This window comes from Protofrankia coriariae, from assembly GCF_001017755.1.
Lineage (GTDB): Bacteria > Actinomycetota > Actinomycetes > Frankiales > Frankiaceae > Protofrankia > Protofrankia coriariae.
The window spans coordinates 1-57,420 of sequence record NZ_JWIO01000004.1 but is presented as its reverse complement, the minus strand read 5'-3'; the positions used below and the strand labels follow the sequence as shown (position 1 = coordinate 57,420).

Genomic DNA, 57,420 nt, shown 5'->3' with positions numbered 1-57,420 from the left:
TCGCGGGAGCTCGGAGTCAGCTCGGGCGCGCCGTACCACCACTTCACCGACCGTGCGGCGCTGTTCGCGGCGATTGTCGTCGACGGACACGACCTGCTGTTCACCCGGCTCGACGCCGCTCGGGCCGGCGGTTCCGACGCCGTCGCCGCGTTACGCGACCTGCTCGTGGCCTACGCCGGCTTCGCCGCCGACCATTCCGCGCACATGCGCGTGATGCTGCGCCCCGAACTCGCCGAGCCAGCCGCGCACCCGGAGGTGACGGCGGCAGGAGCACGTCCGATCGAGCTGCTACGGTCGACCGTCCTGGCCGCGCAGGACGAAGGCGCTGTTCCTCCCGGCGACCCGGAGCCCGTGCTGCAGATGTTCTGGTCGCTGGCGGTCGGCTATGTGACGCTGTGGCTCGACGGCCCCGTCGAGGCCCGCTGCACCACTCTCGGCACGACCCCCGACGAGATGAGCCGCCGTGTCGCGTCGACCGTCGAGGAACTGCTGCGACGACCGCGAGCGTAATCCGGGCGCGAGGACACCTGCCATCGTGGGTCCGCTCATGGGAGACGGTGACACCCCGGCCATGGCCCCGCCGCGACAGCTTCACCGGACCGGGCGATCCGCTCCCCGTCTCACGCCGCACCATCGAGACCACCCACGGCAGCGCCACGGAAGGCATACCCGCAACGGATCAGTTACCTTGCATGGGGGTGTTTGCGCCGTTCCGTAGCCGCGGGGAAAAACACCGGCTCACGCCGGGTCCGGACAGGCGATGTGGAGGGGCGGGCGATCGCGTGGAGCTCCTGTCGGCCGCATGGGCCGTCACCGGCCTCGCCGAGCCGCACGTGTCGCTGGCCGGCGGCACCGAAGGCGGGACGGAGAGCCGCTGGGGGTTGGGCATCGGGGGTGTTCTGCTCTTGGCCTGGGCCGTCGAGCAGCTCTGGCGCCTGCAACGCCGGCTCGTGAGCCGGCTGACCGGCCGTGTGGCCCAGGGCGTCGTCGTCGACGTCGACAGGAAGGAACACGGTGACGACGTGACCTTCTACCGGCCGAAGGTGGAGTACGTCACCCGCGACGGCACCCGCCACGTCGGTTGGGCCCGGTCGGCGACGGAACGCAACTACCGGGTAGGGCGGCGGGTACTCGTCCACCACGAGGCCGACCCGACGGTGTTCTCCGTCGGATCGACCGGACGCGATGTGGGACGGTTCGTCTGGGCCGGGATGTGGGCCGCCGCCGGGATCTACTGTCTCGTCACCGCGCTGTCCCCGTGACGCGGGACCGGGTCCGGACCGGAGACGTTCACGCTGCCCGGCCGCCCGGATCCCCTCGAAGGGTGACCACAAGGGGCAACCTGATGGACCTGACGTGTCACACGATGTCGTACGCGCCGCCGATCCCGGACCGGCCGACCGCCTAGCTGATCACCAGGAGTTTCCGAGGACGACGCTCTGGATCAGACTGCTCTCCAGGAAGGCGGCCTCGTCGACATCCTGACTCACGTGGTCGTCCCTGCGACGGTCGTTTCAGGGACGGGTCTCGTTCGTGATCGCCGAGAACTGCGGGGGTGCGGACGGCTGAACGATGTCCGCCCTGGCCTGCGCGATGATCTCCTGAGCGTGCCGCTCGATCTCCTCGGGGCCGAGACCAAGAGCCGTACCGATAAGGAACCCGCAAACGACGTGATCGCATCGGCCGCGCGGTCCTGCGACGTGCGCATCCGCGCGAAGAGGACCCGTTCATTGGGGACCCGTACGTGGGGGCGGCCACTGCCACCCCCACCGGCGCGGCGCGCCTGATTCTGATCATCAGCGGAGGGGCTCATGGTACTCATACTCGGGGCTCCACCCACAGTGTCAGGTAGCTACCGGAAGAGCGACGAATCCGGTTACCGGCGTCCAGCGCCGTAGCCCTGCCGCCCGAGATCGGAACCCCGGTTCCTGAGTCGAAAATGGCCTCAGGGTGAAGGTGGCCCCGCCCCGCATCAGGCCTGCACAAGGGTGATGGTGCGGCCGGCGGGGCTTGTCGTGGTGGTGATGGCCGTGCGTTCGGTGATGTCGGGGCGAGGATGCGGCTGACCGGCAGGCCGAACAGCAGGACGAGCGCGCCGGCGGCGGGGCCTGTCCGCCCCGGTCAACGACGGTCAGAGGGCGGCGGGAACGGCCTGGTGACGGTCGGGATGCTGGTCCTGTAGGGGAAGCCGCCGCCCTGAGGGAGCCCGGGCCGTCGTCGCGCGGGTCCTCGCCCGGTAGCGCCCGGGCGGCTGGCCGCGGGCACGGCTGAAAGCCCGGGAGAACGCATACTCGCTGGTGTATCCGATGTCGGCGGCGATCGCGGCGATCGGGTCGTCGGTTTCCCGCAGACGTTGCGCGGCCAGGTCCATACGCCACCGGGTCAGGTAGGTCAGCGGCGGTTCGCCGACAAGCTCACCGAAACGCCGGGTCAGCGTCGCGCGGGAGACGTGCACCGCGGCGGCCAGCGCCTCGAGGTTCCACGGCCGCTGCGGCTGGTCGTGCAGCAACGCGAGCACCCGCGCGACGACGGGGTCACGCAGTGCGCGCAACCACGACGCCTCACCGTCGGGCTGTGTACGCAGCCAGGCGCGCACGACATGCACGAGCAGGACATCGATCAGCCGGCCGACGGCGGCACGCGATCCGGGTGGATTGCCGCCCAGCTCGAAGCGCAGCAGGTGCAGCGTCGCGGCGACCGCCCCGTCATCACCGGGAAGGGCGGTGGACAGGTGCAGGACACCGGGCAACAGCGACAACAGCGGCTGGGCGACCTCGTGATCATAATCGTAGGCGGCGCACAGGATATGCGTGGCAGCCCCGTCACCGGACAGCTCGATCATCCCCTCGGGTGTGCGCGGCCCCGCCCTGGTGACCTGCTCCAGTGATATCGCCGGTGTGTCCGGGCCGCTGGAAAGCGTGTGCGGGAGGTTGGTCGGCAGCAGCACCACGTCGCCGGGCAGCAGCTGCCGAGGCGGCGTGTCGGCGGTGCGCAGCCAGCACGATCCCGCCAGGACGCTATGGAAAGTGGCACCGGGCTGCGGATCGACCGCCACCCCCCACGGCGCATGGGCGAGGAGCTGGGCAAGCACGGCACCCGAGACACGCGCAAGATCGAGGACGTCGGTCAGCGGGTCCACGACATCAACCATAGCGCGAACACCGTGAGCCTATCGGACAAGAAACCGCCACCATCGGGCATTCATCCGCTTATCCGCTCGGTCTAGCGTGACAGGCATGTCGACCACCTCCACCCCCGCCACGTCCTTGACCGATGCGGCCGTGCGGCTACGCGCCCAGCTTCGCGACCAGTTCGGTGACGCGCTCGACCCGTTCGACGCGGAAGCCGACATGCTGGCTACCCGTAGCATCGCTGCCGGCGCACCCGCCGTCGGCGCACCCGCGCCCGACTTCACCCTGCCCGACGTCCACGGCGCGGACGTCACGCTGAGCACCCTGCTGGCCAGGGGCCCGATCGTGGTCGTGTTCTACCGCGGCGCCTGGTGCCCCTACTGCAACCTGCAGCTCAACGCCTTCCAGACGGCGCTGGACGACATCGAGGCCGCCGGCGCGACGCTCGTGGCCATCTCCCCGCAGACACCCGACAGTTCACTGACGTTCACCGAACAGCAGCAGCTGCGCTTCACCGTCCTCAGCGACGTCCACAACACGGTGGCCCGGGCCTACGGCCTGGTCTTCCGGCAGGCCGACGCCCCGACCGCGATGCAGAAACAGCTCGGCATCGACCTCGAACAGGTCAACGGCGACGACAGCCACGAACTGCCGGCAGCCTCCACGTTCGTGATCGACACCGAGGGGACCGTCCGTTTCGCCGCGGTCTCCAGCGACTACCGGTGGCGCGTCGGACCCGACGAGGTCCTCACCGTCCTGCGTGAGACGAGATAGCCATCCTCCGCCATCCAGGCACAGCCGGGAATCCTATGACATCCACCGACCACCCCACGATCCCGATTCCCACGGACATCCGGGCGCTCCTGGACGCGCCCAACTACGTGCACCTTTCCACCCTGCGGGCAGACGGTTCCCCCCGTAACCAAGTCGTGTGGGTCGGGCTTGAAGGCGATCACGTGCTCGTGTGCACCGCCGACTGGTCATGGAAGGCAAAGGATATGCGCCGCGACCCTCGGGTGGGCCTGTCCGTCGTGGACATGGCGGACCCATATCGTATGGCCACGCTCAAGGGACGGGTCGTCGAGAAACGCCGTGACAAAGACTGCCGGTACATGGATCCGATCAGCGTCAAATACACCAATCTATCCTTCCCCAGCCGCGGCCCCGACCGTATCTGCTTCGTGATCGCGATCGAAAGAGCCGTTCAGCACACGCTCGGCTTCGTCCACAACCCCAGCTGACAAGCGTTTCTCCGTATCCCACGGTGGCCTGTTACGTCGCGGGAAAGCAAGACATGGCGGACCCTGTCTGAATGTTGCTCAGACCGTCAGGATGAGCTCGGTGAAGGCAGCCGATACCAGCAGTCGCAGTCTGGTGCCGACGCCGAGTTCGTGGTGGCCACGGCGGGGACTGACTGTTGCATTCGCCGATCACAGCCGATCTGCACCGTAGATCTTCCCGCCGGACGCGCCCATGCGCCCCGATCAATGGGTTACCAGCCGCCCGGAGCCGCGTCGGGGACGCCTCGGCGCCGGAAGACTTGCAGTCAAGATCTACCGGTGCACGCGAATGCACCAGTCCCCCCTTTTGCTGCTTGCTGAGTTGAACCTGGAGACCGGTTGTGCATGCGGTCACCGCCAGCTACGCTGGCGCCAGCGTCCCCACGGATATTGTGGATGACGGATGATTGCCCGGTCGCGCACAAAATGTCCGGTGCCGGAAAGTACCCGAAATCGCCAGAGTGGGAGCACGGGAAATGGACGTCTCGATCGGGTTGCCCTCCACCATTCCCGGCGTCGAAGGCAGTCAGATCCTCGAGTGGGCCAAACGGGCGGACCGCTCCGTATTCTTGTCACTCGGCGTCATCGACCGTCTCGTCTACCCCAATGACGAGCCTCTGATCACGCTTGCGGCCGCAGCGGCGGTGACTGAGCGGATCAAACTCCTGACCGCCATCGCGATTCTTCCGTACCGGGTCAATGCGGCGTTGTTCGCCAAGCAGGCCGCAAGTATCCAGCATCTTTCCGGCAACCGGTTGGTGCTGGGTCTCGGCCTGGGCGGTCGGGAGGACGACTACCAGGCCGGCGGCGTTCCTTTTACTGGCCGGGGACGACGATTCGAAAAGATGCTGGTGGACACGCTTGAAATCTGGTCCGGTGAGCCGCGCGGCGACGCGGGGGCGATCGGGCCCACCCCACCGGCTCGTCCCGGGTTGCTGATCGGAGGCCAGTCACCGAGGTCCTTCCAGCGGGCCGCCGAGCACGCGGACGGATGGATCGCGGGTGGGGCGCCGCCGGAGGCGTTCGGGCCGGCCGCCGCGCAGGCGAAGGCTGCGTGGGAAGCCCGCGGCCGCAAGGACCGGCCACGGCTGGCGGCACTCGGTTACTTCTCCCTGGGGCCGGAGGCACGCGCACATGCTGAGAGCTACCTCCGGCACTATTACGCGTTCGCCGGAGCGTACGCCGAACAGGTGGTGGCGGGTGCGCTGACCGACGGCAGGGCGGTCCGCGACGCTGTCGCCGCCTTCGCCGATGCGGGGTGCGACGAGTTGGTGCTGCTCCCGTGCAACCCGGAACCCGGCCAGGTCGACCTTCTGGCCGACGCGGTCAGGTAGGCCCAACGGAAGGAAGGTCATTCGGCCGCTCAGATCCGGTCCGACACGGGGCCGAGGGATTCACGCACCTTTGGTCACCTAACAAAGCCCTACTAGTTGTGGATCAGTCATCATGCCGAGGTCCTGGGGAAGGCACGGCGCGGAAATGAGCGCGACCGAGCAGCGCTACGCCCCGCTCACGCGGGCGTTCACCCTGGCAACTGCGTCCAGCACGGCGGCGGCGAACAGGTCGGGATGGACCACCGGAAAATCATGATCGGCTGCTACCGGGATGACATGTGCCCCGAGCTGGTCGGCCAGTTGCCGTTGCAAGGCGGGGCGGCACAGCGTGTCGTTGTCGGTCAGCAGCACGACTGACGGCACGTTTCGGAGCGGTTGAACACGTCCGCGCAGATCGTGGCGTTGCACGGCACGGCCTATGGCCAGGACGGCGGCCAGTGGGGTACGGGTTAGTTCGGCGTGCAGCCACGGCCATCGGTTGACCACATCAGTCCCGCTGCGCCGATTGGCTCCGAAGTAGCGCGCGGGCAGCGAGTTTCCCCGGTTGAGGCGAGCCAGCGGGGCTGCCGTCGCAAGAGCGGTCCACAACAGGCGGTCGCGGCGGTTCTGCCGGTAGTTCAGCGCGCAAGCTGCCAGGACCAGGCCCGCGACCCGCTGCGGATGAGCCAACGCCATATGCGTTCCCACCAAGCCGCCGAGGGAGAATCCGCACACGATCACACGGTCGATATTCAGGACGTCGAGCACCGCTATGACGTCTTCGGCGCAGTCGGCGATGGAGAACTCCCCGGCGATCGGCAGTCCGCGTCCGTGGCCACGCTGGTCCAGGCCGACAATCGGATGCCGCTGGGACAGCGGTGGCATCAACCCGAAGAAATTGACGTCCAGCGACCAGGTCCACCCGTGCAGCAGCAACACCGGCAGTACACCGTCCCGGTCGGCCCGGGTCTGCCGCACGAAAACCTCCCCGCGGCCGGGGACTTGCAACATACGACCGGGCGGCAGCTCGGGACGCCACCCCTGTATGTGTGAGCGCGATGCGCGGGCCGGTCGGAGGAAGCCTGCCGTGCGCCGCGCCACACGGACACGGGTTGTCTGCATACTCGAAATTTACATGCAATCAGCTTGCGATCAGCGGCAGGGTGTCTCGCCCTGCTGGCTGGTTCACAGCGGTGGACGGATCTCGTGTCCACGTCCCGTGGAGACCTCCCAAGCCTGTCGCCGGGAAACTTTGTCGGACGCTATGACGTCATGCGAAGCTGCAGTTGACCACACCTCCCCGTCTTCGCTGTTCTCGCAAGAAGACCGGCTGAGAAGAGTAGTTCTCGGGAATCCTGAAGAGCCGTCAGCCCGCCTCTGGGTGGGGCGGCCAGCGGAACCCATTTTGGATCTTGTTCTGATGTTGGACGAACACGGGTTTCAGCACTCGGCGTGTCGACGGTCCAGCTTGGGAGCTGCCATACCGGGCGGGGCTATTTCTGAAGTGGTTCTCAGGGATTATTTCTTACCGGACCTGCAGCGACGGCCGGCTCCAGGGTCCGACCGTCGTCCATCTCGCACGGCCTCGTACGGTGTGCCGGTAAATTTTACACGACATATTAACGAGTTTTACATGGAATATTGACGGGTGGATGGTGGACGATGCCGGCATGGACGTTCCCGGACCGCGCCGGTGGGAGTACACCGCAGAACTGCACCGGCTCCGATTCATGCTGAGCTCGCTCGCCACACAGGCCTGCGAGATCATCCTTGGCGCGACCGCCGCGGTGACCGAACAGGCCGACACCGTCTGCGTGCACCTCTCCGTGGCCCGTCTGCGCGGCACCTGCCAGGAGGCGAACAACGACCTGGTCACGCTGTTGGCCCGCCAAGCCCCGGTCGCCGGGGACCTGCAGCTGGTCATAGCCGGACAGCGGATCACCCTGGCCGTGCAACGGATGGCCGAACTCGCCGACCACATTGCCACCACCGCCGACCGTCGGGCCCCCGCCCAGGTGCTCCCCGCCGACCTGTGTCCCAGCCTTACCCGGATGGGCCGGCTATGCTCCGAACAGGCCTGCGGCCTCGCCACTGCGATTCACGCCGACGACACGGCCACGGCTGTCCGCCAGCTCACCGCAGGCGACGATCCCATCGACCGGATCCACCGGGAGCTGATGGCCACGGTGACCGACTCGGGTTGGTCCCACGGCATGCACAGGGCCGTGGATCTCACCCTGCTGTCCCGCTACTACGAGCGGTACGCCGATCAAGTCGTCAATGCCGCCCAATCCCTCGCCCGCGCCCACTGGGTGCTACCGCTGCCGGACAACCGGGTGTCCGCGCACACCGTCCAGAGATCGGCGTAGGTTCCGGTCGGTCGGCCAGTCACGAGGCCCGAGCCCACACAGCCGGTGTCGTCATCAAGCGGAGCGCCATGATGTCTGGACTGATAACAGCCGCAGCCGTTGTCCTCGTGCTGGCATTGTTCCTTCTCGCTCTCTTCGGTTCCGAGAGGCGGTACCAAAGGAACTCTCCGGAGCAGAACGGAAGCCGACATCTCGAACGATAATCGGTCAATCCCGTACTTCTACTGCCTCGGCCGGGCCAAGAAGGAGAACTGTACACAGTCGACAGTCTTGATCGCTGACGTCGAGGTGGCCGTCGCGGACTACTGGTCCCGCATCCAGCTCACCGAAACTCGCATCGCGGCCATCCGCGAACAGGCCATGGCCGAGCCGGTGAAGCGGCAGCACAGCAACCGGACCAAACTCGACTGCTGCTCTGCGCCAACGCGCATCGGCTGTACCTCAGCGCTCCGCCTGACGTACGCCGACAGCTCAACCAAGCCGTCTTCGCCCGCCTCTGGATCATGGATGACCAGGTGCAGGGCGCGGATCTCACCGAAGGCTTCGTTCACCTCCTCGCCCCTGATCTTGCCGCACGGCTGACGGAGGCGAAGAACGACGAAGACGCGAAGATCGAAATCCGTCCCCGCCTCGGTAGGGGCCGGAGACGATCATCCGGCGCGCAGAGCGCTGACCTGAAACTGGTGCGGCCCAGGGACGTCATACAGCGCCCGAACGGCCCACTTCCCGCCGATCCGACGAACCCCGGACCCAACCGGGACCGGGGTTCAAACGTGACCGTTTTGGTGTCCGAGGGAGACTCACCCCATTCGTACATGATCGGCCTTCGTGAGGTCTTCGACCTCACACTCGTGGGCACGGCACATGTAGGGCTTTGTTAGGTGACTGAAGGTGCGTGAATCTTTCGTTCTGGTAACGGGTTGTAGGGGTGGTGGCAGGTGTGGCAGGCGCCGGTCCAGACGTTGAGCTCAGTCCTAATAGAGCGCGACGGCGAAGTCGGGTTCGGTGGCGGCACGGACGTCGTCGACGGTCACGCTTGGCGCGAGCTCGCGCAGGACGAGTCCTGAGGGCTCGATATCGAATACGGCGAGGTCGGTGATGACGCGCTGGATGCACGCGCGTCCTGTGTAGGGCAGCGAACACTCGTATACGATCTTGGGTGAGCCGTCTTTGGCGGTATGCTCCATCATCACGATCGAGCGCTTGGCCCCGTGCACAAGATCCATCGCGCCGCCCATCCCCTTGACCATCTTTCCGGGGATCATCCAATTGGCCAGGTCGCCCTTCTCCGACACCTGCATGGCGCCGAGGATGGCGACGTCGATGTGACCACCGCGGATCATTCCGAACGACGTCGCGCTGTCGAAGTACGAGCCGCCTTTGTTGAGGGTGACGGTCTCCTTACCGGCGTTGATGAGGTCGGGGTCGACGGTGTCCTCGGTCGGATATGGCCCGACGCCGAGTATGCCGTTCTCGGACTGCAGCACGACGTGTATGCCGTCCGGCACGTAATTGGGTACCAGGGTAGGCAGACCGATCCCGAGGTTGACATACTGCCCATCCGTGAGCTCGAGAGCGACCCGTGCTGCCAGCTCATTCCTAGACAACACGGACGGTCCTCCGCTCGATCCGCTTCTCCACAGACACCTGTACCACGCGCTGCACGAAGATCCCCGGAGTGTGCACCAGGGCCGGGTCTAGGTCGCCGGGCTTCACGATCTCCTCGACCTCCGCGATCGTCACGCGACCCGCAGCGGCGCAGAGTGGGTTGAAGTTCTGCGCTGACTTCTCATAGACGAGGTTGCCGTGCCGATCGCCGTAGCGAGCGTGCACGAGAGCGTAGTCGCAGACAATCGCGTGCTCCAGCGCGTACTCCACGCCGTCGAAGGTGCGGACTTCCTTGGGCTCCGACGCCTTCGCCGTAGCACCCGACCCGTCGTAGCGGAGAGGAAGCCCTCCGAGTGCAACCTGTGTCCCGACGCCACTGGGAGTGAAGAAAGCGGGGATGCCCGCGCCACCGGCGCGGAGTCGCTCGGCGAGCGTGCCCTGCGGGACCAGTTCGACCTCGAGCTCGCCGGACAGGAACTGCCGCTCGAACTCCTTGTTCTCTCCGACGTAGGAGCCCGTGGTGCGGCTGATCCGTTTGGCTCGCAGAAGCGAGCCCAGTCCCCACTCATCAACGCCACAGTTGTTGGAGACCGTCTTGAGGTCGTCGACCCCGGTCTCCAACAGTGCCTCGATGAGGGCCTGTGGGATACCACAGAGCCCGAACCCGCCGACGGCCAGCGATGATCCCCTGACGATATCTGCCACTGCTTCGGCAGCGCTATTGACGATCTTGTCCACTGCTCCCCCTTCGACCCCTAACTCTAGTTAGAAAATAGCGCCTTGCAAGCGTGTCTTGTGGTGCGAAGGGGTATCGGGATCATTGGATCAAAACGAAAATAGAATAAATGGAAGATATCGTAGATCAACATCTACTGAGGGTAGTGGTTCATAGACTGATGTCGCTCGGCTTATTTTGATCATTCTGCTGTCACGGGGTAGTGGTGGATGGTGGCAGGTCCGGGGTGGTGGGGGCGGGCTGGCCGGACTTCTGTAGTCGTTGCGTCGGCCATATTTGATCTTGCAGGGGCGAGGGCGGGGCAGGGGCGGGTTGAGTCGTTCGGTGATCTCGGCGTGGATCCGGGGTAACGCGGTGTGCCAGTCCTAGAACGAAAATCAACGTGAGGCTGGGCAGACGGACCTGACCCGTGGCCTGGCGTCGTGGGTTGGGCGGGGTGTCCGGTTGGTCGGGACGGTGTGTCAGGCCGTGGTCGCCGCATCCTGGGGATGAGGGTGACTCGGAGGCCGAGGCGCTCGAGGCGCCGGATGTGGCTGGCGATCTGCTTGCGGGTGTCCTTGTGCCGCTCGTGGTGGTCGGCGCCGAGGTCGTGATATCGGGAGTCCGAGTCGTTGACCAGGTGCCAGATGGTGATCAGGATCGAGCGGGACACCGCGACGATGACTTTCTGGGACCCCCGGTTGGCGCGGATGCGCCGGTAGCGGGCGCCTAGAACGTCTGGGTCCTGGCCTGCGAGAGCACGGCCTGGCCAAGTGCGCCGGCTAAAGATCAATAGACGGTGTGTTCGAAGGGGAGCGGCAGCGCTGAAGCCCTGCCGCAAGGTTGCTCATGGTTGCCGATGGGGTCGATCTGACGACCGGGTGTGAGTTGCTTGCCTTGAGATAGTATCTAAACTAAATTAGAACAGACGAAGTCCCGCATGGACCGTCGCTGGCGGCAGGTGGCCTGCTGCCATGGAAGGAGAGATGATGTCGGTCGCTGGGGCCCGCACCCACATCGATCCTGTGGCGCTGCACGAGGCTTTGGGCGTGGCCAACATTCCGACGCTGGTACCGCTGCTGGTGCAGCTCACCGGCGACCGCAAGTGGACACGCCCACCCTACCGGCCGACTCGTGCCCGTGGTACGGACGACCACGATGACGGCGGCCTTCCCCCCGCGGTGCAACAGGAAATCCGCTCAGAGGTCGAACGGGCAGTGCTGGACTGGGCTGCGGGAGCACCGGTCGCGATACCCGCTCCCACTGGTCGGCAGTTACTGGAATTACTCGAGCTGTGTGTCGCCGAGGAGGTTCCCGAGGAGTTCGAGGCGATGACAGCCGAGCAGATGGGATTCCGACCCAGGCCTGCGCCGGTGCCATTCGTCGCCAGCAACGAATTCCGCGTGATCGTCGTCGGTGCTGGCATCTCGGGCATGACCGCCGCCAAGCATCTCCAGGACACCGGGATCGCCTACACGGTTATCGAGAAGAACGCCAACGTGGGCGGCACGTGGATCGAGAACCGCTACCCGGGTTGCGGAGTCGACACCCCGAGCTACCTCTATTCTCTCTCGTTTTTCCCGCGCGCGTGGAGTATGCACTTCGGCAAGCGCTCGGAGCTTGAGGAATATCTGGACGGACTCGCCACGCATTTCGATCTTCATAAGAAGATCCGCTTCGAGACCATGGTGGTGGCAGCGTCCTGGGACGATGACGCGGAACTGTGGACAGTCATCGTCCAGGACGCGGCTGGCACGAAAGAGGAGCTGACCGCAAACGTCCTCATCTCGGCTGTCGGTCAGCTGAACATTCCGAAAATCCCACAGCTCGAGGGGGCGAAGCGGTTCAAGGGACCGGTGTTTCACTCGGCGCGCTGGCCTGAGGGTCTGGACCTGACTGGCAAACGTGTCGCCGTCATCGGGACTGGCGCGAGCGCCATGCAGATCATCCCCGCCATTGCCGACACGGTGGGAGCTCTCGACGTCTACCAGCGCTCGCCGCAGTGGGTGTCGCCGAACAGCAACTACTTCCGATCGGTCGATGAGCGGATGCACTGGCTCATGGACAATGTGCCGTTTTACCGCTCCTGGTATCGCTCCAAGCTCGCCTGGGCCTACAACGACCGGATCCACGCGTCACTGCAGAAGGACCCTACGTGGCCGCATCCGGAACGGTCCCTGAACGCCGTCAATGACTCACACCGCAAGTTCTTCACGGCATACCTGATGAGGGAGCTCGAAGGTAGGCCCGACCTTGTGGAGAAGGCATTGCCGGACTATCCGCCATTCGGAAAGCGGATGCTGCTGGACAACGGATGGTTCGCCGCACTGAAGAAGCCTCAGGTCGAGCTCATCACGGCTGGGGTCGCGGCGCTGACGGAGACGGAAGTTGTCACGGTCCATGGGGAGAAGCGGCCCGCGGACATCGTGGTCCTCGCCACGGGTTTCGAGGCCCACAACCCCATCCGCTACCAGGCCACCGGCGTGAATGGACAAGTGCTTCAGGATCTGTGGGGAGCAGACGATGCTCGCGCGTATCTGGGCATCACAACGCCAGGTTTCCCGAACCTGTTCTTCATGTACGGGCCGAACACCAACCTCGGCCACGGCGGCAGCTTCATCTACTTGGCGGAAAGCCAGATCAACTACATCATCGATGCCCTGCAACACATGCTCTGCGAGGGCATCAGCTCCCTTGAGTGCAGGCAGGAGGTCAGTGACCGGTACAACCAGGAACTTGACGAGGCGCATGAGCGGATGGTGTGGACGCACCAGGGTATGGACACGTGGTACCGCAACTCCAAAGGCCGCGTGGTGACCGCAATGCCCTGGCGTGTTGTCGACTACTGGACGATGACGCGCTCAGTTAACCTGGACGACTATATGCTGCGTGAGAATGGTCGGATTATCAAACGACTAAAATCGGCCAGACACCCACCTGAACACGAGTAACTGGCGGTGTGCCGCGACCGCCCTCGGCTGTCGCGGCACGCGCTGTCATAGGAGATCCGGTGTTAGCGCCTGTCTGCTGCTCTGTTCGGCGTGACTTGGAGCATGGTCGTATAGACGGTGCTCATGGGCGTTCCGTCCCGACGATGGATACGAACGATACACACTCGCCGGGGCCTCCGCCGAGATTGTGGGTCAAGCCCATAGTTTTTCCCGTGCTGGGAATGCTCCGCTCCTCCGGAGCTTCACCACGAAGCTGCAGCCAGCACTCATAGAGCATGCGAAGCCCTGACGCCCCCACAGGATGACCGAATGCCTTCAGTCCGCCGTCGGGGTTGACCGGTAGTGTGCCGTCCAGGTCGAACGCCCCAGCCAGAACGTCCTTCCATGCGGTTCCGCGGGGGGCGAAGCCGAGATCCTCCATGAGGACGAGTTCGGTGACGGTGAAGCAGTCGTGCACCTCGGCCATCGCGATCTGAGCCCGAGGATCGGACACGCCCGCCTGGCGGTAGGCTTCCTTTGCGGATGCCTCGACCTCCGGGAAGGTCGTGAAGTCGTAGTTTGGGTCGATGTTACCGTCTGCCGCACCGGACACGAAGGACAACGCCTTCACGAACAGGGGGCGCTTGGTGTAGCGGTACGCGTCCTCGGCCCGTACTACGATCGCTGCCGCTGCCCCATCCGATACCCCGGAGCAGTCGAATACGCCGAGGTTTCCGGCGACCAGAGGGGAACGGGCGATGGTTGTCCTGGCCACTTCTTTTCGGAACTGGGCCCGTGGGTTCCGGGAACCGTTCTTGTGGTTTTTCCAGGCGATCCGAGTGAAGACCTCTTTCAACTGGTCTTCGTCCACGCCGTATTTCCGGCTGTAGGCCGGTGCCAGCAGGCTGAAGTTGGCTGGTGCCGTTGTGGTGCCAAGCGTGCCGCCCGTCCCGTCGCCCGGAATCGACTGACGAGTCAGACCGGAGTAGCCGGAGTCCTTCAATTTTTCGACGCCGACGGCCATGGCCATGTCGTAGGCGCCGCTGGCGACGGCGTACGCGGCGCCACGCAACGCTTCGGATCCTGTCACGCACATGTTCTCGACGCGACTGACGGGTTTGTCGCGGATCCGGAGCGGACGGCTCAGCGTCAGACCTGAGACGCCTGACATGTAGGTGCCGAGCCAGAAAGCGTCGATGTCGTCGATCGCGATAGATGTACTCTGCGTGGCTGCCCCCACCGCCTCGACGAGAAGGTCATCCGTGCCGCGGTCCCAGTGCTCGCCGAACACCGTACAGCCCATGCCAACGATTGCGACCCGATCACAGATACCTCGTGATGCCATCAGAGCCTCGTCTCATCCGTGCGAAGAGGTCGTGCCTTCCAGAAGTAGTTGTGCACGCCGTCGGCCGTCAGCAGGCGTCGGAATGTGAGGCCGACACGCAGACCGATATGTGCGTCTGCCGGGGCCGCGTCGGCGAGTTCGCATCGAAACCGACCGCCCCCGTCGAAGTCGACGACGACGGCCACCATTGGTGGACTCGGTGTGAACGCAAGGCGGTCAACAGTGAACGTCGCCACCGTCGCAGGCGTGTCACGCAGCGATAGCCGCGACATCTGGTCGACCGCGGAACATGCAAAGCACACCTTTCCCGGTGGCACATTGACCGCTCCGCACGCGTCGCACCGAGCCGCCTGAAAGGCGAGCTTGTAACCGGCGGACCGGCGAGTTGGCGGTGCCGCGGGCGGGTCCGGCTCCGGTCGCCGGGGTGGCTCGCGGTCGAGCATTCCCCGCCAGGTGAGGAAAGTAATGTAGCTGAGCTCACCGTGTGGGCCATCCGCCTGCCCCGAAACGCCTGTCGAGGAACGCCGGGACAACAGGTGCTCCGTGGTTCGCATCAGCATAGCGCTCGCACCGTCGGCGAGGTGGACCAGCGCGACGTTTTCGCCAGCGCCAGCGCGGTCCAGAGCTGCGGCGAGCAGTATCCCGGGCTGAGCCGCACCGGGGTTGCCGATGCGGTCTGCCAGGTTGTCGACCACCGCTTCGGGACGCACGCCACTGGCCTGCGCGAACTGCCGCACCGCGCGGGTGGCCAGACCGCTCACGACAAGGTGGTCGATCTGGCCAGGTGCGAGATCGGCTGCTTTCAGCGAGGTGGTGAACGCATCCTCAGCCAGCGGTCGGTAGACATGTTCGGCGAAGCGCTCTTCCCAGGTATGGGAAGCCTTTTCGCCGGGTGTCCGCCACCGCTCCAGGAACTCCTCCGTGGTCGAGGCGAACGCCAGTACGGTCGCGAGCTCGGGTGTCTCCGATGTGCCGCGTCCGAACAAGAACGCTGCGGCCGCGTCGCCACCCTCTCGCTCGTCGCTGCTCCCGGGTAGCCCGGTGCGTATGTCGGCGACTACGGCGAGAGCCGGGACTCGCGCCTCGCTCGCGGCCAGCAGTGCGCCGATGGCCGACCGCGGTGAGCCAGCCATGTCGACCGCCAGCGCCGCCCGATCAAGTCCGAGCGCGGCGTGCAGCACAGCCGCATTGGTCTTGTCCAAGTAGGGGGGAAAGGAGGTGGCGAAATAGAGCCTCTCAGGCAGACCACGCTGTCCCTGTAGGGCAGCCGAGCCAGCCTCCACCCCCATGGAGACGACATCCTCGTCGTACGAGGCCACGGCGCGTGAGCCTCTCCCCCCCGAAGCGCCGAGAGCCGCCTGCATGTCGCTCCGACGAAGCCGGTGGTATGGAATGTAGGAGCCGTAGGACAGCAGGCCGGTCATGGACGTCCTTCCGTGGGGGAGCCGTTGACAGCCTACTTTCTAATTTAGGTTTGAGTCCAGTGTACGTCACGTGCTCCGTCGACGCGTACTCCGGCGTCGTGTCGACATGCCCTCGAGGGTAAGGACGCAGAACTGCTCCGCCAGCTGCTCCGGAGCCAGATGGTGATCGGCGTGGTACCACTCGACCGTCCAGTTCAGGGCACCCGCCAGCATCATCAGGACCACTGACAGGTCGAGGTCGGAGCGGATGTCCCCAGCGTCGGCAGCGTCGTTGAGCAAGCCCCGCCACAGGTCGAGGTAGGTCCGCTGCAATGGAAGGATGGCGGCTCGGACGTCGTCCGGCACCTGTCCGAGGATTCGCAGCATGGCCGAGGTGTAGTCGCCCCAGGCCAGGACGGACAGCAGGTGCGCGGTCATGGCCATCGCCAGTTTGTTGATAGGCGCGGTGCGTGTGAGTAGATCGCTGATGCTGCGCCTCACCGCGCTGTCGGTGCGTTCCCAGGCATTGTGCAGCAGGTGCACCACCAGGTCCTCGCGCGAGGCGAAGTGATAGTAGAGGCTGCCGGTCTGCATGTCGGCCTCGGTCGCGACGTCCACAAGCCGGGCTCCGGCATAGCCGTTCTCGCGAAAGATCTTCGCGGCCGCGTCGAGGATCCGAGCGGTCGTCGCGGCGCCACGTGTCTCTGCTGCGGGCTCCTCGTGCGTATCGGATGTGAGGGTAAATATGATCTTGTGTGACCGGCGCCGCTTTCCCTTGGAGGTCCCGAGCCCGTCGAGGAACAGCGCAGCGAACTGCTCCTCGAGACCACTGAGCGTGAGTCCCTTCGGCTGGTCGGGGTGGAACCAGTCGGGGGATGCGTTCATGGCTCCCAGGACGAGCATGCGGCACGCGGAGATGTCGAGGTCCTGACGCAGCTCACCCTCACGCTGCGCGTTCTCGAACAGTTCCCGCCACCACTGGCCGTACTCCCGCTGCAGCGTGAGGGCCTGAGCGCGGATCTCTTCAGGGACCTGTCCCAAGATGCGCAGGGTGGCCGCGGTGTAGTCACCGATCTCAAGGACGGCCTCGAGATGGGCATGTACGGCGATGCGGAGCCGGTCGAGGCTGCTCGTGGTGGGAGGCGCGGCGGAGACCTTGCCTATGACGAAGTCGTTCGTGCGCTGCTGGCCGACGCGCAGGACTTCCTGGACCAGGTCTTCCCGCGAGGCGAAGTGGTAGTAGAGGCTGCCAGCCTGCATCTGTGCCGCCGCAGCGATGTCCGTGAGGCGGGTGCCGGTGTAGCCGTTCTGACGGAAGATCTTGGCTGCGGCGTCGAGGATGCGCTGTCGTGTCGCCGTGGCCTTCTTGCCCGGGTGGGTGCGCACCGTTGTCATCGCCGTTCCTCTCTGGTTGACCCTCCGATTCTAAACGTGATGTGAGAGGCAGTGGCCGCCTCCTCGGCGGCTGGCTCGCGGTGACACCGTCTGTCGTAGGTCTGCCAGGCGGTTGGTGCTTGCACTCCTATACAAAATCTGCGTTCATTTAGACAGCAACGGCACCGGGCCGAGGCGTCGACGACAGCCAGGAGGATCCATGGTCGACTTCGTGCGTCCCGAGGACGACTACTTCCACAAGGACTCGATGACGGACAGCCCCTTCTGGAACGAGAGTGCTTGGTTCCCGTTCTACGTCGCAGAGCGGGACCTCTCGGGCTTCGTCTACATGAACCATCGGCCGAACATGAACTTCTCCATGACGGGCGTGGCTCTCTGGGACCCGTCGGGCGAGCAGATGTACGACTGCCTGTACCACGACTGGCTGGAGCTTGCCCCGCTCGACGTCCGCAAGGACGAGGTGGAGATGTTCGACTACAGTACGCCGAACGGGCTCACGCTGAAGTGCGTCGAACCCCAGAAGACCTTTCTGATGCGGTACGACCGCGACGGCTGCCAGCTCGACCTACGCTTCGACGCCACCATGGGTGTGGCCAACTCGGGCTTCCCGGACGGCTCACAGGAGTGGGGGCCGCACCACTACGAGCAGGGCGGCCGGGTCAGCGGGAAGGTATGGATCAACGGCGAGGAGATCGACGTCGACTGCGGGTCCAACCGCGACCATAGCTGGGGTCCCCGCCTTTACAAGGACAATCCGCGTGGTGACTTTCCGTGGTTTAACGACGGGAAGGGCTTCGCCTTCCAGATGTACAACATAGGCACCGAGCCGCTGGCGACAGATCCGATCGAGGGCACGATCGAGCCAGCGATCACCGGATGGATCCAGAAGGACGACAAGATCAGCCATGTCGTCTCCGGCACCCGGCAGGTCCTCGAACGTCGCCCCGACGGAGTGCCGTGGAAGTTGGCCATCGAGGGCACCGACGACATAGGGCGCACCGTCCATGCGGAGGGTGAGTGCAAGAACGTCCTCAAGTGGGTGCCCTGGGCCCGCTATCTGCAGTACTGGTCGCTCTGCGAGTGGACACTCGACGACGGGAGCAAGCAGTACGGCGAGGCGATCGAGTGGTTCCCCGGAATCCAGGCGCGTCGCTTCCTGCGGGGGTTGGGCCAGTCATGATCGAGCTGCTGCAGGGCGTGCGCGTCATCGAGTGCGCGATGCTGCCGACCGGTGACCAGACCAGTCGCCTGCTCGGGGATCTCGGGGCCGATGTGATCAAGGTAGAGCGCCCGGGTTACGGTGACTACCTGCGCGAGCTTGGTGATCGGATCACGCCGCAGAACAGCGTGTTCCATCTGCTCTGTAACCGCAATAAGCGCAGCGTCACGATCGATCTGCGGCAGGACGAGGGGCGCGACCTGTTCTTCAGCCTGCTGAAGACAGCGGACGTCTTTGTGGATGGCTTCGCCGGCGATGCGTGTGAGGCTCTCGGAATCGGCTACGAGGCGCAGCGCGCGGCCAAGCCGGACATCGTGTACTGCCAGGCAAGCGGCTTCGGGGCCCGCGGAGCATACAGCCAGATCCCTGTGCACGGCTACATGATGGGAGCAGTGGCCGGCCAGGAGCAGTACAAGCTCGACGAGCGGGGCGTGGTGCACCAAGTCCTCAACCCCGAGGGGCTGTACTTCTCCGGATCGATCGACGGGCCGCTGTCCACCGCACTGTACGCCGCCCTCACGACGATCGCGGCGTTGCGGCGCCGAGACCAGACAGGCGAAGGTGCCCACATCGACGCGGCGGGCGCGGACGCGGTGCTGGCCAACCAGGCTCTGGACGCTGTGATGGCGTGGAACTCGACGCGCATCACGGATCGACGCAACCCGCCTCCGCCGGTAGGCATGGACCCGCACAAGCGACCCAAGTACACCTGGTACGCGACCAAAGATGACCGGATCGTGCTCCTCGCCGCCATCGAGCACAAGTTCTGGGACAATTTCTGCAGAGCCGTCGGCCGGGAAGATCTGCTCGACATCAAGAACACGTCGTTCGCCGTCGACTTTGCCGACGGCGGCAAGGCTGATCTGCTGGACGAGCTTGTCCCCGTGTTCAAGGAGCGCACGCTCGCCGAGTGGATGGACATCGCGCGCGCACACGACATCCCCCTGTGCCCGGCGAACTCCAAGCAGGACACGCTCGACGACCCGCACCTGCGTGCCCGCGAGATCGTGCACGAGACGACGCATCCGGTCGCGGGCCCCTACACGGGCACGGGATGGCCGGCTCCGGTCTCGGGGCAGCCGTTCGATGTGGCCCGTCATGCCCCAGCGTTGGGTGAGCAGACCGACGAGGTCCTGGCCGAGTTGGGTCTCACGGCCGAGCGGATCGCACGCCTGCGCGAACGACGCGTGGTTTGAGGAGTATCCCGACATGAAGCGGAATGTCTTCCAGACGGAGCACAATCTGTTCCGCGACAGCTTTCGGCGCTTCCTCGAAAAGGAGGTTGTGCCTCACCACCTGGAGTGGGAGCACGCCGGCATCGTGCCACGCGAACTCTTCCTGGCCGCAGGGGCGAACGGCTTCCTCGGTCTTGATGTCCCTGAGCGTTTCGGCGGGGGAGGGGTGACGGACTTCCGCTACAACGTCGTCATGCACGAGGAGGTGCAGGCCGCGGGCGTCAACGCGTCAGGGCTGGGGCTCTCCCTGCACAACGACACAGCTGTGCCTTACCTACTTCAGCTGGCCAACGACGAGCAGGCCGAGCGCTGGTTTCCGAGGCTGGTCACGGGCGAGTTGATCACTGCTATCGCCATGACGGAGCCAGGAACCGGCTCGGACCTGGGCGCGGTGCGCACGTCGGCCGTGCGAGACGGTGACGACTACGTCGTCAACGGCTCGAAGACGTTCGTCACCAACGGCATCAACGCCGACCTCGTCATTGTCGTCGTGAAGACCGATGTCACCGCTGGCGCGCGCGGCCTGAGCCTGCTGGTGGTGGAGCGCGACACCCCGGGCTTCGCGCGCGGGAAGAACCTGGACAAGATAGGCATGCACGCACAGGACACCGCAGAGCTGTTCTTCGCCGAGGCGCGCGTCCCTGTCGCGAACCTGCTTGGCCAAGAGGGAAAGGGCTTCGGCTACCTCAGCAGGAATCTCCCTCAGGAACGCCTGGCCATTGCCGTGATCAGCGTGGCCGCGGCACAGGCGGCGCTCAGATGGACACTCGAGTACGCGCGCCAGCGCTCGGCTTTCGGGCAGCCCATCGGCTCCTTCCAGCACAGCCGCTTCACCCTCGCCGAAGCGGCGACCGAGGTGAGTGTGGCGCAGGCCTACGTCGATCGGTGTCTCGAGGCACACATCGCTGGTGAGCTCACGGCCGAGGAGGCTGCCATGGCGAAGTGGTGGTGCTCCGAGATGCAGAACCGTGTCGTCGACCACTGCCTCCAGCTGCACGGTGGCTACGGCTATATGACCGAATACCCCATTGCGCGAGCGTTTGTCGACGCACGTGTCCAGAAGATCTACGGTGGTACCAACGAGATCATGAAGGAAATCATCGGCCGCTCTCTCGGGCTGTAAGGAGCACGCTGTGGTCATGATCGCGCCGCAGGTTGTCGCACGCGACAACCTTCCGCAGCGTGTCCGTATCTATGAGGTGGGCGCGCGTGACGGTCTTCAGAACGAGAAACAGGTCATCTCCACGGTGGTGAAGGCCGAGTTCGTCGAGCGGCTCGTGGCTGCCGGCCTGCGGACCGTGGAAGCGACGAGCTTCGTGCACCCGAAGTGGGTGCCACAGCTGGCAGATGCTGAGGACCTCATCGACCGCCTACAGCCGGTGGACGGGGTGCGCTATGTGGTCCTCGTGCCGAACGCCAAGGGCCTGCAGCGGGCCCTCGACCGAGGTGTGCGAGATATCGCGATCTTTGCTTCGGTCACCGAGACGTTCTCACGGCGCAATCTCAACCGCAGCGTCGCTGAGTCGATTGAGATGTTCACGCCGGTTGTGGAGCAGGCACGCGCAGCTGGAGTCGGGGTGCGCGCATATGTGTCCATGGTCTGTGGCGACCCGTGGGAAGGGAAGGTGCCTGTGACGCAGGTCGTCGACGTGGCGACGCGCCTTGTGGCGCTGGGCTGTACGGAACTCTGCCTTGGCGACACGATCGGGGTGGGGACCCCCGGCCACGTGCGCGCCCTCGTGCGCGCCCTCATCGCCGCGGGGATCGAACGGGACCAGCTCGGTGTGCATTTCCACGACACCTACGGACAGGCGCTTGCCAACGTCCTGGCGGCGCTCCAGGAGGGCGTCACGACGGTCGACAGCTCCGCGGGCGGTCTGGGTGGCTGTCCCTACGCCGAGAGCGCGACGGGCAACCTCGCCACCGAGGACCTGCTCTGGCAGCTGCACGGGCTCGGCATCGAGACCGGCGTCGACCTGCACGCGCTCGTGCGCACCAGCCTCTGGATGGCGGAGGAACTGGGCCGGCCGAGCCCGTCGCGCACTGTACAGGCCCTCGCAGCCAGTGTCGGGGCAGCATGAGCACAGCAGATCTCCAGATACCGCCGGGTACGCAGCCTGCGCAGCTGCGTGAGCTGCTGCGCGGTTGGATTACGGCCAACGCGCCCCAGGGGCTCTCCGACATCCTGGACTGGCGGGCCCGCGTCGACCTGCCGGGCTCGGTGATGCGGGCTGTCAGCGAGGAGCAGCACGCTCAGGCTCAGCAGCACCCGCTCTTCCGCGAGTGGGAAGAACGCTGCCTCCAGGCGCGTCTGGTCTGCCCAGCCTGGCCGGAGGAGTACGGTGGCCGGGGCTGGGAGGCGCCGGAGATGACGGTGCTCGACGAGGAGTTCTTCCGCGCTGGCCTGCCGCGCGTCGACCGAGTGCAAGGCGAGTCGATGGTCGGACCGTCGATCATCCTGCACGGCACCGACGACCAGAAACGGCGTCTGCTGCCTTCGATCCTGTCGGGTGAGCACCGTTACTGTCAGGGTTTCTCCGAGCCCGGTGCAGGGTCTGACCTGGCCTCGGCACGGACCCGCGGTGTGATCGAGGGGGATGAGGTCGTCATCACCGGCCAGAAGGTCTGGACCAGCCGCTTCGCCACGGCAAATATGATTTTTGTTCTCTGCCGGACCGACACCGACGCGCCCAAGCACAGGGGCCTCTCCTACGTCATCGTCCCCTTCACACCGGGAGAGAATGGCATCGACGCCCGCCCCATCCGTCAGATGACCGGTGCGGAGGAGTTTGCCGAGGTCTTCTTCGACGGGACGCGCGCACGGCTGGACAACGTCATCGGGGGCCTGGGCGAGGGCTGGCGGGTCGTGCAGTCGACGCTGGCTTTCGAGCGAGCTGCCGCAGGGCGCGCAACGACCATGCTGGTGCAGTCTCGTGAACGAGAGCTGGCCGCGCTCGTCGAGCTCGCGCGCGCCAGGGGCCGGGATCGCGACCCGGTAGTGCGCCAGCAGTTGGCCTGGGCACATACCCAGGTTCGGCTGCTGCGCGCATCGTGGGAGCGCACCGTCTCCGAGGTTGCCGCTGGACGGGAACCGGGTCCGCAGCTGTCCACATGGAAGCTGTTCTGGAGCGAGTACCACCTCAAACTCGGGGCCTTGGCGCTGGATATCGCGGGAACCGGCGCGCTACTCCGTCCAGAAGGACCCGGCCACCCGGTCGACCCCTGGCAGGACGCCTTCCTCGTGGCCCACTCTGGCACCGTCTACGCCGGGACCAGCGAGGTACAGCGCAACATCCTCGGTGAGGGTGTCCTGAGGCTGCCTCGCGAGCCCAGGCCGGCAGGTGCCCGGTGAGCTTCTCGTTCCCGGTCGAAGCAGGCGCGGTGCTCATGTTCGCCCGCGCTCTGGGGGACCTTGACCCCCGTTGGTACGACGAGGAGTCCCCTGCCGCACAGGCGCACGGCGGCGTGCTGGCCCCACCCACCTTCGTGGCGAGCGCGGCGCACTTCGACCCCGACTGGCCGTACCGTCCGCGCCCTGGCACGCCCTGGCACGGGTCCGGTCGCGGCCCGGGCTTCCCGCCGCCGGCCAGCGGCAGCGGCACCAGCCTTCATGCGGAGCAGCACTACGAGTACCATCGCCCGATCCGGCCCGGGGATGTGCTCACGGTGGACCGGGAACCCGGCAAACGCTGGGAGAAGCAGAGCGCACGCGCCGGGACGCTTCGCTTCGAAGAGGAGATCACCCGGTTCACCAACCAGCGCGGTGAGCTCGTCGTCACAGCAATCCGCGTGCGGGTGGTCACCGAGCGACCGGTGGAAGGGTGACAAGGTGAGACTCGAACAACTCACGGAGGGCGACAGCCACTCCCAGGTGGTCGTGCACGATCTGACGCGCACCCAGCTCGTCATGTATGCCGGCGCATCCGGTGACTTCAACCCGCTGCACACAGACGAGGTCTACGCCACCCAGGTCGCCGGATACGACAAGGTCATAGCGCACGGCCAGCTCACCATGGGGCTGACCGCCAAGGTGGTGACCGGCTGGGTTGACGAAGCCGATCTCAGCGCCTTCGGGGTCCGCTTCAAGAACCAGGTCTGGCCGGGAGACACCCTGACGGTCTCAGCCACGGTGACGTCAGTGACGAAGGGCCCCCACGGTCCGGAGGCTGAGCTCGCGTTCTCGACCACCAACCAGGACGGTGTGGAGGTCGTGAGCGGGTACGCGCGGCTGCGTGAGGCATGGGCTGTGGAAGACCGATGAGCGATCAGCCACAGGCGCTCGTCGCGGGAGGCAGCGGCGGTATCGGCGCCGCTGCCTGCAAAGCTCTCGCGCGCGAGGGCTTCGACGTCGCGCTGACCTATCGCAGCAATGCGGACGCGGCTGAGAGGGCGGCCAAGGCTGTGCGGGCGCTGGGCCGCAACGCCACGGTGCACCCTGCGGACCTCACCGAGGCAGCGGACGTCGGGGCGCTCGTGGGCTCGTTCGCTCGGCTGGACACCGTCGTGTACGCCGCAGGCCCGCAGATTCCCATGCGTTATGTCGGGAGCATCGACCAGGCGCTGTTCGCTGAGCAGCTGTTGCGCGACGCCGCGGCCTGCTTCAACCTGCTGCGGCCCGCGATCGTGCCGCTGCGCGCAACGAGAGGATCCGTGGTCTGCCTCGTCACGACGGTCCTCCGTCGGTGGGCTGCCCGGGACCTGCTCTCGGCGGCGCCGAAGGGCGCCGTCGAGCAGATCGCCCGCGCCATCGCGGCCGAGGAGGGCAAGAACGGTGTGCGCGCGAACTGCGTCGGGGTCGGCACGATCGAGGCCGGGATCTGGGAGGACCTGCTGAGCACGGGCGACTACGACGAGCGCGCACTGAAGGCCGCCCAGCGAGCGATCGCGCTCCGCCGGTTCGGTGCGGCGGACGAGGTCGCCGAGGTGGTGGCGTTCCTTGCCTCGCCCCGCTCGTCGTACGTGACCGGACAGACGCTCAACGTCGACGGTGGGTACTCCACATAATATTCGACTCAGATTTAGGGCGAGACGGATCAGCCCGGGCGTTTGGGGTGTGCTGGTTGGCAAAATGTCGTCTGTGCCGTGTTGACGCGAGTGGACGATGCCGAAGTCGGGGGCGAGAGCCTGCCTGCCGGCGTGCGGGACCTCGTAGTTGCGGTCGACACGGGTCCAGCGTCGATCCGCGGGCTGCGGACACTGGCGCGGATGGGGCCGATGACCTGGTCCCGCAGGGCCGGGAGTGCGGCGATGTCGATGGCCGGGACGTGGTGGCTGGGGCCCAGGTGCGTATCCGGTGAGAGAACCGCCCCGGCCATCCACATCAGATGGGTGTTGTCCAGCAGTCGTAGTTGCCAGTCAGCAGATCGCTGTGTCGGGGCTGCGGCACGGCATTTATCTACGGAACATAAAATTAACTACAAAAAATCAATATTCTGCCTCCAGGGGACTATTGATGTTGAAAACGGTTTCAAGATCTATTTAGAAGGCCTGGACGTGCGCACGATTGAGTGGTCCGGGTGTTTGACAGTGGCGCGAATCACGCTATGCTGCATCGAAACCATCAAAATTTCATTAGATTCTTGTTGATCATCGGCTAGCCCTGTGAGGCGTACAGGCGATCGGCGGATGTCATCCCTGGTCCCGAGTGCTCATACTGTCGGACGCCCTAGTCGCGGATCCACGACCCGCATCCCGACTGGTCGATCCCCAGCAAGACGAACAACGCCTGATGTCAGGGTCCACCGGTCCGCTGATCTCGCTCTTCGCGACCACCGGGGCTGTAGCTGAAGGGAAATTCTCAGTGCTGAGAGCAACTGTGCCGACCTGCTTGAGCCGATCCACGGACCGTCGATGCGCGCTGCCGGCCGCTTCGGCTTCCGGCAGGCGCGTTCCGGTTGGTGATCGTTTCTGTGCCGGCGTTGCGCCCCAGGTGGTGTGCCCTTTATGGCCATGATCTCGCTTACCAGAATCGCCACACCGATCGGCAACTTCTTCGCGTTCACGCTCGACACGTTCGTCGCCGTTTTCCGGCGGCCGTTCCAATGGCGCGAGTTCATCCAGCAGACCTGGTTCGTCGCCAGTGTCTCACTCGGTCCGGCCATTCTGCTGGGTATCCCGTTCGTCGCGCTGGTCACCTTCCAGTTCAACCTGATCCTGTCGGAGCTTGGCGCGATCGACCTGAGCGGTTCCGGCTCGGGCCTCGCCACGATCACCCAGATCGGCCCGGTTGCGACGACGTTCATCATCGCCGGAGCCAGTTCGACGGCCATCTGCGCGGACATAGGCGCCCGCCGGATCCGTGAAGAACTTGACGCGATGATGGTCCTGGGCATCGATCCCATACAGCGGCTGGTCGTGCCCCGGATGCTCGCGACCGCCCTGTGCGCGTTTCTGCTCAACGGCGTGATGATCCTGATCGGCCTGACTGGTGGGTTCTTTTTCGCGGTCTTCCTCCAGGAAGCCAGTCCAGGGCAGTACGTGGACTCGATGAAGCTTCTGGTCGGGTTCGCAGACCTGGTGCACGGTGAGCTCCGGGCTGTCGCCTTCGGTGTGGTCGGTGCCCTCGTCGGCTGCTATCGCGGCATGACCTGTGCCGGCGGCCCACGCGGTGTGGGCAACGCGGTGAACGAGACCGTGGTCTACACTTTCCTGGCGCTGTTCCCGCTCAACATCCTGTTGACCCAGGTGCCGTACTCATTGGGGATCGTTGGAGGGAACCACTGATGGCTGGAGGATTTCGGCGTGGTCTGGTCCACGTCTTTGGTGTGCCACTGCGGCTGCTGGACGACCTGGGCCGCCAAGCCTCATTTTACGGCCAGGCACTGGCCTGGACACCAAAGGCGGTCAAGGATTACAAGACCGAGCAGGTCAGACTGATCGCCGAGGTGGGGATGAGCACTGGCGCCCTCGCGGTGATCGGTGGTTCGTCGATCATAACCCTTTTCATTACACTATTCGCCGGTGTTACCGGCGGGGTGCAGACCTTCGATGCGTTGAAGAACCTCCAGCTCGAGGCGCTCGGTGGATTCGCCTCTGCCATCATCACCCCGCGGCTGCTGACTCCGATCGTTGCCGGTGCCGCGCTTGCCGCGACGGTTGGCAGTGGTTTCACGGCGCAGCTCGGTGCAATGCGAGTCGCCGAGGAGATCGACGCTCTCGAAGTGATGGCTGTGCGTTCGCTGCCCTATCTGGTCACGACCCGACTGGTTGCCGGAATGATCACTATCATTCCGATTTTCGCGATGGCCATGGTCGGTGGATGGATCGGTTGGAAGGTGACCCAGGTCAACTTCTTCGGGCTTTCCGAGGGTACCTTCAACCACTATATGAACACGTTTATGCAGTGGCAGGATGTCATGTTCGCGTTCGCGCAGGCCGTGGGTATAGCGATAGTCATCATTCTGATCCACACCTACTATGGCTACACTGCCTCCGGCGGCCCGGCTGGTGTCGGCCAGGCGGTCGGGCGCGCGGTGCGGACCTCGCTCATCGCGGTCATGACGATTGAGCTGTGCATCGCGATGGCGTTGTACGCGAACTCCGACGCGTTTCGGATCTCGGGGTAGCGCTGTGCAGACATCGATGTTCGGCCGGGTGCGGCTACGGCTTTATGCGTTGATACTCATCGCGGTCGTGAGCGGCTTTGGTGCGCTGTGCATCGCCGCATACCAGCAAGCATTCATCAGCACTGTGGATGTCACGCTGCGCGCCGACCGCACCGGACTGCAGATGTATCGAGGTAATCGGGTGCAGCTGCGCGGTGTCGACGTGGGTCATGTCGGGTCGATGACACGCACCGAGGACGGCCGAAGTGTGCTGATCACGCTCAAGATGGATCCCGACAAGATGAAGGACATCCCGGCTAACGTTGGAGTCCAGCTCAACCAGCTCACGGCGTTCGGCGCGAAGTCGGTCGAGCTGACCTATCCCGAGCATCCCACCACACGCACTCTCCAGGCTGGTGACCAGGTCGGCGGGGACCGGGTGGCCGTCGAGGTCAACACACTGTTCGATCATCTCCAGCGCATCCTGGACACCGCCTCGCCGGCGAAGGTCAGCGCGGTGTTGGGAAACCTGGCCGGCGCGCTGCAGGGGCGCGGTGACGAGCTCGGGCAGACCGGCGCCGACCTCGCCGCCTATCTGAACAAGTTCAACGAGAACTTGCCGCAGCTGCAAAGTGACTTTTCCAGGACGGCTGATGTCGCCAACCTCTATGCTGACATCGCTCCGGACCTGTCACACATCCTCGAGAGCGTAACGGTGACGAGCCGGACGCTGGTCGAGCAGCAGGCTCAGCTCGACTCCTTCCTGTTCCAGGTGAGCAAGACCGGAAACCAGGGCGGTGTCTTCTTCGGGCAGAACGCTGATGCCCTGGTGAGTGTCGTGCAGAACGCGTTACCCACGACGGCTTTGTTGAAGCGGTACTCGCCGGAGTTCGCCTGCCTGTTGCAAGGCATCGACAAGGCGGACAAACAGATGCTCGCCACGCAGGATAAGGTCCCCGGCATCACCGGTCTCGTCCAGTTCGAGCCGGGAGATGTCATGTACAAGAACCCGCAGAACCTCCCGAACATGTCCGCCGACATCGGTCCGAAGTGTTATGGGCTGCCGCATTACGACGGGCGCGTGGTGCCGACGGAGGCCACGAAGGACTTCGACAAGGGCGGCGAGGCGAATCCGTACCCCGGTGACAACCGGCTGCGTGTAGGGGATCCGCCGCTGGTTGTGCAGCTGTTCGGTCCGCTGGCAGGCGCGCCATTGACGGACCAAGAGACGGCGCAGCTGCAGGGAGGCACGCGGTGACCGGGCGCAAATCCGCACTGGCCATCACCGGGCCGCTGATCAAGAGCGCTATCTTCCTCGTCACGACCCTGTTGGTCCTTGGGTTCATCTCGATCGAGCTCGGCCAGCGCTTCGGACTCGACGACACCCGCCGCTACTCCGGAGTCTTCAGCGACTCCTCCGGCCTCCGGCCCGGCCAGACGGTCCGCATCGCCGGGGTGAAGGTCGGCACGGTGCACGACGTCAAGGTCCAGGACAGCGCACGCTCGGTGGTGACCTTCGATGTCGACGCCAGTCGGCAGATCCCGCGGAACGCGCGTCTGGCAATCCGCTACCTCAACCTCACCGGTGACCGGTTTCTCGAGATCCGGGAGGGGGACGGGCCATCCGCGCCACTAGCCAAGAACGGCATGATCCCGATCGGGCAGACCGCTCCCGCACTGGACCTCGATGTGCTGCTGGCCGGATTCAACCCACTGTTCGAAGGCCTTGCTCCCGACCAGATCAACAGCCTGTCCACCGAGATCGTGTCGGTGTTCCAGGGGCAGGGCGGGACGATCGACTCATTGCTGAAGCGAGCGGCGTCGCTGACGAACACCCTCGCGGACCGTGACGTGGTGATCGGGCAGCTGGTGGACAATCTCAACACCGTGCTCGGCACGCTCGACCAGCACGGGCCGCAGCTGAAGGGCACTATCGACCGGCTCCAGACGCTGGTCAGCGGCCTGGCGAACGATCGCGGCCGGCTCGGTGACTCGCTCGCCGGCTCGAACCAGCTCGTGACCTCCCTCAGCGATCTGCTGGTGAAGGTCCGCGGGCCGCTGCGCGACACCGTCACCCAGCTCGACCGGGCCGCATCGCAGGCGAACGCGGGCGAAGCCGACATCAACGCGGCCCTGAGCATGCTGCCCGGGGCCTACCTGCGCATCGGCCGGGTCGGCGCGCGGGGCAGCACTTACGGCCTCTACGTGTGTTCGCTGCGACTGAAACTGACCGGTCCCAACGGCCAACCGTTCTACACCCCCTACATCGGTCCGGCCCCCAACGCGGACCGCTGCAAGTTCGGGACCGCTCCACTGGAAACCCCGGCACAGCGTGAACAGAAGCAGAAGCTGAGCGGTGATGCGCGATGATGATCAAATTTCGGGAGCGCAACCCGGTAACGATCGCGGTGGTCGGCATCGCGGCGCTGGTTGGTCTGCTGTACGGGTCGTTCCAGTTGGCAGCGTTGCCGATCATCGCCGGCGACAGCTACTCGGCGATGTTCACCGAGGCCGGCGGGCTCCGAGCCGGCGACACGGTGACGATGGCGGGCACGAAGATCGGCAAGGTCACCGATGTCGAACTGAAGGGCAATCAGGTCAAGGTCACGTTCACCGCGAAAGGCGTGATACTGCGTGACCAGTCGACCGCCCAGATCAAGACCGAGACCCTGCTCGGCGAGCGGCGACTCGGAATCGTCTCCACCGGCACCCGGAAGATGTCTCCGGGCGATGCGATCCCGTCCTCGCGTACACAGGCGCCATACAGCCTCACGCAGGGCCTCGAGGATCTGACCCGGCATACAGGCGAGATCAATGTCGATGACGCCGGTCAGGCACTCGACACGCTCAGCCAGGCCTTCGCGCAGACCTCCGGCGACATCGGCCCGGCCATGGAGGGGATCACGCGGCTGTCCCGTACGGTGGCCTCCCGAGACCAGGCGCTGCGGGAGCTGCTCCAGCACGCGCAGCAGGTCACCGGAGTACTGGCGGGCACGTCAAAGCAGCTCACATCGCTCGTACAGGACGGTAACCTCCTGCTGGCCGAGCTCAACGCCCGGCGGAACACCATCCAGCAACTGCTCAACCGGACTGCCCAGCTCACCAACGAAATCGTGGGCTTCACCGGCGAGCAGCGCGACAAGCTGAAGCCGGCGCTCGACAAGCTCAACCACACCATCGGGATTCTGCGGAGCAACGAGGGTAACATCATCTCCGCGATCCAGCGGGTCTCGACCTTCATCACGGGTCTCGGCGAAGGCATCGCCGCGGGACCGTTCTTCACCGGTGTCGCCGATGTGGGCGGACTGGGGGTCTTCCCGACGGCACAGTTCATCCCGGGGCTGGCTATCCCGTCGCCGTTCCCTCAGCAGCCGGCGCCATCCCTGCCCGTTCCGCCGCTCGGTCAGATCATCGGTCAAGGAGTGAACTGATCATGCGACGCTTCATGGGCGCCACCCAGGGTGCGCGCAAGATCGTCACGATCCTGGCGGTGCTCGCCATCGCCGCCGGTGTCCTCTCCTTTTTCGTCCTCGGCGGGCACAAATCCGGTACTGCCTACTTCGCGAACGTGAAGAACATCTACCCGAAGGACCGGGTACGGATCCTTGGCGTCGACGTCGGCGAGATCACCGCGATCAGTCCCGAGCCCGGCCGGGTCCGGGTGGATTTCAGCTACGACAGCAAGTACACGCTCCCGGCGGACGTGCAGGCCGCGGTCGTCTCACCGACACTGGTCGCGACCCGGTTCCTGCAGCTGACCCCGGCCTATAACGGCGGGCCCAGGTTCCCCGACGGGGGCACCATTTCCCTGGAGCGGACCGCGTCACCGCTGGAGTTCGACGACCTCAAGTCCGAATTGGAGAAGGTATCGGCGGCCTTCGGGCCTGCTCCTGACGGCAGCCAGGGCGTATTGGGCCGATTTCTCGACACGATGGCCAAGAACGCACAAGATGGTCAGGGCGCGAAGTTCAACGCAATGATCAGGGAAGCGTCGGCGGCGGCGCAAACTCTGGCCTCCGGCAGCGACGACCTGTTCGCGACCGTGCGGAACCTGCAAACCTTCGTCACGGCCCTCGGTGCGGTCGATCAGCAGATCGTCGAGTTCAACGACCAGCTGGGCTCGGTGGCCGGGGTGCTGGACGAGAACAAGGACGCGCTCACTCAGGCGATCGCCGGGGTCAACGACGCCGCGGTACAGGTGGACCAGTTCCTCGCGGAGAACGCCCAACCCCTGGAGACCTCGGTCGATCAGCTGGGTCAGCTGACCCGGAGCCTGGCCGGCATTCGTGATGACATCGCCCAGGTGCTGCACGTCGGGCCGAACACGCTGACCAACCTCTGGCAGATCTTCTCGCCACGTAGCGGTGCCTACACCGGCGCCCTCGTGGTGGACAACCTCAACAACCCCGCCGACCTGGTGTGCTCGGCCTACGCGGCCAACCTCACCCAGAACCCGGGCGACGCCGCGGCGGCCTGTGCCAACTACCTGGCCCCGCTGCTGCAGGTCCTGCGCGTCCAGCAGCCGCCCATCGGCGTCAACCCGCTCGTAGTGCCCGGCGGCGGTGGCCCCGCCGAACGGCCGGGCGTCGACCCACCGCCGAACGCCACCGCGAACAACCAGGGGCTGTTGCCCGACCTGGGCCTGCCCGGCCTGGGTGGTCTGCTCGTCCCGCCGTCTGGAGGCAGATGATGAGGCGGCTGCTGTGCTGGCCCATCCTTGCCATGACCGTGGGCCTGGTGCTTACTGGTTGTAATTATCAGGGGCTCAACGACTTCACCCTGCCCGGTTCGGAAGGCTCGCGGCCGGGCTCCTACGAGGTGAAGCTCGAGATGGCCGATGTCGGTGATCTGGTGCCCAACAACCCGGTCCGGCTGAACGACATCAACGTGGGGACGATCAAGTCCATCCAGCTCGACGGATGGCACGCCCTCGTCACGATCAGGCTCAACCCCGACGTGGTGCTGCCGGCGAACGCGACGGCTCGGGTGGGTCAGGCCAGCCTGCTGGGCGCGAAGTACATCGAGCTCGACCGTCCCGCGGAGGGTGAGACCGGCAGGCTCGCGCCGGGTTCGACGCTCGGGCTCGCACAGACCGGGAAGTACACCGGCACCGAGGACCTCCTGGCCTCGGTCGCGTTGCTGCTCAACGGTGGCGGGCTTGCGAACCTCAAGACGATCACCACGGAGTTGAACCGGGCACTCGGGGGACGGGAACCACAGTTCCGTGATCTGCTCACCCAGCTGAACACGTTTGTCACCGGGCTCGACAAGCAAAAGGGCGACATCGTCCGCGCGATCGACGGGCTCGACCGGATGGCCGGCAATCTGGCATCCTACAACGGGCAGATCCAGTCCGCGCTCGACAACCTGCCCCCCGCACTCGACGTGCTGAACCGGGAGCGGATCAATCTGGTCAACACCCTGCAGTCGCTGTCGAACTTCGGCGACGCCGCACACGACGTGGTCAGCCGGGGCGGTGACGCACTGGCCCAGAACATCGACAACCTGGGGCCTTCGTTGAAAGGGCTCGCCGACGCGGGCCAGTCCCTGACCAATTCCCTGGACATGATCGGGACCGCCCTGTTCCCACTCAAGACGTTCGGCGACGTCATCAAGGGCGACTTCATCAACTTCTACATGACCCTCGACCTCACCCTCGGCACACTCGACCGCAACTTCCTGACCGGCACACCGTTCGCGGGCCAGCTGGGCAACATAGAGAAATTGCTCGCGGCCGGGATGGGGCTGGCCGGCCAGGCGGTGAACCCGCTGACGGCACCGGTCCTGCCGAACGGCGTCCCCGGCGTCACCGGACCGGCACTCGAAGGCGGCACCAAGCCGGTACCAGCGGATCAACGCGGGGTGGAACCGGCCAGGCCGCCAGCCCAGCCTTCGCCGACGCCGTCCCCGACACAGCAACCGAACAGCGGTCTCGGAGACCTCCTCAATGGGCTCCTGGGCGGGGGAACAGGCCGATGATCACCAGATTCGTGCGTTTCCAGCTTGTGGCGTTCGCGATTCTCACCCTGGCCGCGACACTCATGATCATATTGGTGTACCTCCGGGTTCCGACGCTCCTGGGCGTCGGTCAGATCCAGGTGACGGCCGACTTCCCGTCGACCGGGGGCCTCTACCCCAACGCGAACGTTACTTACCGCGGCTATACCGTCGGCAAGGTCAAGAAGATCGACCTCATCCCGACGGGAGTCCGAGCAACGCTGTCCATCGACAAGGGCAAGGCCCCGCCGCGCGACAGCCGGGCCGAGGTGCACAGCGTCTCGGCGATCGGCGAGCAGTATGTCGACTTCGTCCCGACCGCGAACCCCGGCCCTCCGATCCGGCACGGAGATCGGATCGACATGCAGCAGACCAGCACTCCGCCCCCGATCGCGTCCGTGCTCGACAGTGTGGACGACCTCGTCACGTCGCTGAATCCGCGCAGCCTCACCACCGTGCTCGACGAGGCCGCCGCGGCCTTTGACGGACTTGGTCCGGATCTCGGGCGGCTGGCCGACAACACCAGGGCACTGCTGGACGCCGCGGACGCCAACTACGAGCCGACCCGGCAGCTGATCCAGAACGCCCCGGCTCTGCTGGACGCCATCCGGCAGAGCGACCCGTCCATCCGGCAATGGGCGGATGACCTGTCGTCATTCACCGGCACGCTCGCGAAGGACGACCCGCAGATCCGGGCGATGCTGGCGAATGTGCCCCCAGCGGCTGGGCGGGCAGGCGACCTTCTCCAGCAGCTGAGCCTGACCACGCCAACCCTGCTCGGCAGCACCGACGTGCTGGCCAAGCTGGCGAAAGCCTACAACGCTCCCATCGAGCAGATCCTCGTCGTGTATCCGCTGCTGACAGTCGAGAACCTCACGACGGCCCCCGAGTACCTCTCGCCCGGGGTCTTCAAGTTCAACCTCGAGACTGACGTCAACCCGCCGTCGTGTATGGACGGATGGGTACCGGAGGGTCAGCCGGGCGGTCCGCGTCCCTCGAACGTCCTCAGCGATGAAGAGTTGCCTGCGAACTCGTACTGCAAGCTGCCCCAGAACGACCCGCGAGTGACGCGGGGAGCGCGTAACCTGCAGTGCTTCGAGCCGGGCTCTCCACCTGGACGGCGGGCAGGGACGATCCAGGCGTGCCGGGGCGATGGCGAAAAGCCGATTACAGGGAAGGGCGTGTTCGTTCCCGGCGAGACCGGTCTCGGCGGGATCACTATCCTCGAGGGTCCCCTTACGGTGCTCGGAGCCGTCGGATCACCACCGCCTCAGCAGAGGGAGTTGACATGGCAAGGACTACTGATCGCTCCGGCCGAGCGGTGACGTTGTTGACCCACGACGTGCCGGAGGCCCTGCCGAAACACGATACCGAGGAACCCGCCGAAGATACGAGGGAAAGCAATCCCAGGTCCACGACCAGGGACGCGAAGACCGGAGAGGAGGTCCGGACACTCGCCGAAGAACAGCCGGACGAGGCATTCGTGGACAATGAGGGCGGCGGCGAGCTCCCGAATCCGGACGGTCCGGTCAGCGACGATCCGGCCTCGGTGACGCCGGCATCCGCGGCCGAAGGATCGCGTCCGCTCAGGCGGGGGCGGGCGTTCCGGATAGCGTTGGTGGCATTGTCGGTGCTTGTTGTCGTGCTTGTGGCCACCACGGTTGTGTTCAGTCTGCGCTGGCAGAACGGCCACGCCGCCGATGCCCGCCGCAACGATGCTGTGGCCGCCGCCCGTCAGGTGGCGCTGAATCTGACGTCGATCAACTTCAACACCGCGGACGCGGACGTCAACAGGCTCATCTCAGGCGCGACCGGCGACTTCCGCAATCTGTTCACCCAGAACCTCGATTCCTACGTTGATATTGTCAAGCAGAACCAGGTCGTCACGACCGGCCAGGTCACCGAGGCCGGCGTGCAGGACATCAATGCGAACATCGCACACATCATTCTGGCCGTGCAGTCCACCGTGCGGAACACGGCGGTGTCGAACGGCGAGGTCAGAACCTACCGAATGGCGCTACAGATGGAACGTCACGGCGACGGATCCTGGCTGGTCTCACGAGTGGATTTCGTGCCGTGAGGGCCTTACGGAAAATGGTGGCGATTGGAGACCCCCGGGCGATCTGGCGAACCGCGCATCGGTATCCGCGAACGGTTCTCATCGGGCTCGGGTCGCTCACGGTCGTACTCGCCGTTGGGCTGGGCATCCTGGTGCTGGCGACCGATCGGCACAACACGGTCGAGCAGGCCAGGGCGGATGGCAGGACGGCCGGCGAGAAGATGGCTGTGACCCTGCTGTCCTACGATTACCGTTCTCCAGTGTCCGATCTTGGAAAACGTGACGATCTGCTGACCGGGCACTTCAAGGACGAGTATTCCGTGCTCATGCGGGACACTGTCATGCCAGCAGCGGTCAAACAACAGGTGACGACCCAGACGAGCGTCGCGGCGTCCTCGGTCATCTCCGCTGACAGTCCCGACAAGGTGACCCTGCTGTTCTTCCTCAACCAGACCACGCAATCGGCGGCGAGCAAGGATCCCGTGCTCAACGGTAGCCGGGTCCGGATGACCCTCCAACGAGTCAGTGGGCAGTGGCTGGTCGCCGAGCTCACCCCGGTATGAACGCCGACGCTCATTGTGTAGTGCCACGTATAGGGGGATCGATGACCGGTGTTGAAGTCGAGATCAAAAATCTAAGCAAGTCGTTCGGCAAGGCGAACATCTGGAGCGACGTCACGCTGACCCTGCCCCCGGGCGAGATCAGTGTGCTGCTCGGGCCGTCGGGCACTGGAAAATCGGTGTTGCTCAAGTCCATCATTGGTCTGCTGAAACCCGAACAAGGTAGTATCATCATCCATGGCACCGACTTGATCCGATGCTCCGAGAATCGGCTTTATGAGCTGCGTAAGCTTTTCGGTGTGTTGTTCCAGGACGGCGCGCTGTTCGGTTCCATGGACGTCTACGACAACACCGCGTTTCCGTTACGGGAGCATACTCGTAAGTCCGAGACCGAAATCCGCAGGATTGTGATGGAGAAGCTCGAGCTGGTCGGGCTCACGGGCGCGGAGAACAAGCTCCCCGGAGAGATCTCCGGCGGTATGCGCAAGCGCGCCGGTCTGGCCAGAGCGCTCGTGCTCGATCCGGAGATCGTGCTCGTCGACGAGCCGGACTCGGGACTCGACCCGGTTCGTACGGCCTATCTCAACCAGCTCATGGTCGACCTGAACGCTCAGATGGATTCGACGTTCCTGATCGTCACGCATCACCTGGGTACGGCGCGGCAGCTGCCGGACAACATCGGGATGCTGTTCCGCCGTAATCTCGTAATGTTTGGTCCCCGCGAGGTGTTGCTGACTTCGGAGGAACCCGTGGTCCAACAGTTCCTGCAGGGCCGCCGAGCCGGGCCCATCGGGATGTCGGAGGAGAAGGACTCGGCGCAGATGCAAGCTGAGATGGCGCAGCTGCGCGAGCAGGGAGCTGCGGCACGGGACGACATCACGTTCGTCGACCCGCAGTACGAACCAAGTGCCGGCCTACCCGAGCGGCGCGCCGTTCAGCGGCGCAAGGACCGGGTCATGGAAATGCTGCATACCCTGCCGCTGAAGGCGCAGCAGGCTATTCGCGAGTCCTTGACGGAGGATGATCTCGTTCGTTACGAGATCCCGTGGGATCCAGGTTCCACCGAAGTCATCAACGTGCACAGGCCGTTTCCGATCCAGTGAATGGCCGTCCGACCTCCGAAAGAGGCACATCGGTGGGTATAGGGATGACGAGCTTGATCCTGCGTGCGGCAGTCGGTACGACAATGATCGCGCACGGAGTCAAGCATGGCAGGACGATCCAGGGAACCGCGGACTGGTTCCAGATGATCGGGTTCCGCGAGCCGGAGCTGCAGGCACGACTGTCCGCCGTGGTGGAGGTTGGCGCCGGCGGCGCACTGCTGGTGGGGGCCGGCACACCCCTGGCCGCCTCGGCGGTTGTTGGGACCATGGGGGTGGCCGCCCGTTCCGTGCACGTCCGCAACGGCTTCTTTATTACCGCGGAGGGCTACGAGTACGTGCTCAACCTGGCCGCCGCCGCCGTGGCCCTGAGCACACTCGGCCCGGGCCGGTTCAGTGTGGACCGTCTGTTCAAGCATGCTGACGACCACCCGAGCGTGCGTCGCGGGCTGTTGACCGCGGGGATCGGGTTGGGTGCTGCCGCCGTCCAGTTGGCCGCGTTCTGGCGCCGTCCGGCGTGAGGGGTGGTGTCGCGATGAACAGACGGCGCGGTCAGACGGCATGACGGCGTCGTTGCATCCGGCAGCGTCGGCAGAACAGACGCTTCCCGCCCGCGACCGCGTGGTAACCCGAGCTGTCCTGGAACGACACGCTGCCGAACGGCCTGATGCGCTCTGCGTGCTCGGCCCTGATGGCGAGCGATGGACCTGGGCGCAGGCTCTTGACGAAGCCTATCGGTCGGCGACGGCACTGGCGGCACGTGGAGTCGGCCGCGGTGATCACGTTCTACTCTTTCTTCCGAACGGGCTCGACTGGCTGCGCGCCTGGTGGGGGGTCAGTGCTTTGGGCGCGGTGATGGTGACCGTGAACGTCGCCTACCGCGGGGAGAGCCTCCGGCACGTCTGTGCCGAGTCGGGCGCTTCGGTGATCGTCACCGACAGCGTCCTCGGTGAGCGGCTGGCTGGGCTCGGGCTCGACCTCGTCATGGTGTCCCCTGCCGAGCTGTGCACCGGGACGGCCACGGAACCCGTGCTCGACCCGCCCCTCGAACCCTGGGACGTGCACGCCGTGAACTTCACCTCTGGCACGACCGGTCCAGCGAAAGGCGTCCTGACCCCGTATCTCGCCACGTACATGGGCGGGGTCAACGCCATGGGCGAGGCTGGTGGTCTCAGCGCCGCCGATCGCTGGCTGGTCGACACTCCGCTGTTCCACGTGAGCGGACAGATGACCGCCCTGGTCTGCCTTTCCGCAGGGGCGAGCATGGCCGTGCGGAAGCAGTTCGCCGGTTCACGCTACTGGGATGTCGTCGCGGAGACCGAGAGCACCCACGCGTTGCTCGTCGGCACCATGGCGGCCTTCCTGCTGTCTCGGGAGTCGAGCGAGGCCGAGCGGGCGCACCGACTGCGGGTAGTCGTGCTGGCCCCGATGGTCGCCGACCCCGTCGCGTTCCGCGCACGGTTCGGTGTCGCACAGCTGTGCTCCGTTTATGGTCAGACGGAGATCAGCGCACCACTCCTGGTGCTGCCCGGAGCCGAGATCGTGCCGGGCAGCGTCGGGCGGCCACGGCCCGGCGTTGAGCTGCGTATCGTCGATGAACACGATCTTCCGGTGGCCACCGGTGAGGTAGGTGAACTGGTGATTCGCACGGACCGGCCATGGGAGATGAACGTCGGATACTTCCGGCGGCCCGAGGCCACGGTGGCGGCCTGGCGCAACGGCTGGTTCCACACCGGCGATGCGTTCCGGTGCGATCAGGAAGGCAACTACTTCTACGTCGACCGCATGCGCGACACCCTGCGGCGGCGGGGTGAGAATATCTCCAGCTTCCAGGTGGAGACCGAGGTGATGGCGCACCCGAATGTCCTTGAAGCCGCATGTGTCGGTGTGCCTGCGGAGTTAGGCGAGCATGAGGTCAAGGTCTTCGTTGTCCCTGTCGAAGGTCGCGTTGTCGATCCGGCCGAGCTGATCGGCTTTCTCGTTCCACGGCTGCCGCGGTTCATGATCCCAAGGTTCGTCGAGGTGGTCGCGGAGCTGCCGAAGACCCAGACGCTGCGGGTGCGGAAGTTCGAGCTGCGTGACAGGCCGAGCACGGAGGCGACGTGGGATCGTCAGGCGGTGGGCATCATTCTGCCCCGCTGATCCCGCTGATCCCGCTATGGGAAGGTTCGGCCGGATTTCTGCTCGGGGAATGGGCCTACGCCCGCATCCACACCAGCGAGACCGAACGGCCGTGCCGCAGTGCCCGGCTGGCTGCACACCTTCAGTCACCACCGCTGTCCACGCGCTCGGAGGTCATCCGCCGCCAGCCGTGCCCTCAGCCTTACGAGACGGGACAACCGGAGCGCTGGTCACGTAACCATGCGTGGCTTGGCGAACGGTGGCATACGCCGACGAGTGTCAGCTATCGAGAAGATCGATGTGACCTTGCCGGTGAGTACGCTGATCCGGCCGGGAGCATACTCACCAACAAAGCCATTTGGATCATGTGCTGTGCGAGTGGCCGTAGCTGGCTCCGCACTACTTGACCGGCGCTTAGGTGCCCAACCCGAGGGCCGTCGCGAGCAGCTCGCGGTGTGCGGACGGGCTTCCGAGAAGGGCTTCGGACCCCTTGGCGCGCTTGAGGAACAGGTGCGCATCGTGCTCCCAGGTGAAGCCGATGCCTCCGTGTACCTGCACGTTGGTCGACGCGGCGCGGGCGAAAACCTCGGAGCAGTGCGCTCGAGCCAGGCTCGAGACCTCACCGAGATCCTCGCCGGCCACCCATGAGGTGAGTGCCAGGAGCACCGCGGAGCGGGCGGTCTCGACATCGAGGAGGGTGTCCGCGAGCCGGTGCTTCACCGCCTGGAAGCTCCCGATGGCGCGCCCGAACTGCTCTCGCGTCCCGGCGTACGCGACGGCCATGTCGAGGCACCGTTGCGCACCGCCAAGCTGTTCCGCGGCGAGCAGGACGGCAGCCTGTTGCAACGCACGGCGCAGCACCGGTCCGGCCTTGCCCTCCTCGCCGACCAGGCGCCCAGGGGCGTCCCTTAACTCGATGTTGGCCAGAGCGCGTGTCGCGTCGAGAGTGGGCAGCCGACGACGCTGGACCTCGTCGACGTCAGCGCTGACGACGAACAGCGACAGGGCAGACGGGTCATCGGGCCGTGCCGCGGTCACCACGATCAGATCCGCGGTCGCGCCGTCGACGACCAGCGTCTTGGTGCCGCTCACCCGGGCGCGTTCACCGTCGGGACGCCACGTGGTCGTCGCTGTGGCGCCGTCCCAGTTCCCATCCGGCTCAGCGTGCGCAAGAGCTGCCGTCTGCTCACCACTAGCCAGCTGGGGCAGGACATCGTCCAGCTCGTCCCGTGTCCTGGCCAGCAGCAGGGCGCCGGTGGCGAGGCAGACGCTCGAGAAGAACGGGCCGTTGTAGAGACCGGCACCCAGCTGCTCCAGCACCACCGCGAGCTCTACCGGCCCGTACCCCATACCGCCATGCTCCTCGGGGACGGCGAGCGCGGGGAGTCCGAGTTCTTTGGACATTTGCTGCCAGATCGTCGTGTCATGGCCGCCGTCGTCGAGGAACTGCCGGAGATGCGACAGCGGCGCGCGTTCGACGACGAAGCGCCGCACGAGCTGAGCAAGCTCCTCCTGCTCGTCGGTAAAAATGATCATAGTGTCTCCCTGATGGCGCTGAGAGTGGCTCCTGCGAGCCGGACGATGTAGAAGCTGCGGTCCTGACCGGTGAACCAGGCCTTAGCTGCGTGCGGGGATCTAATGGGGCTCTGCTGCGCTATAGCCGCTCTTGGTCCCGCACCAGGACGCCGGAGCCAGGTGCCTGTCACCGTCATCGGAGCTTGTGCCAGCGGCAGGCGGGAGCGCAAGGGCGGTTAGTCGAACGCGTAAGGCATGGGTGCTGGCCTCCATGATGACCTCCGGCGACGCGTTGACGTCTAATCGAATTCATAGTAGAAAGTGTTCCTGAAACATACGGCCTTGCCGTATACGCCGCAACGGCCAGCGAAGGCGCTCCGAGGAGCGCTGTCTGGAGGAGCGTGACGATGGAAGCCGGCGCGGACGACGTTGAGATCGTCACTCGTTTCACAAGCTGCCTGGCGGTGGGGGACATCGAGACCTGCCTGTCACTCGTGGCCGACGACCTGGTCTTCTCCGAGGCGTCGAGTCTGCCCTTTGGCGGTGACTGGGAGGGTAGGGACGGGCTCGTGGGAGTGCTGCGCGCAGTCGGGCGCGACTACCGGGTACGCCTCGACGCTCCGCAGGTGAGCGCTGCGGGAGATCGTGTGCTCGTCCGGGTCAGTGGGACCATCGCCGCGCGGAGTACGGGGCGCGTGATCCCTCTCGATGTCGTGGACCTGTACGACGTGAGGGACGGGCTGATTCGCAGGGTGGACGTCTTCTACAAGGACACGGCCGCGGTCGCGGGACTGCTCGACGGGCCGGCGGCCGCGAGGACAGAGCTGATGACAGGGGGCGTGCCGGCATGAGCGAGCAGGTGCAGGAGACGAGTCGGTGCACCGCCCAGGCGGTGCTCGGACACGACTACGACCACTACGACCCTGTCTTTGCGCTTGACCCACACCCCAGCTACGCGGTGCTGCGTGAGAAGTGCCCGGTCGCACACACGGAGAACTACGGCGGCTTCTATATTCTCTCGAAGTTCGAGGACATCTCAGAGGTCCTCCACGACGCGGCCACCTTCTCGTCGTGGCCAGCGGACACACCGCCGACGCCCGGGCACAGCCGCGCGCTCATTCCGCTGGAAGTGGACGCGCCGGACCACCGTCGTTATCGGATGGTGGTGGACCCCCTGTTCCGCCCCCATGCCGTCGCTGACGTGGCGCCTGCGGTCAGGCAGTTCGCCCGTGAGCTCGTCGATGGCATGGTTGCCAAGCGCGAGTTCGACTTCATGGAGGAGTTCGCCAAGCCGTTGCCCAGCGCGGTGTTCCTGCGGCAGGTAGGCCTTGACTTCTCCGTCGAGCAGCGTGACCAGCTCTGCGACTGGGCAGGAACTATTCTGCACACCACGACGGCAGGGGTGCAGCACGGGGACACGGACGCGCAGACCAAGGCGCGCATCGACGCAGGGAAGGCCTTGCACAACTTCCTGAAGGGGCTGCTGGACGAGCGTCTCGAGAAGCCGGGCGACGACATCATCTCGGTCCTCGTCAAGGCCCAGATGCCCGGCGGCCGAACCCTGGAGTACCGAGAGATCCTCAACTTCGCCTACGTGCTCGTGTTGGCGGGCCTCGACACGGTGACGACGGCGCTCGGCTTCAGCTTCATGCACCTGGCACGACGCCCGGACCTGCAGGACAGGATCGCCGCGGATCCGAACCTCATCCCGAGCGCCGTAGAGGAGTTGCTGCGCTACGAGTCGATCGTCCACATGAGCCGAACCGTGGTGAAGCCGCACACGATCCGGGGAACCGAGCTGAAGCCCGGCGACCGTGTGGTCGTGCCAATGGCCTCGGCGCACCGTGACGAGGACGTCTTCGTCGACGCCGACGAAATCGTGCTCGACCGCAAGCCCGAGCACAGCATGATCTTTGGCGCCGGCAGTCACCGTTGTCTGGGCAGCCACCTGGCCCGGCTCGAGATGGGCATCGCCTTCGAGGAGATCTTCTCGCGTATCCCGCGGTTCTCCTTGCCGCCGGAGGCCGAGCTGGTCGCCTACGGCGGTCAGACACGCAGCCTCGTGAACCTGCCGTTCCGCACCTGGCGCGACGGCGACCCCACCACGGCCTGACCGCCCCTCGAGAAAAGGCATGACAGCGACCATGTCGGTTGACCAAGCAGTTCCCACAACAGCACGACGGAACACGCTGCGTCCGGACGTGGCCAGGACGTTCCTCGAACCCCGCTCCGTTGCCATCGTCGGCGTGTCGACCAGCTCGGCCCAGGCCTACAAGGCAGGAGGCCGCGCGGTGCTCGACCACCTCAGGGTCTATGGCTACCAGGGTGACGTCACTGTGGTCCATCCCAGTGCGACCGAAGTCGACGGCCGGCGCGCTGTCCCATCGCTGCGCGACATCGGCCATGTACCCGATGTGGTCGTGGTCGCGGTGCCGGCCCGGCACGTCCTGGCTGTCCTGCAGGAGTGCGCCGACATCGGGGTAACGCAGACTCTCGTGTTGACGGCTGGCTTCGCGGACATGGGACCCGACGGCCTGGCCCTGGAACAGTCCCTCCTCGACTTCGCGAGCGAGCACGGCATCGCCATGGTCGGGCCGAACAGCACGGGTCTGGTCACCGTGCGCAGCGGGCTGGCGATGAGTATGACGTCGGTGCTGACGGAGGGGGAGCCGATCGTCCCTGGCGGCCTCGCGGTGATCGCGCAGAGCGGTGCGATCGGCAGCACCGTTGTCGAGCGGGCCCGGCTGGCAGGCGTAGGCATCTCGCACATCGTGAGTACGGGCAACCAGCGGGACATGGACATCCCCGACTTCGTGGCGTTCTTCGCCGAGCATCCCGATGTTGCCACCGTGGCCCTCTACGTCGAGTCCATCCGCGATGGCGCGCTGTTCTCCCAGGCCGTCGAGAGGCTCCACGCCGCCGGCAAGCGTCTCGTGGCCTATCTCGGCGGCCGTACGGACGCCGGTGAGCAGGCTGCGGCGAGCCATACCGGCAAGATCGTGGGCAGGGGCGCTCTCGAGCTCGGGCTCCTGCGCGCTCTCGGTGTCACCGTCGTCGACGACCCGGACGACCTGTGGGTTCTCGGTGCTGTCCGCACCACGACGACATCTTTTCCCAGGCGTTGGGGCATGGTCGCCTACTCCGGGGGGATGGCCGTGCTTGCTACCGAGCAGCTGGCGTCGGCGGGTGTCGTGTTCCCGGCGCTCTCCCAGCAGACGTTCGAGAAGGTCAAGGAGCGATCTCCGCAGTTCGTAGCGGCGCACAACCCCCTCGATGTGGGTCCCGGGTCGATGCCGCGAGACTTCCGCAGCTACTTGTCTGCCGTGGCCGCGGATCCTGCCGTCGAGGCATTATGCGTCCCCTTCCCGATGGGCGCACGGGGCTGGAACCAGCAGAGCGTCGACGACGTGCTCAGGGTGATGGACGAGAGCGGCAAGCCCTTCGTCGTGCTGTGGTATGGCGGCTATGCGCTGCGTCCGTACATCGAGCAGCTGCGCGCGCGAGGCGTCCTGGTCGCAGAGAAGCCGTCCGACCTCGGAAGGCTTGTGCGCGCCCTGCTGGGACCCGAGCGCACGACCGCAGGAGAGGCAGCCGTTGCCGATCATCGCACCGCCGGATCCCCATCGGCGAAAGGCGGAGCCGCCGCACTGCAACGGTTGGCTGAGCAAGGCGTCGACGTCGTCGCCATGCGCGTGCTCGGCGACGATCCCGCGGCGGTAGCCAAGGCCGCAGCCGAGCTCGGCTACCCGGTCGTGCTGAAGATCGGCGACGAGGACGTGGCGCACCGCACCGAGCTCGGGCTCGTCGCCGTCGGGCTCAGGAGCGAAGACGCTGTGGTGTCGGCGCTCGGCGTGATGCGGGAGCGAGCCGGCAAGGAAGGGGTTCAGGGCACTCGGCAGTGGCTGCTGCAGGCCATGGCCACCGGCGGTGTCGAGCTCGTCCTCACCGTCCGAAACGCCGGCCGTCTCGGCGTCTTCGGGAGTATCGGCCTCGGCGGGGCAGCCGTCGAAGTCCTACGGGACGTCGAGTCCGTCCCCCTGCCCTGTGACGAGGAGACCCTCCGCCGTGCGCTGAGTCGCCTGCGCACGGCGGATCTGTTCTTCGGCTTCAGGGGGTCAGACCCCGTGGACCTGGGATGGGTGCATCACACGCTGCACCGGATGGCCGACCTCCTCCACACCGCGCGGCTGCGTGAGATCGAGGTCAACCCTGCCCTCGTCGGTGGGGGTGGCGGAGTCGTTGTGGACGCCCTCTTCGTGCCTGACATCTCTGGTTGACGTTGTTCAAATTCAGTCTAGAATTAGAAATCGATGCGATGAGCGCGCGCAACGTGCGGTCATGATTCCTCGGAGAGTCACATGAGCGATGACGCCAGGGCGCCTGTCTTCGACTGCGACCAGCACTACTACGAGCCGCTCGACGCCTTCACGAGGCACCGGCCCAGGGAATGGGCCGAGCGAACGGTGCAACTAGCCGAGATCGACGGGCGTAAACGACTGATCGTCGGCGGCAGGGTCGACAAGACGGTGACGAACCCGACGTTCGACCCCATCGTCAAGCCCGGTGTCATGGCCGACTATTTCCGGGGCAACAAGGCCGGCAAGCCGCTGTCGGAGTACCTCGCGCAGCGCGAGCCGCTCCCGGCCTACTACCGCGACCGGGACGCCCGGATCCGCAAGCTGGACGAGCAGGAGATCCAGCGTGTCTGGATGCTGCCGTCCCTCGGCATGGGAATCGAGGAGAGCCTGCAGGAGGACGTGCCAGCGGCGGCCGTCGCCTTCAAGGCGTTCAACCGCTTCCTCCTCGACGACTGGGGCTACAACTACCAGGACCGTATCTTCACCGCGCCCTACCTGGCCTTCGGAGACGTCGACGCCGCAGTGGGGGAGGTCGAGCACGGTCTCGACAACGGAGCGCGCATCTTCGTCGTCCGGCCGCAGGCCGTGTACACCGAAGACGGGTGGATCAGTCCCGGTAACGAACGGTTCGACCCCATCTTCGCCCGCCTCGCCGAAGCGGGTGCCACGCTCATCCCGCATGTCGGCGAGGTCGGGGGCGTCGGCCTCGACAAGTACGTGGATCACCACGGCAACATCATTGGTGGGGTGGCCCCGCCGCTTGAAGTTGCGGTCGGTCACGACCGGGCGATCGGCAACTACCTGGGTGCCCTCGTCTGCGACAAGTTGTTCGAGCGCTTCCCCAGCCTCCGTGTGGCGTCCGTGGAGAACGGCGCAGAGTTTCTCCCGCTCCTGCTGGCGGGGCTCAACCGCGCGGGTTTCCAACAGCCTGGATATTTCTCCTCGGATCCAGTCGAGCAGTTCAAGCAGCATGTCTGGGTCGCGCCCTTCTGGGAGGACAACCTGCTCGAGGTCGTCAGGCATCTCGGACCCGACCATGTGCTTTTCGGATCCGACTACCCGCATCCCGAGGGCCTTGCCGAGCCGAGGCAGTACGAAAAGATCACCGCAGAGCTGAACGACCCGGTTGCCGAACGCAAGATCCTGTGGAGCAACACCGCGATGCTGACAGGTTTGTCTGTCAGCATCGGCTGAGCAGCCCTGATTCGATCATGGAGCTGAAGGGTAAAGTCGTCGTCGTCACGGGCAGCGCGCGGGGGATGGGCGCGGCCATGTGCCGCCGCTTCGCCACAGAGGGGGCGACCATCGTGGTGTCCGATATCGACCAGCTGGGGACCATGAGGGTGGCCGACGAGCTCGGCTGCCTCGGCCACCCCTGCGACGTGCGGGTGGAGGACCAGGTCATCGACCTGGTCGACGCCGCGACCCGCGAGCACGGGCGTGTCGATGTCTTCGTGTCCAACGCAGGCGTGCTGTGGGGAGAGCCCTGGGACGGCACCACGCCGCTGCAGGAGCGTGGCAATCCCTGGGCGTCCAACGCCGCCTGGCAGGAGGTCTGGGACGTCAACGTGATGCAGCAGGTTTATGCCGCGCGCGCGGTGCTGCCCCAGATGCTCGCGCGAGGTGAGGGCTACCTTGTCCAGAATGCGTCCGCGGGTGGTCTGCTGACCGCACTCGGCAACGCGCCGTATACGGCCGTAAAGCATGCGGCGGTGGGTCTTACGGAATGGCTCGCCATCCACTACGGGGACGCCGGTATCAAGGTGTCCTGCATCGTGGCGGAGGGGGTGCGGACAGACATGCTGCGCGGCGCCCAGGGCGAGTGGTTCGCTGTCGCGGGTGCCGTGACGCCAGAGGACGCCGCGCAGTCGATCGTCGATGGGGTGCGTAAGGAGGAATTCCTGATCCTCACCCATCCGAACGTTTCGAGGTATTTCCAGGGCAAGGCTGCCGACCACGACGCCTGGCTTGTGAAGATGCGGCGTCTGCACGCTAGGACTCCGCGCTGACATGGTGCTGACACGGAGGAGTGCCCATGGTCGTCGTACGTGACGAGCTGTATGTCGCAGGTAGGTGGCGGCGACCACATGGGCAGGATGAACTCCTGGTTCATGGAGCGGCGAATGGGGCCGTGATCGGAATCATCCCCGATGCGGATGCTGTCGACGTCGACGACGCCGTCGAGGCGGCGAAGCAGGCGTTCCCGGCCTGGTCCACGACGCCATTACACGAACGCCTGGAGCTGATCAGACATCTCGAGGAGGCGCTGACCGCCCGTATCGACGAACTGGCTAGAACCATCACCACCGAGGTTGGTACTCCGGTGCGGGTGTCCCGGCTCCTGCAGGCGGAGGCACCATGTCGATCCCTCGCGCACTACAGAGCCCTGCTTCCGGAGCTCTCGCTCGAGGAGAAGATCGGCTCGTCGGTCGTCGTCCGTGAACCGCTCGGCGTCGTCGCGTGCATCACCGCATGGAACTACCCTCTGCAGCAGCTGCTTGGCAAGATCGGCGCCGCGCTGGCGACGGGATGCACGACGGTCGTGAAGCCGTCGGAGGTGGCACCGCTCAGCGCATTCACAGTGGCGGAGGCCGTCGACGAGGCGGGCTTCCCCGCGGGTGTCTTCAACCTGGTCACCGGTACTGCGGAGTCGGTGGGGGAGCCGCTGGTCGTCCATCCGGACGTCGACATGGTCCACGTCACGGGTAGTACCCGGGCCGGCCGTCGGATCGGAGCGCTCGCGGCAGGGACGATAAAGCGGCTGGCCCTAGAGCTCGGCGGCAAGTCCGCCAACGTGATCCTCGACGACGCCGACCTTGCTCAGGCTGTGAAGGTCGGTGTCGCGAACTGCTTCACCAACAGCGGGCAGACCTGCACCGCGTGGACGCGCATGCTTGTGCCGCACGGGCGGCTTGCCGAGGTGGAGGAGCTGGTGAAGGCGCGGGTGGCTGGCTACCGGTTGGGCGACCCTCTCGACCCGGCGACAAACATGGGGCCGCTGGTCTCCCAGAGGCAGCAGGAGGCGGTCCGTGGCTTCATCCGCGGCGCCCTTGATGAAGGCGCCCGGCTGGTCGCCGGGGGGCCGGAGCAGCCCGAGGAGACCGCCGCCGGCTATTTCGTCAAGCCCACGGTCTTCTCTGACGTCACGCCAGGGATGACCATCGCCCAGGAAGAGGTCTTCGGCCCCGTTCTGGCGATTATGCCATTCGATGATGACGATGACGCCATCCGGATCGCCAACTCCACCATCTACGGGCTCGCGGGCGGTGTGTGGTCGCAGGACACCGAGCGCGCGGGGCGGGTGGCGCGCCGTATCCGCGCCGGACAGATCGACATCAACGGCTCGTTCTTCAACGCTCAGGCCCCGTTCGGGGGTTTCAAACAGTCGGGTATCGGCCGGGAGCTGGGGATACATGGGCTGCTCGAATTCTACGAGCTCAAGTCGCTGCAGTACGCGTGACCGCCGAGGAAGAGGAGCAGGACCACAGTGGACTTCACCGAGGCTGAGGACCTTCGGCTGATCCGCGATGCGATTCGCAGCATCTGCGGCAAGTTCGACGACGAGTACTGGGCCGAGCGTGACGCGAGGCACGAGTTCCCCTGGGACTTCTACACCGCCCTCGCCGAGGGTGGCTGGATCGGTATCGCCATCCCGGAGGAGTACGGTGGCGGCGGGCGAGGGCTGCTTGAGGCGTCGGTGATCCTCGAGGAAGTGGCTGCGTCCGGAGCAGCGATGAACGGCTGCAGCGCGATCCATCTGTCCATCTTCGGGATGCACCCGATCGCCCTGCACGGCAGTGAGGAGCTCAAGCGGAAGTACCTTCCGCGGGTGGCGAACGGTGACCTGCATGTCGCCTTCGGTGTGACCGAGCCGGACGCCGGTACCGAGACGCTCGCCATCCGGACGTCGGCCAAGCTTGAGGGAGATCATTACCGCGTACGCGGGCAGAAAGTCTGGACCTCCAAGGCGCTCGAGTCGGAGAAGGTACTGCTGCTGGTCCGCACGACCCCGGTCGAGCAGGTGCGCACCCGCACAGAGGGACTGACTCTGCTCATGGCCGACCTCCGGGACCCAGCCGTGACGATCCGGCCCATCCCAAAAGCGGGTCGCAACGCTGTCGCCTCGTGCGAGACGGTCTATGATGATCTGCTCGTCCACGTGTCCGACAGGGTCGGAGAAGAGGGGGCCGGCTTCCGCTACCTGCTCGACGGCCTCAACGCCGAGCGCATCCTGATCGCCAGCGAGGCGCTCGGCATCGGGCGTGCCGCGCTGCGCCGGGCGGTCGGCTATGCGCGCGATCGTGTCGTCTACGGACGGCCTATCGGGCAGAATCAGGGCATCGCCTTCCCGCTCGCCGAAGCGTACTCGCGGCTGCAGGCCGCAGAATTGGTCACCCGTCGGGCCGGTTGGCTGCTCGATCAGCGCCTGCCGGCAGGCGCTGAGGCCAACATGGCGAAGTTTCTCGCCACGGATGCCGGCTTCCAGGCCGCCGACGTCGCCATGCAGGTGCACGGCGGCTTCGGGTACGCCGAGGAGTACCACGTGGCCCGCTACTGGCGTGAGGCCAGACTGATGAAGATCGCACCGCTTCCGCAGGAGCTCGTGCTCGCCTACATTTCGCAGCACGTCCTCGGTCTGCCCAAGAGTTACTGAAGTACGGGCGTGCGCTCCTTGACCCGATTCGAAATCAACATAAATTCAATCGGGGGCGTCGGCCGTGCCGAAAGCGGCGTCCCGTTAGACACTGAGAGCCGAGGAGCAGACGTGACCACCATGACCGAAGCGCTGCCTGAGCAGCCCGCGCCGCTGGCGGCGGAGCAGGGCTCCGGCTACAAGGTTTTAGGCGACTGGCTGCGGGAGGAGGCTGTGCGCGACCCCGACCGGGATTTCGTGCAGTGCGCGAGCCCCTGGATGACGCTCAGGGAACTCGACCGGCTCTCGGACACCGTGGCGGCTGCCCTTCAGGGTCTTGGCGTCGGTAAAGGTGACCGCGTGGCGATCAACCTTCCCAACCGCATCGAGTACGTCGTTCTCATCTACGCGATCGCCAAGACCGGAGCGATCCAGGTCCCGCTGAACACCTACCTGCGTGGCGACTTCCTGCGGCACCAACTCGCACAGACCACACCGCGCGTCTACATCGGCGATGCCGCCGCTCTGCAGATACTCGAGCCCGTGCTGCCTGAGTTCGACAGCATCGAACACCTGGTGGTCGTCGGGGAAGCCCCTGAGACGACGTCGCTGCCCGATCTCACACCGTTCGCGTCGCTTGAGGGCTCGGCCCGGCCCCTCGACCCGGTGGACCTCTCGCCCGCGGATGTGTGTGCCGTCATCTACACGTCGGGGACCACAGGTCCGTCGAAGGGCTGTACGATTACGCACGGGTACTACTGCAACCTCGTCAACGTCTTCATCGATTTCGGCTGGTACGCCGAGGGCGACGTTGTCTTCGGTGCGAATCCCCTGTTCCACTTCAGTGGCCAGACCTGGCTCGTGGCCGCCGCCCTGGCCGTCAGAGGATCCGCCATCGTCGAGCCCTCCTTCAGCGCATCCGGTTACATGTCCCGCATTCGGGAGACGGGTGCGACGACGGCTATGGGCATGGGCGCCATGGGTATGGCGATCATGGCTACACCGCCGAGCCCGGAGGACAAACAGCACAAATTGCGCCACATCACCTTCATGCCGTCGACCCCGGCACTCATCGAGCGGTTCGCGGAGCGTTTCGGCATCGAGCCCTTCGCCGAGGTCTTTGGGCAGTCCGAATGCTGGCCAGCGCTGCTGGGCGACCCTCGTGGCATACGCAGGCCCGGCAGCATGGGCAAGCTGACGCCCGGCCTGCAGGTCAAGATAGTCGATGAAGATGACATCGAGGTACCCGCGGGAGAGCCCGGTGAGATCGTCGTCCGTGCGGACAGACCCTATCGCCTGTTCTCCGGCTACTGGGGCGACGATGCGGCCACCGTCGAGGCATTCCGTAACCTCTGGCACCATACCGGAGACAGCGGTCGCCTCGATGAGGACGGATATTTCTGGTTTGTCGATCGCAAGAAGGATTCGCTGCGGCGCCGCGGGGAGAACGTGTCCTCGCTTGAGCTCGAAGCGGCGTTGATGAAGCACCCTGCTTTCTCGGCGGTCGCGGTCCACGCGGTGCCGTCAGAGTTGTCCGAGGACGACATCAAGGTGTGCATCGTTCTCAAGCCGAATGAGTCAGTCGAGCCCGAGGAGCTCTTCACCTTCTTCAGGACCACGCTGCCGTACTATGCGGTCCCCCGCTACGTGGAATTTCTTGATGCTCTGCCGGCAAACGTCAACGGCCGCGTGCAGAAATTCAAGCTTCGCGAGCGCGGCATCACGGCGGAGACAATCGACTTCGAGGCGCTGGGTCTAGTCATCACGAGAAGCGAGCGACGGGCCATGTGAGTCCGTTCTGACTCCATCGGTTGCCCCCTGACCTGTAGCTGCGGATCAGGGGGCAACCGGCGCTGAACCGGTGGACGCACGCTTGATGTCGAAGTTGTCTCGTCGCACGTCCTGCGGGGAGAGCGACGTCGACCCGCTGAGCAGCCGACGGGCAGCCATGTGGTCAGCTGGGCGGTTGACCGACTCGACGCCCAGCAGGCGCTTCTGCGAGAAGCAGTACGCTGAGAAGCGCTCGCTATTGGCGTCTCCCTTTACGACTACTTCCGTATGGCCCGTAGTGAGTCCGGCGATCTGCAGCTTGATGTCGGCCTGGTCGCTCCAGAACCACGGGACGGAGCTGAAGGGTTCAGGACGGCCAGCCAACGTGGCTGCCAGACGTCGTCCCTGCGCAGTCGCGTTCTGGACGGACTCGAGCCGCATACGCCTTCCACCTGCGAACGGGTTCGGGGCGCAGGCGCAGTCTCCGACCGCGTAGACATGCGGCGCCGAGGTGCGCAACAGTTCGTCGACCACGATACCGTCGTCCAGTTCGATACCAGCCTGCTCGGCAAGCTCCACGTTGGGGTTCGCACCGACCCCCACCAGCACGAGATCGGCGGGGAAACGACGACCGTCCGTCGTGTCGACAGCGGCCACGCGGCCGGCCACACCTGCGATCCGGCTGACCATGGTCGTCAGCTCGATCTCGAGACCGCGTGCCCGGTGAGCCCGCAGAAGGAAGGCGGCGGTGTGGCCCGACAGGACACGGCCCATGATCTGGTCGGCGACCTCGACGACCGTCGCGTGCTTCCCCAGCCGCACCGCGGTCGCGGCGACTTCCAGCCCGATGAAGCCGCCTCCGACGACCACCACGCGCGCAGCCTGTTCCAGGCGAGCTTTCACCTCGTCGGCTTCGTCGAGGGTGCGCAGGGACAGCACACCCTCGAGATCGGCGCCCTCCAGCCGAAGTCGCCGGTTCCTTGCGCCGGTCGCAAGCACAAGATCATCGTAGGTCAGGGCTTCGCCGTTCTGAAGCAGGACCCTGCGATCACCGGTATCCAGATGTGTGACGCGTGTACTGGTACGCATCTCGATACTCTGTTCCTCGAACCACGACGCCGGCCGCAGCCACAGGGCGTCACGCGAGGCCTTGCCGGTCAGGTGTCCCTTGGACAGCGGAGGTCGCTGGTAGGGCAGGTGGGCCTCCGCACCGACGAGGACGATGCGGCCGGTGAAGCCCTCCTCGCGCAGCGACGACGCAATCTGACAGCCGGCCTGGCCGGCACCGATCACTACGACCGTCGAAGAGCCCATCAGTACTGGGTCTCCGGGCATCGGACCACGATGCCGTCCAGGTCGGGACCCAGAGGCAGTTGGCACGACAGTCGGCTACCGGTTTCCCGCGGGGCGGCGGTGAAGTCGAGCATCTCCTGCTCGTCGTCGCTGACGGGCGGCAGCCGGTCGATGTGCTCCTCGGCGACGTAGACGTGGCAGGTCGCGCAGGCGAGCGTCCCCCCACATTCGGCAACGATTTCCGTGACGCCATGCGCGACAGCCGCCTGCATGACGCTGGTGCCATCACCTACATCAACGGCGATCGCGTCACCGTTGGGACGTAGGAAGGTCACCTTTGGCACTGGGTCGTCTCCTCACCGCGTAGACGTGGCGACATGGTACTGCTCAACGGATTCTAATTGTAATTTGGCGTCTTGTCCATGGTGTTGAGCTAGCCAGCGAATTCTGTGTAGAATCTTGACGAGATTAGAATGTGATGTACGATACACATGCTCGGGCAGAGGTCGGAGCGGGTCGCAAGCGGCTCGGCGACCGCCAAGGGACTCTGCCATGCCGGCCACCCACAGGAGGATGATCATGACGAGTTCCGCCGAGGCCTCGCAGAACGAGCCTCAGGAAGTCGTCCACTTCACGCCGTTGGACCCGACCCTGGCGGACGACTTCTGGCCGAGGATGAACAACTTACGCGACCGCTACCCGGTCGTGTGGAGCGACCAGCCCTGGAGCGACAAGGCCGCCGGATTCTGGGTGGTCAACGACTACGCCGACGTCATGGCGGCCGGCGTGAACTGGAGGGCCTTCAGCAACGCCCAGGGTGCGGCCCCCGTGCAGTTCGACCTTGACATCCTGCGCATGATCCCGCTGGAGACCGACCCTCCACTGCACCGCGGTATCCGACGTCTACTCAACCCGTTCTTCACGGCAGAGGCTCAGCAGGCCGGTGAGGCGGGTATCCAGGAGAAGGTCGACACGCTGCTCGGCCGCTGCATCGCCAAGGGCGAGGTCGACTTCATCTCAGAGTTCACGCAGGCGCTGCCTCCTCTCGTGTTCTTCGAGACCTATCTCGAGCAGCAGGAATCGGAGATCGGCTGGGTGCTCGAGATTCTCAACACCCTCCTGACCCAGCCCGAGAAGGCGCTGGAGGTTGCTCCTCGGCTGCTGGGCTGGGGCGCAGAGCTGCTCGTCAAGCGCCGTGAGCAGGGCCGGCGTGACGACCTCGCTGGTGTCATCGCGCACATGGGGCTGGAGGGGAGCGACGACGGCCTGGAGCTGAGTGAGAAGCAGCGCATCGAGACGCTGAACCTTATGATCATGGCCGGCATGGAGACGACGATGGGCGCTCTGGGTAGCATTGCAGTGCGTCTCGCGACCGACCAGGCTCTGCGCGCCGAGCTCGCGACCGCTGACGACAAGCGCCTCGGCCGCGTTGTCGACGAGTTCCTTCGCTTTGAATCACCCGTTCCGACAGCGGGCCGGACGCTCACCGAGGATGTTGAGATGAGTGGCTGCCCCATGCATGGCAGCGACCGCGTCCTCCTCAACTGGGCCGCGGCCAACCGCGACCCCGCGCAGTTCAAGAACCCGGACGCTCTGGATTTCGAGCGCCAGAATGTTTCTTCGCACGTGGCCTTCGGTGCCGGCATTCACCGCTGCCTCGGCAACCATCTCGCGCGCCGAGAGATCAAGGCCAGTATCAAGGCGATCTCTCAGCTGGCGACCTTCGAGGTGTCCCAGGACGATTTCACGCCCTCGTACCGCCCGGCCTTCGCGCGCGGGCCCATCAGCCTGCCCGTCCGCCTGGCTCGCTAGATCTTTCGTGTGTTCGTGCGTCGGGCGCCACATCACAGCCGTCTCCAGCAGCGCTGTCCACGACACGACCCCGCTATCCGGTTGTAAGTGCGCGGAGTTGCAGTGGATGCATCATTCGGCAGGTTCTGTGATCGCGGCGCGGCAGGAGTTCCGGTGTCTGCTGGGCTTCTCGCCACGCCATGACCACGTGATCGTCATGTCATTTGACCTGCCAATATGACATGAAGGATGCGTTTGGCAACACAGTGTTGTGTCCGGTTTCCTTGCGTTCGGTGCCGCAATGTGGCGGCTGGTGCAACGGGCAAGGAGGCGCCGGTGGCGTCGAGGACTGCGGGGAGCGCGGCGCTGGTGCTTGTCGACGGCGCGACACCGCCGCGGGCAGAGCCGGCGTTGTTCGACGCGATGCTGGCGGGCTGGCGTCGCCAGCAGGTCAGCCGCCGGCTGGGATCGTCGATTATCGACGGGCGGGAACGGGTGGTGCGCCGGTTCCAGGAGGCCACCGGTGGCTGGCCGTGGTCGTGGACAGCGGCCCAACTGGAGGCGTGGTTGGCCCGGGTGCTCGACGGCGCGGGCGGGCCGGGCCGGTGAGCGCGCGGGTCGGCTATCACTGGCATCTGCGCCGGCTGATGGCCGACCACGGGCTGTTCGCCACGACCGCGCTGGTGCCGCTGCTGGCAGAGCGGGGGTCCGGCTGTCGCGCGAGCAGGTCTACCGGCTGGTCACCGGCACCCCGGAGCGCCTGTCGCCGGCCACGCTCGCCGCGTTGTGCGACATCTTGGGCTGCGCGCCCGGGGATCTCGTCGAGCCCTACCGACAACAGACCCGGCGCGCGAGCGCGCCCGCGGCGCTGCCCACGGCGGATTCCCCGACGCCGCCCCGGCCACGGCGGGCCCAGGTCGCCGGCCCGCCCGCACCGAGAACGTGATGGGCGCGGTGGCGGGGATGGACGCGGCCGCGCGCCGCCGACCCGTCGCTGCCCGCCGACGTGGTTCAGGGCGCCGTTCAGGCCATGAACGGCGCGGCGCTGCGCAGCCTGGCCGAGGCACTTGCCGCGGGTCCGGCCGCACTGTCGACCGGCGCGCCGCCGGCGGTGGGACGGCTGGTGACCGAGCTGATCGCCCTCGGCTCGGCCCTGCCGGCACCGGCGTGCTCGGTCTGCGGCCGCGCCGACCGTCCGCTGACCCGCGACGGCCAGGCCGGGTTGTGTCCCCGCTGCCGGCACCGCCAGCTGGCCACCGCCTGCGCGCGCTGCGGGGTGGTCAAACCGGTCGCTACCCGCGACACGCGGGGGCAGCCGTTCTGCGCGCGCTGCGCGGACCGGCCACGACGTCCCTGCGGTGTCTGCGGCGCCGTCCGCGCGATCGCGCGGCAGGCCCGCGACAGCCAGCCCGACACCTGCGTGAACTGCTTCCGGCTCCCGGCCGCGATCTGCGCGGTATGCGGGCGGCGCCGTCCCTGCGCCTTCGCCGCCACCGACGCGCCGATCTGCACGTCGTGCGCCCCCCGCCGCGCGCACTGCGGCGCCCACCGTCCACCCGCGGCCCGCTGGCCCGAGGGCCCGGTCTGCGACCCTTGCTGCACCGCGGCGCTACGCCCCCGCGGGGCATGCGCGTCCTGCGGGACCACCCGCCNCCCGCCGGCTCGTGCACCCACCCGGCCCGGACGCCACCACCTGCGCCGACTGCGCCGGCCTACCCGTCACCCACACCTGCGCCGACTGCGGCATCGAGGACAAGCTGTTCGCGCGCGGCCGCTGCGCGTCGTGCACCCTGAGCCGGCGAGCCGGCGCGCTGCTCAGCGCCGGTCCGGTACCGGCGAGGTCCCCACGGCCGGGGTCCACCAGGCCATCTGCGCGAGCCCCACCCCTCGCAGCGCGCTGAACTGGCTGCGCACCGGCGCCGGCGCCGCGCTGCTCGCCGACCTGGCCACCGGCCGGCTGCCGGCCACCCACGAGGCGCTCGACGCCCACCCCCGCCGCGCCGCCGACTACCTGCGCACCCTCCTGGTCACCCACCAGGTACTCCCGGCCCGCGACGAGGCACTCACTCGCGCCGAGCAGCGTCTGACCCGCCAAATCGCCGACGTCAACCCGCCCGAGCACCGCCGGCTCTGACCACCTACACCACCTGGCGGGTCCTGCACCGGCTACACCGACGCGCCGACCATCGCCGCGGCCCGAGCACCCCGACCAGCCACGCCGAGAACCGGGTCCACGCCGCGATCCACTTCCTGGCCTGGCTGCACGAACACGGCACCGCCCTGGCCGATCTCGACCAGCGCACCCTCGCCCTCTGGCTGACCACCAGCGGCCCGCCTCCCCCTCACAGCTGGGGAATTTCGTGATCGTCCACACTGCGAAGCTGAGGGTTGTGCGGACGCTGGCGCGGATGTCGTGCTGGCTACGCCCACGACCGACCCAACGACGTGCGCGGCATGGTTGTCGCCCGAGCGATCGTCACAGAGCTGGCTGGCTCCACCTCGCACGCCGCGGTGGTCAGTCAGGAGCGGGACCGGCTGTGCGTTGTGGGCTGCGAGGCGGGATTCCTTGCGGATCTCGTCGGGCGCGAAGTGATCGTCGACGGAGGTGCTGGGTCGTACACGAGGGTCGCCTTGCGGTTGTCCCCCCGGGGTCCGGCGGTGATCCCGACCTGAGCCTGCTGACGCAGTGGCTCGGGGCCGAGTCGACCGCCACGCCCCTCTGTGTCAGTCTCGGGT

At 65.9% G+C, this 57,420-nt stretch carries 52 protein-coding genes (1 of these 52 only partly in view); 40 read left to right on the top strand and 12 right to left on the bottom strand.

Features of this window, described 5'->3' with window-relative positions:
- Together FrCorBMG51_RS04015 and FrCorBMG51_RS04010 are read left to right on the top strand one after the other, a co-directional pair.
- Positions 1–510: the 3' portion of a TetR/AcrR family transcriptional regulator gene (locus FrCorBMG51_RS04015; protein WP_175648354.1), read on the top strand. 42 nt of this gene lie to the left of the window's left edge; only the last 510 of its 552 coding nucleotides appear in the window; the start codon falls outside the window, past its left edge; its stop codon occupies positions 508–510.
- Positions 511–782: 272 nt separating this feature from the next.
- Positions 783–1,262 carry a DUF3592 domain-containing protein gene (locus FrCorBMG51_RS04010; protein WP_047221765.1) on the top strand — a complete coding sequence of 160 codons (480 nt, stop codon included), beginning with the start codon at positions 783–785 and terminating at the stop codon, positions 1,260–1,262.
- Between the two features lie 869 nt (positions 1,263–2,131).
- On the opposite strand, the gene FrCorBMG51_RS04005 is transcribed toward FrCorBMG51_RS04010, so the two are convergent.
- Positions 2,132–3,151, bottom strand: a complete 1,020-nt coding sequence (locus tag FrCorBMG51_RS04005; protein WP_083731000.1) for an AraC family transcriptional regulator — start codon at positions 3,149–3,151, stop codon at positions 2,132–2,134.
- Between the two features lie 85 nt (positions 3,152–3,236).
- On the opposite strand from FrCorBMG51_RS04005, the gene FrCorBMG51_RS04000 reads away from it, so the two are divergent.
- The 3 genes from FrCorBMG51_RS04000 to FrCorBMG51_RS03990 all read left to right on the top strand — a co-directional run bounded on the left by FrCorBMG51_RS04000 (position 3,237) and on the right by FrCorBMG51_RS03990 (position 5,745).
- The gene (locus tag FrCorBMG51_RS04000) at positions 3,237–3,905 is read left to right on the top strand and encodes a peroxiredoxin-like family protein (RefSeq protein WP_047221764.1); all 669 of its coding nucleotides are present in this window, start codon (positions 3,237–3,239) and stop codon (positions 3,903–3,905) included.
- A 35-nt stretch (positions 3,906–3,940) separates the two neighbouring features.
- Positions 3,941–4,372, top strand: coding sequence for a TIGR03618 family F420-dependent PPOX class oxidoreductase (locus tag FrCorBMG51_RS03995; protein ID WP_047221763.1), 432 nt, complete (start codon positions 3,941–3,943; stop codon positions 4,370–4,372).
- A 515-nt stretch (positions 4,373–4,887) separates the two neighbouring features.
- Entirely contained in the window at positions 4,888–5,745 is an 858-nt protein-coding gene (locus FrCorBMG51_RS03990) for an LLM class flavin-dependent oxidoreductase (protein ID WP_047221762.1), read from the top strand.
- Between the two features lie 165 nt (positions 5,746–5,910).
- On the opposite strand, the gene FrCorBMG51_RS03985 is transcribed toward FrCorBMG51_RS03990, so the two are convergent.
- Entirely contained in the window at positions 5,911–6,663 is a 753-nt protein-coding gene (locus tag FrCorBMG51_RS03985) for an alpha/beta fold hydrolase (RefSeq protein ID WP_157180380.1), read from the bottom strand.
- A 731-nt stretch (positions 6,664–7,394) separates the two neighbouring features.
- Between FrCorBMG51_RS03985 and FrCorBMG51_RS03980 the strand changes: the two genes are divergently transcribed.
- On the top strand, positions 7,395–8,093 hold the full coding sequence (locus FrCorBMG51_RS03980; protein ID WP_083731006.1) for a phosphate signaling complex PhoU family protein: 699 nt from the start codon (positions 7,395–7,397) through the stop codon (positions 8,091–8,093).
- Positions 8,094–8,395: 302 nt separating this feature from the next.
- Here the strand turns inward: FrCorBMG51_RS03980 and FrCorBMG51_RS03975 are convergent, their stop codons facing one another.
- From FrCorBMG51_RS03975 to FrCorBMG51_RS03965, 3 genes are all read right to left on the bottom strand, one after another.
- Positions 8,396–8,644, bottom strand: coding sequence for a hypothetical protein (locus FrCorBMG51_RS03975; RefSeq protein WP_047221760.1), 249 nt, complete (start codon positions 8,642–8,644; stop codon positions 8,396–8,398).
- Between the two features lie 423 nt (positions 8,645–9,067).
- Positions 9,068–9,700, bottom strand: a complete 633-nt coding sequence (locus FrCorBMG51_RS03970) for a CoA transferase subunit B (RefSeq protein WP_235433296.1) — start codon at positions 9,698–9,700, stop codon at positions 9,068–9,070.
- Positions 9,693–10,439 (bottom strand): CoA transferase subunit A, encoded by a 747-nt coding sequence (locus FrCorBMG51_RS03965; protein WP_047221759.1) that lies wholly within the window; start codon positions 10,437–10,439, stop codon positions 9,693–9,695. Before FrCorBMG51_RS03965 ends, FrCorBMG51_RS03970 begins: the two co-directional genes overlap by 8 nt.
- Positions 10,440–11,405: 966 nt before the next feature.
- Between FrCorBMG51_RS03965 and FrCorBMG51_RS03960 the strand changes: the two genes are divergently transcribed.
- Positions 11,406–13,367 (top strand): flavin-containing monooxygenase, encoded by a 1,962-nt coding sequence (locus FrCorBMG51_RS03960; protein ID WP_047221853.1) that lies wholly within the window; start codon positions 11,406–11,408, stop codon positions 13,365–13,367.
- Between the two features lie 121 nt (positions 13,368–13,488).
- Here FrCorBMG51_RS03960 and FrCorBMG51_RS03955 read toward each other — a convergent pair whose 3' ends face one another.
- From FrCorBMG51_RS03955 to FrCorBMG51_RS03945, 3 genes are all read right to left on the bottom strand, one after another.
- A complete protein-coding gene (locus tag FrCorBMG51_RS03955; protein WP_047221758.1) occupies positions 13,489–14,691 on the bottom strand; it encodes an acetyl-CoA acetyltransferase in 1,203 nt (400 codons plus the stop codon).
- Positions 14,691–16,115 (bottom strand): OB-fold domain-containing protein, encoded by a 1,425-nt coding sequence (locus FrCorBMG51_RS03950; RefSeq protein WP_047221757.1) that lies wholly within the window; start codon positions 16,113–16,115, stop codon positions 14,691–14,693. The genes FrCorBMG51_RS03955 and FrCorBMG51_RS03950 overlap by 1 nt, the downstream gene beginning before the upstream one ends.
- Positions 16,116–16,181: 66 nt before the next feature.
- A complete protein-coding gene (locus FrCorBMG51_RS03945) occupies positions 16,182–17,489 on the bottom strand; it encodes a TetR-type transcription factor C-terminal domain-containing protein (protein ID WP_047221756.1) in 1,308 nt (435 codons plus the stop codon).
- Positions 17,490–17,688: 199 nt separating this feature from the next.
- Between FrCorBMG51_RS03945 and FrCorBMG51_RS03940 the strand changes: the two genes are divergently transcribed.
- The 21 genes from FrCorBMG51_RS03940 to FrCorBMG51_RS03840 all read left to right on the top strand — a co-directional run bounded on the left by FrCorBMG51_RS03940 (position 17,689) and on the right by FrCorBMG51_RS03840 (position 39,345).
- Positions 17,689–18,669, top strand: a complete 981-nt coding sequence (locus FrCorBMG51_RS03940; protein ID WP_047221755.1) for a DUF7065 domain-containing protein — start codon at positions 17,689–17,691, stop codon at positions 18,667–18,669.
- On the top strand, positions 18,666–19,904 hold the full coding sequence (locus tag FrCorBMG51_RS03935) for a CaiB/BaiF CoA transferase family protein (protein ID WP_086055231.1): 1,239 nt from the start codon (positions 18,666–18,668) through the stop codon (positions 19,902–19,904). Before FrCorBMG51_RS03940 ends, FrCorBMG51_RS03935 begins: the two co-directional genes overlap by 4 nt.
- A 13-nt stretch (positions 19,905–19,917) precedes the next feature.
- Entirely contained in the window at positions 19,918–21,066 is a 1,149-nt protein-coding gene (locus FrCorBMG51_RS03930) for an acyl-CoA dehydrogenase family protein (protein WP_047221754.1), read from the top strand.
- Between the two features lie 16 nt (positions 21,067–21,082).
- A complete protein-coding gene (locus FrCorBMG51_RS03925) occupies positions 21,083–22,024 on the top strand; it encodes a hydroxymethylglutaryl-CoA lyase (RefSeq protein WP_047221851.1) in 942 nt (313 codons plus the stop codon).
- Positions 22,021–23,295 (top strand): acyl-CoA dehydrogenase family protein, encoded by a 1,275-nt coding sequence (locus tag FrCorBMG51_RS03920; protein ID WP_047221753.1) that lies wholly within the window; start codon positions 22,021–22,023, stop codon positions 23,293–23,295. The genes FrCorBMG51_RS03925 and FrCorBMG51_RS03920 overlap by 4 nt, the downstream gene beginning before the upstream one ends.
- Entirely contained in the window at positions 23,292–23,768 is a 477-nt protein-coding gene (locus tag FrCorBMG51_RS03915; RefSeq protein ID WP_086055230.1) for an FAS1-like dehydratase domain-containing protein, read from the top strand. Before FrCorBMG51_RS03920 ends, FrCorBMG51_RS03915 begins: the two co-directional genes overlap by 4 nt.
- 4 nt (positions 23,769–23,772) lie before the next feature.
- A complete protein-coding gene (locus FrCorBMG51_RS03910) occupies positions 23,773–24,204 on the top strand; it encodes a MaoC/PaaZ C-terminal domain-containing protein (RefSeq protein WP_047221752.1) in 432 nt (143 codons plus the stop codon).
- Complete coding sequence (locus tag FrCorBMG51_RS03905; protein ID WP_047221751.1) at positions 24,201–24,947, top strand: SDR family NAD(P)-dependent oxidoreductase; 747 nt, start codon at positions 24,201–24,203, stop codon at positions 24,945–24,947. Before FrCorBMG51_RS03910 ends, FrCorBMG51_RS03905 begins: the two co-directional genes overlap by 4 nt.
- A 939-nt stretch (positions 24,948–25,886) precedes the next feature.
- Entirely contained in the window at positions 25,887–26,666 is a 780-nt protein-coding gene (locus tag FrCorBMG51_RS03900) for an MlaE family ABC transporter permease (RefSeq protein ID WP_047221750.1), read from the top strand.
- Positions 26,666–27,508: an MlaE family ABC transporter permease gene (locus FrCorBMG51_RS03895; RefSeq protein ID WP_047221749.1), complete on the top strand. Its 843-nt coding sequence runs from the start codon at positions 26,666–26,668 to the stop codon at positions 27,506–27,508. Before FrCorBMG51_RS03900 ends, FrCorBMG51_RS03895 begins: the two co-directional genes overlap by 1 nt.
- Positions 27,509–27,512: 4 nt before the next feature.
- Positions 27,513–28,745 carry an MCE family protein gene (locus FrCorBMG51_RS03890; protein ID WP_047221748.1) on the top strand — a complete coding sequence of 411 codons (1,233 nt, stop codon included), beginning with the start codon at positions 27,513–27,515 and terminating at the stop codon, positions 28,743–28,745.
- Positions 28,742–29,857, top strand: coding sequence for an MCE family protein (locus FrCorBMG51_RS03885; RefSeq protein ID WP_052914264.1), 1,116 nt, complete (start codon positions 28,742–28,744; stop codon positions 29,855–29,857). Before FrCorBMG51_RS03890 ends, FrCorBMG51_RS03885 begins: the two co-directional genes overlap by 4 nt.
- A 38-nt stretch (positions 29,858–29,895) precedes the next feature.
- Positions 29,896–30,918, top strand: coding sequence for an MCE family protein (locus FrCorBMG51_RS03880; protein ID WP_235433294.1), 1,023 nt, complete (start codon positions 29,896–29,898; stop codon positions 30,916–30,918).
- A 2-nt stretch (positions 30,919–30,920) separates the two neighbouring features.
- Positions 30,921–32,177, top strand: a complete 1,257-nt coding sequence (locus FrCorBMG51_RS03875; protein ID WP_047221746.1) for an MCE family protein — start codon at positions 30,921–30,923, stop codon at positions 32,175–32,177.
- Entirely contained in the window at positions 32,177–33,466 is a 1,290-nt protein-coding gene (locus FrCorBMG51_RS03870; protein WP_200902319.1) for an MCE family protein, read from the top strand. The genes FrCorBMG51_RS03875 and FrCorBMG51_RS03870 overlap by 1 nt, the downstream gene beginning before the upstream one ends.
- Entirely contained in the window at positions 33,463–34,809 is a 1,347-nt protein-coding gene (locus FrCorBMG51_RS03865; protein ID WP_052914263.1) for an MCE family protein, read from the top strand. The genes FrCorBMG51_RS03870 and FrCorBMG51_RS03865 overlap by 4 nt, the downstream gene beginning before the upstream one ends.
- 5 nt (positions 34,810–34,814) lie before the next feature.
- Complete coding sequence (locus FrCorBMG51_RS24635) at positions 34,815–35,564, top strand: hypothetical protein (protein ID WP_139342461.1); 750 nt, start codon at positions 34,815–34,817, stop codon at positions 35,562–35,564.
- Positions 35,565–35,578: 14 nt separating this feature from the next.
- On the top strand, positions 35,579–36,106 hold the full coding sequence (locus FrCorBMG51_RS03855; protein WP_047221744.1) for a hypothetical protein: 528 nt from the start codon (positions 35,579–35,581) through the stop codon (positions 36,104–36,106).
- Positions 36,107–36,147: 41 nt separating this feature from the next.
- Positions 36,148–37,206 (top strand): ABC transporter ATP-binding protein, encoded by a 1,059-nt coding sequence (locus tag FrCorBMG51_RS03850; RefSeq protein ID WP_047221743.1) that lies wholly within the window; start codon positions 36,148–36,150, stop codon positions 37,204–37,206.
- Between the two features lie 44 nt (positions 37,207–37,250).
- Entirely contained in the window at positions 37,251–37,724 is a 474-nt protein-coding gene (locus FrCorBMG51_RS03845) for a DoxX family protein (RefSeq protein WP_047221742.1), read from the top strand.
- Between the two features lie 40 nt (positions 37,725–37,764).
- On the top strand, positions 37,765–39,345 hold the full coding sequence (locus tag FrCorBMG51_RS03840; protein WP_047221741.1) for an AMP-binding protein: 1,581 nt from the start codon (positions 37,765–37,767) through the stop codon (positions 39,343–39,345).
- A gap of 393 nt (positions 39,346–39,738) precedes the next feature.
- On the opposite strand, the gene FrCorBMG51_RS03835 is transcribed toward FrCorBMG51_RS03840, so the two are convergent.
- Positions 39,739–40,860: an acyl-CoA dehydrogenase family protein gene (locus tag FrCorBMG51_RS03835; protein ID WP_047221740.1), complete on the bottom strand. Its 1,122-nt coding sequence runs from the start codon at positions 40,858–40,860 to the stop codon at positions 39,739–39,741.
- Positions 40,861–41,246: 386 nt separating this feature from the next.
- Here FrCorBMG51_RS03835 and FrCorBMG51_RS03830 point away from each other — a divergent pair, with 386 nt between their 5' ends.
- The 8 genes from FrCorBMG51_RS03830 to FrCorBMG51_RS03795 all read left to right on the top strand — a co-directional run bounded on the left by FrCorBMG51_RS03830 (position 41,247) and on the right by FrCorBMG51_RS03795 (position 51,621).
- Positions 41,247–41,690 (top strand): nuclear transport factor 2 family protein, encoded by a 444-nt coding sequence (locus tag FrCorBMG51_RS03830; protein ID WP_047221846.1) that lies wholly within the window; start codon positions 41,247–41,249, stop codon positions 41,688–41,690.
- The gene (locus FrCorBMG51_RS03825) at positions 41,687–42,952 is read left to right on the top strand and encodes a cytochrome P450 (protein ID WP_047221739.1); all 1,266 of its coding nucleotides are present in this window, start codon (positions 41,687–41,689) and stop codon (positions 42,950–42,952) included. Before FrCorBMG51_RS03830 ends, FrCorBMG51_RS03825 begins: the two co-directional genes overlap by 4 nt.
- A gap of 88 nt (positions 42,953–43,040) precedes the next feature.
- The gene (locus FrCorBMG51_RS03820) at positions 43,041–45,116 is read left to right on the top strand and encodes an acetate--CoA ligase family protein (protein ID WP_157180379.1); all 2,076 of its coding nucleotides are present in this window, start codon (positions 43,041–43,043) and stop codon (positions 45,114–45,116) included.
- Positions 45,117–45,197: 81 nt separating this feature from the next.
- Complete coding sequence (locus tag FrCorBMG51_RS03815) at positions 45,198–46,391, top strand: amidohydrolase family protein (protein WP_047221738.1); 1,194 nt, start codon at positions 45,198–45,200, stop codon at positions 46,389–46,391.
- A gap of 17 nt (positions 46,392–46,408) precedes the next feature.
- Positions 46,409–47,206, top strand: coding sequence for an SDR family oxidoreductase (locus FrCorBMG51_RS03810; RefSeq protein ID WP_047221737.1), 798 nt, complete (start codon positions 46,409–46,411; stop codon positions 47,204–47,206).
- 26 nt (positions 47,207–47,232) lie between these two features.
- Entirely contained in the window at positions 47,233–48,657 is a 1,425-nt protein-coding gene (locus FrCorBMG51_RS03805) for an aldehyde dehydrogenase family protein (protein ID WP_047221736.1), read from the top strand.
- Positions 48,658–48,684: 27 nt separating this feature from the next.
- Positions 48,685–49,851 carry an acyl-CoA dehydrogenase family protein gene (locus tag FrCorBMG51_RS03800; protein ID WP_047221735.1) on the top strand — a complete coding sequence of 389 codons (1,167 nt, stop codon included), beginning with the start codon at positions 48,685–48,687 and terminating at the stop codon, positions 49,849–49,851.
- Between the two features lie 120 nt (positions 49,852–49,971).
- On the top strand, positions 49,972–51,621 hold the full coding sequence (locus FrCorBMG51_RS03795; protein ID WP_047221844.1) for an AMP-binding protein: 1,650 nt from the start codon (positions 49,972–49,974) through the stop codon (positions 51,619–51,621).
- A gap of 45 nt (positions 51,622–51,666) precedes the next feature.
- Here FrCorBMG51_RS03795 and FrCorBMG51_RS03790 read toward each other — a convergent pair whose 3' ends face one another.
- The gene (locus tag FrCorBMG51_RS03790) at positions 51,667–52,914 is read right to left on the bottom strand and encodes an NAD(P)/FAD-dependent oxidoreductase (protein WP_047221734.1); all 1,248 of its coding nucleotides are present in this window, start codon (positions 52,912–52,914) and stop codon (positions 51,667–51,669) included.
- Complete coding sequence (locus FrCorBMG51_RS03785) at positions 52,914–53,237, bottom strand: 2Fe-2S iron-sulfur cluster-binding protein (RefSeq protein ID WP_047221733.1); 324 nt, start codon at positions 53,235–53,237, stop codon at positions 52,914–52,916. Before FrCorBMG51_RS03785 ends, FrCorBMG51_RS03790 begins: the two co-directional genes overlap by 1 nt.
- Before the next feature lie 235 nt (positions 53,238–53,472).
- On the opposite strand from FrCorBMG51_RS03785, the gene FrCorBMG51_RS03780 reads away from it, so the two are divergent.
- The 3 genes from FrCorBMG51_RS03780 to FrCorBMG51_RS33465 all read left to right on the top strand — a co-directional run bounded on the left by FrCorBMG51_RS03780 (position 53,473) and on the right by FrCorBMG51_RS33465 (position 55,630).
- On the top strand, positions 53,473–54,705 hold the full coding sequence (locus FrCorBMG51_RS03780; protein WP_086055229.1) for a cytochrome P450: 1,233 nt from the start codon (positions 53,473–53,475) through the stop codon (positions 54,703–54,705).
- Positions 54,706–55,020: 315 nt separating this feature from the next.
- The gene (locus FrCorBMG51_RS03775) at positions 55,021–55,293 is read left to right on the top strand and encodes a hypothetical protein (RefSeq protein ID WP_175648484.1); all 273 of its coding nucleotides are present in this window, start codon (positions 55,021–55,023) and stop codon (positions 55,291–55,293) included.
- Positions 55,208–55,630 (top strand): helix-turn-helix domain-containing protein, encoded by a 423-nt coding sequence (locus FrCorBMG51_RS33465; protein ID WP_235433292.1) that lies wholly within the window; start codon positions 55,208–55,210, stop codon positions 55,628–55,630. The genes FrCorBMG51_RS03775 and FrCorBMG51_RS33465 overlap by 86 nt, the downstream gene beginning before the upstream one ends.
- Before the next feature lie 1,220 nt (positions 55,631–56,850).
- On the opposite strand, the gene FrCorBMG51_RS03760 is transcribed toward FrCorBMG51_RS33465, so the two are convergent.
- Positions 56,851–57,030 (bottom strand): hypothetical protein, encoded by a 180-nt coding sequence (locus FrCorBMG51_RS03760; RefSeq protein WP_047221728.1) that lies wholly within the window; start codon positions 57,028–57,030, stop codon positions 56,851–56,853.
- A gap of 99 nt (positions 57,031–57,129) precedes the next feature.
- Between FrCorBMG51_RS03760 and FrCorBMG51_RS03755 the strand changes: the two genes are divergently transcribed.
- Positions 57,130–57,357: a PEP-utilizing enzyme gene (locus FrCorBMG51_RS03755; protein ID WP_047221727.1), complete on the top strand. Its 228-nt coding sequence runs from the start codon at positions 57,130–57,132 to the stop codon at positions 57,355–57,357.
- Positions 57,358–57,420 lie beyond the last annotated feature (63 nt).

What these genes read in the sequence shown, in the direction of transcription:
- FrCorBMG51_RS03870 (WP_200902319.1), top strand. Translation starts at nt 32,177, where the DNA reads ATGAGGCGGCTGCTGTGCTGGCCCATCCTTGCCATGACCGTGGGCCTG.
- FrCorBMG51_RS03995 (WP_047221763.1), top strand. Translation starts at nt 3,941, where the DNA reads ATGACATCCACCGACCACCCCACGATCCCGATTCCCACGGACATCCGG.
- FrCorBMG51_RS03830 (WP_047221846.1), top strand. Translation starts at nt 41,247, where the DNA reads ATGGAAGCCGGCGCGGACGACGTTGAGATCGTCACTCGTTTCACAAGC.
- FrCorBMG51_RS03960 (WP_047221853.1), top strand. Translation starts at nt 11,406, where the DNA reads ATGTCGGTCGCTGGGGCCCGCACCCACATCGATCCTGTGGCGCTGCAC.
- FrCorBMG51_RS03900 (WP_047221750.1), top strand. Translation starts at nt 25,887, where the DNA reads ATGGCCATGATCTCGCTTACCAGAATCGCCACACCGATCGGCAACTTC.
- FrCorBMG51_RS03905 (WP_047221751.1), top strand. Translation starts at nt 24,201, where the DNA reads ATGAGCGATCAGCCACAGGCGCTCGTCGCGGGAGGCAGCGGCGGTATC.
- FrCorBMG51_RS03925 (WP_047221851.1), top strand. Translation starts at nt 21,083, where the DNA reads ATGATCGCGCCGCAGGTTGTCGCACGCGACAACCTTCCGCAGCGTGTC.
- FrCorBMG51_RS03790 (WP_047221734.1), bottom strand. Translation starts at nt 52,914, where the DNA reads ATGGGCTCTTCGACGGTCGTAGTGATCGGTGCCGGCCAGGCCGGCTGT.
- FrCorBMG51_RS03935 (WP_086055231.1), top strand. Translation starts at nt 18,666, where the DNA reads ATGATCGAGCTGCTGCAGGGCGTGCGCGTCATCGAGTGCGCGATGCTG.
- FrCorBMG51_RS03835 (WP_047221740.1), bottom strand. Translation starts at nt 40,860, where the DNA reads ATGATCATTTTTACCGACGAGCAGGAGGAGCTTGCTCAGCTCGTGCGG.
- FrCorBMG51_RS03930 (WP_047221754.1), top strand. Translation starts at nt 19,918, where the DNA reads ATGAAGCGGAATGTCTTCCAGACGGAGCACAATCTGTTCCGCGACAGC.
- FrCorBMG51_RS03850 (WP_047221743.1), top strand. Translation starts at nt 36,148, where the DNA reads ATGACCGGTGTTGAAGTCGAGATCAAAAATCTAAGCAAGTCGTTCGGC.
- FrCorBMG51_RS03980 (WP_083731006.1), top strand. Translation starts at nt 7,395, where the DNA reads ATGGACGTTCCCGGACCGCGCCGGTGGGAGTACACCGCAGAACTGCAC.
- FrCorBMG51_RS03805 (WP_047221736.1), top strand. Translation starts at nt 47,233, where the DNA reads ATGGTCGTCGTACGTGACGAGCTGTATGTCGCAGGTAGGTGGCGGCGA.
- FrCorBMG51_RS03810 (WP_047221737.1), top strand. Translation starts at nt 46,409, where the DNA reads ATGGAGCTGAAGGGTAAAGTCGTCGTCGTCACGGGCAGCGCGCGGGGG.
- FrCorBMG51_RS03875 (WP_047221746.1), top strand. Translation starts at nt 30,921, where the DNA reads ATGCGACGCTTCATGGGCGCCACCCAGGGTGCGCGCAAGATCGTCACG.
- FrCorBMG51_RS03950 (WP_047221757.1), bottom strand. Translation starts at nt 16,115, where the DNA reads ATGACCGGCCTGCTGTCCTACGGCTCCTACATTCCATACCACCGGCTT.
- FrCorBMG51_RS03865 (WP_052914263.1), top strand. Translation starts at nt 33,463, where the DNA reads ATGATCACCAGATTCGTGCGTTTCCAGCTTGTGGCGTTCGCGATTCTC.
- FrCorBMG51_RS03815 (WP_047221738.1), top strand. Translation starts at nt 45,198, where the DNA reads ATGAGCGATGACGCCAGGGCGCCTGTCTTCGACTGCGACCAGCACTAC.
- FrCorBMG51_RS03840 (WP_047221741.1), top strand. Translation starts at nt 37,765, where the DNA reads ATGACGGCGTCGTTGCATCCGGCAGCGTCGGCAGAACAGACGCTTCCC.
- FrCorBMG51_RS03945 (WP_047221756.1), bottom strand. Translation starts at nt 17,489, where the DNA reads ATGACAACGGTGCGCACCCACCCGGGCAAGAAGGCCACGGCGACACGA.
- FrCorBMG51_RS03845 (WP_047221742.1), top strand. Translation starts at nt 37,251, where the DNA reads ATGACGAGCTTGATCCTGCGTGCGGCAGTCGGTACGACAATGATCGCG.
- FrCorBMG51_RS03795 (WP_047221844.1), top strand. Translation starts at nt 49,972, where the DNA reads ATGACCGAAGCGCTGCCTGAGCAGCCCGCGCCGCTGGCGGCGGAGCAG.
- FrCorBMG51_RS03920 (WP_047221753.1), top strand. Translation starts at nt 22,021, where the DNA reads ATGAGCACAGCAGATCTCCAGATACCGCCGGGTACGCAGCCTGCGCAG.
- FrCorBMG51_RS03990 (WP_047221762.1), top strand. Translation starts at nt 4,888, where the DNA reads ATGGACGTCTCGATCGGGTTGCCCTCCACCATTCCCGGCGTCGAAGGC.
- FrCorBMG51_RS03780 (WP_086055229.1), top strand. Translation starts at nt 53,473, where the DNA reads ATGACGAGTTCCGCCGAGGCCTCGCAGAACGAGCCTCAGGAAGTCGTC.
- FrCorBMG51_RS03940 (WP_047221755.1), top strand. Translation starts at nt 17,689, where the DNA reads ATGGTCGACTTCGTGCGTCCCGAGGACGACTACTTCCACAAGGACTCG.
- FrCorBMG51_RS03895 (WP_047221749.1), top strand. Translation starts at nt 26,666, where the DNA reads ATGGCTGGAGGATTTCGGCGTGGTCTGGTCCACGTCTTTGGTGTGCCA.
- FrCorBMG51_RS03825 (WP_047221739.1), top strand. Translation starts at nt 41,687, where the DNA reads ATGAGCGAGCAGGTGCAGGAGACGAGTCGGTGCACCGCCCAGGCGGTG.
- FrCorBMG51_RS03955 (WP_047221758.1), bottom strand. Translation starts at nt 14,691, where the DNA reads ATGGCATCACGAGGTATCTGTGATCGGGTCGCAATCGTTGGCATGGGC.
- FrCorBMG51_RS04000 (WP_047221764.1), top strand. Translation starts at nt 3,237, where the DNA reads ATGTCGACCACCTCCACCCCCGCCACGTCCTTGACCGATGCGGCCGTG.
- FrCorBMG51_RS04005 (WP_083731000.1), bottom strand. Translation starts at nt 3,151, where the DNA reads ATGGTTGATGTCGTGGACCCGCTGACCGACGTCCTCGATCTTGCGCGT.
- FrCorBMG51_RS03855 (WP_047221744.1), top strand. Translation starts at nt 35,579, where the DNA reads ATGGTGGCGATTGGAGACCCCCGGGCGATCTGGCGAACCGCGCATCGG.